Below are 53,852 nucleotides of genomic sequence, written 5' to 3' on the forward strand. Positions count from 1 at the left end.
GCGGCAAACACACTGATTTCAGTGCACTAAAAAAATTCACCGTGGCAGCCGGGGAGAGGATAAGCCTGTTTGCCCAGAAGCTGGGTATCAAAATTTTTGCGAGCAAAGGAAAGGTGGAGATACAGGCGCAGGGCGACGAGATGACGCTGGATGCGCTGAAAGATATCCGCATCAGCAGTAGCGAAGGCAGACTGGTTATCAGCGCGAAGCAGGAAATCATCCTGACGAGCGGGGGTGGCTATATTCGTATCGCAGACGGGACGGTGGAGTGTGCGGCACCGGACAAAATCATCCAGCGGGCGGCGGTGTGGCAGAAGTTTGGCGGGCAGAGTCTGAACATGGCACTGAAGCAATTCCAGAATGGGAGCTATGAGTTACAACCCCAAATGGTATGGGCCGGCTCTGGGGATGCAATCAAAGGGCGCAAAGCCATGCTGAACAGTGGCGGGGGTAATATCGAGGTGGTGACATCGGTTTCAGGGGAAACGGCCAATCAGCCTCATCTTAATATTGAAGAAGTACAAGCCATTCTCAAGAGGGAGGATTAACCATGTCTGAATCATCCAAAATTATCAACGTCTATCCTGACTTTGACGAGTTTGGTAACGTCGGTTACCGATTGCAGAGTTATCCCAAAGGCAGTGGAATGCAATATCAGTGTATTGTTTACCCTGAACGTTTTATCCCGGTGGTATTTTTACCCGGCGTGATGGGCAGCAATTTAAAAACTAAGAGAACATCGGACAAACTTTGGCGTTTAGACAGTGCCGGGTCGGCATTAGGCTGGCTAAACAAAGGACCAGCGAGAAGGCGTACTCTACTCGACCCAACCAAGGTGGAAGTGGACTCTGATGGGCGGGTGGATGACAATCTGGCCGATCCGGGGTTTCCCTCACGACACGCACGAGGCTGGGGAGAGGCGGGGTATCTCAGTTACGGTGAATTTTTACCCTGGCTACAGCACGCTCTGGAGGATTTTGACCACTACGAAACCGGTCTGCGCTCACAACTGGTGGGGATGAGTTTGGGGCAGGAGAAAGGCGACACTCCGCTGGATGAGAAGGAAATGAAGCTGAGCTATAAGTACCGCTTTCCCTTACATGTGGTGGGCTATAACTGGCTGGACAGCATTGAGACTTCAGCGACTACCCTGCTCGCCCGCATCGAAGGTATTATCAAGGATCACCGTAGTCGGGGGATCAAATGTGAAAAGGTGATCTTGGTGACTCACTCAATGGGCGGTCTGGTGGCGCGTTACTGCTCTGAATTAGCCGGAGGTAAAAGCCTGATATTAGGGATTGCCCACGGTGTTTTACCGGCCATTGGTGCGGCATCGGCTTACCGGCGTATGAAAGCCGGGATGGAGTCTTCAGGCGTGGAAGAGTGGATTGCCGCACAAGTGCCTGGCGGCAGTGGCGCAGAGATGACGGCGGTTCTCTCCCAGTCCCCGGGGCCACTGCAGCTGCTGCCTGGCGTGGAGTACGGCATGAACTGGTTGAAAATTCAGGACGGTGAACAGACTTACACTTTACCTAAAGCTGACCCTTATACTGAAATTTATGCCGTCAGGGGTAAATGGTGGAGTCTATGTGAAGATAAGTTGATTAATCCGGCCAACAGCGCTTTTGATAAAACCAAGCTGGATAGCGACTGGAGTGCTTATGCACGGCTAATGGAAAATATAGTTCAGCCTGCCATTGAGCAGTTAAAAGGACGTTATCACAGCCATACTCACGCCTTTTATGGCGGCAGCATCCCGACTTATAGCGATTTAGTGTGGCAAAGTGAAACCCCAATGATTGATGGCTGGATCAATAAAGATCGTAAACGTAGTGCGTTAGATAGCCGCTTAATCGAGACTGGCGGCCAGACCCACACCAGCCGAACCGTTGCTACGCCGTTGCAGGGGGAAGGTTGGGCCAGCGGGATCCACCAAAAATACAGCATCGTGCCGCCTGACTCAGCTGAATTAGGGGATGGCACCGTGCCGCTGCGCTCTTCACAGATACCTGAACATTATATCCGCTCAAGGCTGCGCCTGAATGTCGCCCATGAGCCTGCTTATAAAAATAAGGCGGCGCAGCAATATACGCTGTGGGCCATTGTCAAAATAGCGCAAAATATTCAACAGACCTCGTTGAGGTACGAAAATGCATAAGAAAAAAATAGGTGTTGTGCTGGTCGTTTTAGTAGTGGCCTTTGGCCTATGGCAATGGCTGAAACCTTACCCGCCAAAACTTACCCTTACCGAGCAGGAGCATAAAGTGGTTGATAATTTACTGGTAAACCTGACCCCGCGCTGTATTGGCCGTTACCAAATAGACCTCCCGGAAAACCTTATTTCCCCTATTGGTTTGGTGATCATCAATAAACAGGAGATAGAAACCAAACGTACTTATTTACCAGCCTTTGAGCAACGCATCCGTTTACGTGAGGCCGAGTTGCGTAAAACACAGCCTATCAGCCAGGAAGATGCCCCCTTTTTAAAAAATATTTATCCTTTACCTAATGGTATGAAAGGGATTGTTTTTGAACATACAAGCAGTCAGGTATCGCCTGATGCTTTCCGTATTTTTGAGGGGTATGTGTACAATAACGGCGTGTCATTCAAAACAACAATGGAGGCAACAAACGCTGATTCAAGCCGTTATGATAAGAAAAAACAACAACTGCCGGAGGTATATACTAATGATATGTCTAAAAAACTGGCTGAATTAACCGACTTATTATCCCGCTTACAAGGTCGGCAAGAAAATGAAACGCCGGTAGGGCAAGGAGCCTGTATTCCCGATGGCTTTGTTGCCGGACCAGCGAAAGGGGAAGAAGAGATTTCATTCAATTATCAATCGAAAGTTAACCCACGGCTCTATGTCGGGTTCAGTACCAATAATTACCTGCAGGAAGATACATCCATACTGGAAAGAAGTGGTGAAATAGAATTAGGTTTATCAAAGATGGGTGGAAAAACCCTGGGTAAAGGCCGGCGTGATATCAATAATTTGGCGGCAGAAGAGTGGTTAATGGTGGGCAATGGTGAAGATGCAGCCAGCGGACATCACTTTGAGCTTAATGTTAATGAAAAGCAAGGTAGTCCTAAGACGCCATTCTTAAGTATAGAGTTAAATCACGGCCCATTACCCGATGAAGCCTTAACAGCCAATGAAGTGATGGCGTTCTGGCAAACGCTGACTTCAACCTTGCGTATGCGACCAGGGGCGATTTAATTCCGCTTGCGCAAAATATTCAACCGACCTGGTTGAGGTACGAAAATGCATAAGAAAAAAATAGGTGTTGTGCTGGTCGTTTTAGTAGTTGGCACAGGCTGAAACCTTATAGGTTTAGTTGATAAGCCTGTTCGCAAGTTTATTTCTAAATTAGAAAAGGAGGGGTACCATCCAAACACCTATTCTTTCTATGGTCATAAAATTGCCTCCGATGGCACCCTGGCGTGGAAAAAAACGTCCATCCATTATCTGAAAAATATGCATGAGAGCGAGAGGAAGCTGCCCAACAACTACCGGGAGATCCCCCTGCCTTTTAATCGTTCTCAGATGTATGTGATCACCTCATCAAAAACGCCGGGCGATGGCACGGTGCCGGTGGAATCGCTGGGCACCATTTGCCGCAACAGCGAAATCAAAAGCGTTCTGGCAACCGGTGTTGATCACCAGGGAGCCTACGACGTCAGCAGCCTGAAGGATATAAAAGACAGACCGGCCCTGCAGTTTACGCTCAGGGCCATTGTGAAAATGGTTCAGGAGATCCCGATCCCATGAAGGCTATTCGTCAGCTTGCAGCATTATCTCTTATGGCGGGCAGCATGTTTTTTATTGCCCAGGCTAAGGCATCCACGTCAGTGCAGAAGGACAGTCCAGTGATAAATACTTTATTTGCGCAAACCAAACCGCAGTGCATCGGGCGCTATGTGATTGACGTTCCGGAGTCGTTTAACAATCAGCTTCACGATATGATTTTTATCGATGATTTTAAAATTGAAAGTAAACCTCTCTATCCACCCGCATTTAAACAGCGGGTACAGTTAAGAGAGCAGGCGCTGCGCGATGCCATTAATAAACCGGGTAACAGGCCTGAAAATGCCCCTTTTTTAAAAGAGGTCGTTCTCCTTCCTGATGGCAAAGGTGCTATTTTCGATCATAATGAATCGGGTACTCCGGATATATACAGGCAACTGGAAGCTCATGTTTATTCCGGCATGACAGCCTTTGTGATTACTACAGATATTCGTGATTTTTCAGATAAAAAGCACAGTGAAAAAAAATCAAAATATCTAGCCAGAGGCTTTACTGAGGCCGATGCAAATACCAAACCAGCCAAGCTGGCGGCCTTACAGTCTCTGATATCACGGCTGAGTGGCAGAAAAGATGAGGATATTCCGTCTGGCAAGGGGGTATGTATTCCGAATGGGTTTATCCGGGATGATGGCGGAAAGCATAAAGAAAGTCTCACATTCCGGTATGAAAATGATGATTTTGTTTTTGGTGTTGATATGGATAATACAATCAAGGGTTCAGACGACACGTTGTTTAACCGCAGTGCGCAAATTAATGAGGCACTTAAAACATCAAATCAGTACACCATTAAGAAAGTGGCACTCTCACCAAACGGTATTCCGGCGGAGTCATGGCTGTTTGGTGGCACCCAGACTATCAGAAATACGGAGACGGGAAAGGATGAAAAGAACACATTCTATAATTTTATGCTTTATGCTAATGAGCGTGATGCGACACCGAATAAGCCGAACCTTAACATTGGGTTCGGCAGTGAGTATAAAAAAACACGTTACAGCGAAGCGCAGATGATTGAAATCTGGGACAGGCTGGTGAACTCCCTGCGTTATAAGTAGCTGCTAGTGAAATTAGTAGTGCTTCCCGTATACTTCCACAATATTTGAAAATAGAGGATACATAATGAGTGTCGGTTATTTTTTAAGAGTTGGTGATAGTACCACCTGCGGTGGGAAGATCCTTACCGGAGATTCAACGTTTCAATGGCACGGCGTTCCTGCTGCCAGAGAAGGCGATATGGTTAACTGCGGTAAGCACCCGGGAGCGTACAAAATCTTAGGCGGAGCTGCAGATACATTCGATGGAGGCCAGGTTCTGGCGGGGTCACTTGACAGCTTTAGCTCTTGCCCATGTCACGCGAAATTTATCCCTGGTATTCCGGATAGCTATTCTAAGGCCTAAGGAAGATGTGGGGGTATTTGAAAAAAACTATCTCCACTGAAAAATTCAACCACTGCATCCCTCTGAGATAGAAGATAAAAAGGAATGTTTAATAAAGGATAAATCTCAATGTAGCTTATTGCTTGCCGGCCTGATATCTCTGATTTTCAACACCACTTGCCAAACGAAAGCGGTCACCGTTGAACGTAATAAAAACATTCAAATAGTTAATCCATTCTCGGGTTCAAGCCCTGATGGGCAATGCTATAAAATAACTGCTGAAAATAAATATTGTTATGGTTGTCTGGATAAAGATGGTCATCCATTACAAATTCCTGAAACTGAAAATAAGGATATCAAAATTAGCCTGAGATTATTAAAAGATAGCGATTGCAAAGAAAAAGGAATCTAATATTCACTGACGGCCAAGTAATGAGCAGGACAGAGCTCCGTTCTGAGCGGCAGGCAGTCCGTGGAAGGAAATTGAGGAGTTTACAACGTGGAAGATAAACTAGTTTACTTCGATTTATGTGGCGCACTATCAGATATATTTGTAGATAACAAAGTTGATTTTAAACACATTTCCTCAATAGCGAAAAATTTCCCTGTTACTATAATTGAAGAGGCTTTATTTGAATGGGTTGCCCCTGTTTGTTACGCGAATCTCATGACCCCAGCACCTTCGGTATGGAATGGGTTTGATAAAAAAGCTTTATGGATTGATATTTGCAACTATAGAAATAAAAATGGCTTCGCCGAAATATGTAAGCATAAGTTGCTCGTATCTATTTTCAAAATAACTTACAAGAAAGAATGGCTGACTCTGAAAAATGAAATGCTATAGCGCTAACTCTAAAATAACGTATGGTTAGTATTTTATTTGATGTTTTAATAAATAGCATGACATTCAGTTAATCTGGATCGTTGTGCATGATTCTTTTAATTTCTCTTTAGTCTTTAATGAAATATACAAATATCGAGTTTTACTATGGCATGGCCTATACCTGATATTCCTGATAAAAAATCTCTTCCACCACCAAAGTTCTGGTTCTGGATAATAGTATTAGTACTGATGTTAATAGTGGGTGCTATTTCCAGCTTATGGATCTGGAATAAGGCAACTTATGCTGAAGTTTTCTTCTACGGTGCTCTACCCGCATTGTTGATTTGGTTATGCTTATTCGGGGGGCTGTTTAATCGCTACGAGCAGTCTGTCGCAGCTAGTCGGGCCTGGGATTTCGAAAGAGAGCAAACCAAAGCTGAATGGCGCAACTGGAGTCGACAGCAGCTTGCCGTTGTTGGCAATGTTTTGTTTTCTCCGGAAGAGAAAGGAATGGAGGCACTATTGGACGAGTTGGAAAAGGTTCCTGCATTTCCTAAAAAGGCTCGTCCATTATTCAACTCCCAGCATAGCTTTCAAGATTTCATGAAGGAAACAGACAGAAAGCTGGAGTTGCAACATCCCGGATATCGTTATTCCCTGCACTCTGTTTATGTTTACCAGTCGGCAGATCGGATTGACGAAAAACGCATTGAGTTAATTTCTCAACAATGGGATCTCATTCCCAATTTAATCTATTCCATGAAGACTATAGATTCTTTATATGATGAAAAGAATTTTGATGGGCTGATATTAATACTTTGTCTTCAGGACTGGCCTCATCGGCTCAGCGGGCAGTCAAGTGAGTTTATTTCTGCTCAGCTCCTTACGTCATCTGCTTATGCTCGTCAGCATTCATTGCCTGCTATCGCTGGCATAACTCGTATGATGCCAATGGAAGCCGGGAAACTTGTTGATGAGTTAGATATGTTATTTGAATATATTCAGCCTGATAAGCAGAGTCTGGAATTCGTTTGGCTGTTGGGGACTGCTGAAAAAACTGCCTCAGAAATAATGCAATATGCAACTCTCCATCAGTGGTCGCTGCCGGAGAAAAGGCCTCTGCATTCTATCGATCTCTCCTTTGGACCTCCTGGAGAGATGGCTTTGCCACTTTCCTTAGCCATGATGGTGGAAGCCGCCAGCAAAACGGGTAAGGATCAGCTGTTGGTGAATCAGACGCCGCAACAAACAGGGACACTTTGTTTTATTACCAGGGAGCTTTACGCATGCCCGCACAAAAAATAATGCCAAATGCACGCTATGGCTCATGGGGATATTTCCTTCTGATTGTCGGTCTGGCGGGGATAAGCGCTTTTCTGCTTTTTATCAATCAGGAGAGTTTGAACAACCTCGGGATTTCAACTCAAAAAATCTGGATGATCTGGGGAGCCGTGTTTGCCGTCTTGCTCTTTGGCCTGATTGGTTCACCTGTATGGTGGCGATGGAAGCAGAGAAAAAATCAGGTGGTCTATAAGCCACAGGTGTCAGGCGAGAAGCTTGCACTGCCCTCAGCTGTGGGCCGTGATGCGAGTCAATTATTCTCCAGTCTTAAGAATCATCTTCGAACCCGCTACAGATTTTTCTGGTGCCGCAAAGTCCGTCTGCTGCTGATCACTGGCGATGAGGCGGCAATCGAACTGCTGGTGCCTGGTCTGCAGGAAAACCAGTGGCTTGAAGGTAACCGTACTGTTCTGATTTACGGCGGCAGTCTGACTGCTGAGGCCGATAAGGAAAAATATACCGCCCTGCGTAAACTGCGCCGCGGTCGTCCACTGGACGGTATTGTACGTGTCATGCCGCAGTCGCTTAATCTCACGCCACAAATCAGCGACAACGATTTACGCGGGCTGGAAAAAATCAGTGAGCTGCTCCGTTATTCCGCTCCGGTCTGGCTGTGGCAGCTGTGCGACAGCAAGTGGTCGCAGGTAAAGCGCCCTGAACAGACGGTAGGGGCCACTTTCCCGCTTCGTGCTAAGCCTGACGATATTACCCGCCAGCTTGAACTGATGCTGCCGGCCCTGCGAACGCAGGGCGTGAGCCAGGTTGCTGAGAACAACCGCCACGATTTCCTGCTGCGCCTGGGCCAGCACCTCAAAGAGGGCGGTATCGCCCGCTGGGCACAGCAGTTGTTGCCATGGCTGTCGGTCTCTCAGCAACGTGTTCCGCTGCGTGGTTTGATGTTCAGCCTGCCTGAGAATAGACCCGCCGCTATCGCAGGAGAAACAGTCGGTGCGGCACCTGCCGACGCTGAGAAATATATCCCTGAATCGCAACACCATGCGCTGACCCTGCCGTTAACCTGGCAGGGCATTGTGGATGACTGCACCCATGTTCGTGGCCGCCGTGTTGGTATGGCGTGGGAACAGACGCTGGCCTGGACGCTGATGGCCATTATCGGTGTCTGGGGGGCGGGGACACTGCTGTCGTTTGTGCTGAACTACGGACAAATTTCTTCTGTGGCGGCAAAAGCACGAGACCTGGTGGAACATCCTGCGGTTTCTGATAATCAACTCACTGCAATGTACGAACTGCGAAATGCCGCTGGTCGATTACAGCATAACGTCCGGGATGGTTCACCGTGGTATCAGCGCTTCGGTCTGGACCATAACCAGCAACTGCTCGACGCGATGTTGCCCTGGTACGGCGTGGCAAACAACCGCCTGATACGCGACCCTGCGAATCAGGCGCTGATACAGAAACTCAGCGCGCTGGCAAACTCAGCCCCCGGCAGCGACCAGCGTGCACAACTGGCGAAACCAGGCTATGACCAGCTGAAGGCCTGGCTGATGATGGCCCGCCCGGATAAAGTCGACGGCGTGTTTTACGCCCGGACACTGAAAACCGTGCAGCCGACACGCAGGGGTATCTCCACCGGGCTGTGGCAAAGTCTGTCACCGGATTTGTGGGACTTCTACATCTCTGAACTGCCAGAGCAACCGCAGTGGAAAATTACGCCGGATGCGCAACTGGTCAGCCAGAGCCGCCAGGTGCTGTTACAGCAAATTGGACGGCGTAACGCTGAAAGTACGCTTTACGGGAACATGCTCAAATCCGTGCGTCGTAACTTTGCTGATGTTTCTCTGGAAGACATGACCAGCGGCACCGACGCGCGACGACTGTTCACTACCGATGAAGTCGTACCGGGGATGTTCACCCGTCAGGCCTGGGAAGGTGGTATTCAGCAGGCCATTGAGAAGGCGGCAACGTCGCGCCGCGATGAGATTGACTGGGTGCTGAGCGACAGCCGAAAAGCTGTCTCCTCAGACCTGTCGCCGGAAGCCCTGAAAGCCCGACTCACCCGGCGCTATTTCACCGACTTTGCCGGTAGCTGGCTGAGCTTCCTTAACAGCCTGCGACTTAATCCGGCAAACAACATTGCGGACGTTACCGATCAGCTGACGCTGATGAGCGATGTCCGCCAGTCGCCACTGATTGCCCTGATGAATACCCTCGCCTGGCAGGGGCAGACCGGCCAGCAAAGCGAAGGCCTTTCGGACTCCATCATCAAATCGGCTAAAGACCTCGTAGGCGGAAAAGACAAACCTGCGATTGACCAGTCTGCGTCAGGGCCGCAGGGGCCACTGGATGAAACCTTTGGCCCACTGCTGACGCTTCTGGGTAAAAACAAAGGCAGTAACGTCATGTCGGCTGACAACTCGCTGAGCCTGCAGACGTATCTGACCCGCATCACCCGCGTGCGTCTGCGCCTGCAACAGGTGGCCAGCGCCTCCGACCCGCGGGAGATGATGCAGGCTCTGGCGCAGACCGTATTCCAGGGCAAAAGTGTGGACCTCACTGATACTCAACAGTATGGCAGCCTGATTTCCGCGAGTCTGGGTGAAGAATGGAGTGGTTTTGGCAACACGATGTTTGTGCAGCCGCTGACCCAGGCCTGGGAGACTGTCCTCCAGCCGTCGGCGGCGAGTCTGAATGACAAATGGAGCCGCTCGGTGGTGGCGAACTGGCACACGGCATTTGACGGACGCTTCCCGTTTGCCGCGAGCAGGAGTGACGCCTCTCTGCCGATGCTGGCTGAATTTGTGCGCAAGGACAGCGGGCGTATTGAGCGCTTCCTGACCACGGAACTCAGCGGTGTGCTGCACAAAGAGGGCAGCCAGTGGGTACCGGATAAGGTCAACAGCCAGGGGCTGAGCTTTAACCCGGCCTTTCTGCGGGCGATTAATCAACTGAGCCAGTTGTCAGACATTCTGTTCACCGACGGCAGTCAGGGCATCAGCTTCGAGCTGCAGGCACGCCCGGTACCACAGGTGGTGGAAACTCAGTTGTCCATTGATGGACAAAAGCTGCACTACTTTAACCAGATGGCTGACTGGCACTCCTTCCGCTGGCCGGGAGACACTTACAAACCAGGGACCATGCTGACCTGGACCACGGTCAGCGCCGGAGCACGTCTGTTCGGGGATTACAGCGGAACCTGGGGCTTTATTCGCTGGCTGGATCAGGGCAAGCGTCAGCAGATTGACCGCAGCCAGTGGATGATGAGCTTTACCACGCCTGATGGTCGAACCCTGCAGTGGGTGTTGCGCTCACAACTTGGAAAAGGTCCGCTGGCGCTGCTGGATCTGCGCGGTTTCACGCTGCCGGATCAGATATTCAGTGTCGACAGCGCGGCCACCGCTCAGGCGATGATGGCTAATACGGGAAACAATGACATGGAGGGGAGCGAATAATGAGCACACTGCAGAATCTGGTTGCCGCCTGTCAGGCAGATGAAACACTGCTGCGGCAACAGGCGCAGCCACGCACGGAAAACTGGCAGCCCTGGCTTGCCCAGGTCAGTGAAGCGGGCCCGACCGGGGAAGACCCGGGATATGACGATGATTTCCAGCGTATCCGCGAGGAGGTCAATAAGCTCTCCGGTATCGATACCGGGCTGATTTGCACGCTTGCCGAAAAGCTGCTGACCAATACCGCCAAAGATATCCGGGTTGCGACTTATTACTGCTGGGCGCGCCTGCACCAGGATGGCGAAGCCGGCTTTGCCGAAGGGCTTGAACTGCTGGCGGGATTACTGCAGCGCTACGGCATGCAGCTTCATCCACAGCGGGACCGCAGCCGCAAGGCCGCGCTGGAATGGCTCGCCGGTACCCGTGTCCTGGACTGTCTGTCACTGTACCCGGAGGTCGTACGCGAGGATGCACAGCGTACCACCGGGGCGTTGCTGTTGATCCGCGACAGTCTGGAGACCGAGCCGGAAGCGTCGCGGCCGGAGCTCAATGCGCTTTACAGAGCTTTGGAGTCCCGCCTGATGAAAGGCGGGGGCGTGGATGCGGTGGTGCCGCAGAACGCCAGCAGCCAGACAGGCGCGCAGCCGTCATCTCACGTGACAGAGTCGGATGCACCGATGTTGAACCGCATCACTTCCGGCCAGGATTTGCTGGCCCAAGCCCGTACCCTGACGGGGTACCTGCGTGAGCAGCCCGATGGCTGGCTTGCCGCACACCGGCTGATGAAAAGCCTGCGTCATGACACGTTGCACAGTATTCCTGCCCCGGATGCACAGGGGAAAACCCGAATCGAACCGCCCCGTGCAGACCAGCGGGCGATGCTCAAACGCCTGTATCTGCAGCAGAACTGGTCTGAAATTATGGAGCAGGCAGACAGCGCCTTTTCGCGTGGTGCCAACCACCTGTGGCTGGATTTGCAGTGGTATATCCACCAGGCCCTGATGAAATCGGGGCAGGATATACTGGCCGACATCATCGCCGCCGACCTGAAAGGGTTGCTGCGCCGCCTTACCGGACTTGAAACGCTGGCCTTTAATGACGGTACGCCGTTTGCTGATGAAGTGACGCTGAACTGGATAAACCAGAGCGTGCTGGACGATATGTCCGGCTGGCGGGATGAACCGGTCAGTGCCGCCAGCATGGGTGACAACGATATTCTGGCGCTTGAGCCTGAAGCGCTGGAGAAAGCGGACAGCGAAGGACTGGATGCCACACTTCACTGGCTACAGACACGCCCGGGCACCGACTCCACAAAAGACAGATGGTTGCTGCGTTTGCTGATGGCCCGCGTGGCCGAGCAGAAGGGCAAAAATGAACTGGCCCTGCATCTGTTGGGTGAACTCGACGGGGCTGCTCAGTCCATCACTCTCACGCAGTGGACACCGGCGCTGTTGTTTGAAGTGAAATCGCGCCGCCTCAGGCTGCTGCGCATGAAAGCCGCCCGCAGTGAAACCGATAAATCGCGGTTACAGCCAGAGATGGATTTGCTTCTGTCCGGTCTGATTGCGCTCGATCCGGCCAGCAGTGCTGTGCTTTGTGGTTGAATGGTTGATGCACTCAGGGAGTGAAAAATGGCGAAAGGTTATTATCTGGTAAAGGGTGACATGACCACCTGCGGTGGAAAAATTATTGAAGGTGATCCGACCGATACCGTCATGGGGGTCCCTGTTGCCCGGGAGCAGGAGAATGTGACCTGTGGAAAGCATGCCGGGACTTACAAAATAGTGGGACATATCCCGAACAATAATGCCAACGGGCGAAAATATGCCGGCTCGCTGCACAGTTCCAGCAGTTGTCCCTGCGGCGCAAAATTTATCCCTTCCCGGCATGAACGTACTTACGGTGGATAATCACACTGCCAGCCATCGTGATGTTCCTGCACCGCATGCTGAACATATTACAGGGTACCGCTGAGCCCTGCCCCCCCAGGATAACAAAGCAGAAATATTATGAATGACTTAACCCTGCGTTATTATGACGCTGAAATGCGCTATCTGCTGGAAGCCGGTGAAGAGTTTGCCCGTGCTCACCCCGAGCAGGCGGCAATGCTCAATCTCGATAAAGCGGGGGCGCGTGACCCGTACGTGGAGCGTCTGTTTGAAGGCTTTGCCTTCCTGATGGGGCGTTTACGTGAAAAGCTCGATGATGACCTTCCGGAGCTGACGGAAGGGCTGGTCAGCCTGTTGTGGCCGCATTACCTGCGCACCATTCCGTCGATGTCAGTGGTGGAGTTCACACCCGACTGGCGCGAGATGAAAGAGCCGATGCGGATCGCGAAAGGTTTCGAGGTGCTTTCCAGACCAATTGGTGAAAAGGGCACACGCTGCCGTTACACCACCACGAAAGAGATCGACCTTCAGCCGCTGTCGCTGGAACATGCCCGTCTGTCGACCGATGCGGATGGTCGTTCTGTTGCCACTTTGCGTATTAACTGCAGCGAGCTCGCGGACTGGAGCCGTATCGATCTCAGTCATATTCCTTTCTATCTCAATGCTGATGCGCCGCTGGCCTGCGCCATGCACGAAGCGTTCACCATGAATGTGGCCCGGATATGGCTGCGAATGCCTGGCGATGCGGAAAGAAGACCGCTGGCCGGGCATTTCACTGCACTGGGGTTTGGTGATAACGATACCCTCTGGCCGAAGGGCAACAGCAGTTTTAGCGGCTATCAGTTGCTGCTGGAGTATTTCACCTTCCGCGAGAAGTTCATGTTCACCGGCCTGCGTGGGCTGGAAACCGTGGAATTTCCGGCTGCGCTTCCCTGGTTTGAAATCGACGTGGTACTGGCGGAACGCTGGGAGCATGACTTCAGCTTTACCGAAAAGCATCTGCGCCTGAACTGTGTGCCGGTGATTAACCTGTTCCCGCTGGAGTCTGACCCACTGACGCTCAACTCCCTGCAGACCGAATACATGCTGCGCCCGATGCGCGTGCAGGATGGCCATACCGAGATATACGCGGTCGATTCAGTAATGTCATCGAGCCAGCATACTTACGTGCCGTTCTCAAGCTTTCGCCACAAAGGCGGAATGATGCGCCATGAAGCGCCGGAATATTACTACCACACCCGTGTGCGCCGTGGTCCGTCCGGCCTGCATAACACCTGGCTTATCCTCGGCGGTGAAGCGTTTGATAATCACACGGTGCCGGAAGACGAAAGCCTGTCGCTGACACTGACCGGCACCAACGGCCAGCTACCTCGTCGGGCGTTGCAAAGTACCGTACTCGATACGGTAATGAAAACCACCTCGGCCAGTATCGCTGTGTGTAACCTGTGTGCGCCGACGCTGCCCTGTTATCCCCCGGCGCAGGACCGCTTTCACTGGCGCGTGTTGAGCCACCTCGGCAGTGGATTCCTGTCGATGATGGATAATGCCGACGTGCTGCGTGGCACCCTGGCACTGTATGAATGGACCGACAGTGAGATGAACCGCCGTCGTCTGGAAGCGATTATCGACGTGAAGCACAGTGAAACCGAGCGCTTTGAGCAGGGCTACCTGGTACGCGGCGTGCAGATTGAGGTGACGCTGGACAGCCACGGCTTTGCCGGACGCGGCGATATCTGCCTGTTTGGCGAGATGCTGAGCCGCTTCTTCGCGCTCTACACTGACATCTATCTGTTTAACCACCTGATTATTATTCTGCAACCGACCGGAGAGCGCCTGGAATGGGAAGAGAAACACAACCGCCGCATTCCCGGCTGACCCCGCGACTGGAAGCCGACCTTCACCGCATTAACTTTTACCGTTTCTGCCAGTTGCTGGAGAAACGTAATCCGGATCGGCCGCTGATGGGCTCAACCAGCCATCCCTGTGATGACCCGGTGCGGTTTGCGCCGCATCCGGGGATGGGTTTCCCTGCCAGTGAACTGAAGGCTGTCGAATATGACGAGGATGATGACAGCAAGCCACCGCTCATCCGCGCCACGTTTATGGGGATGTATGGTGTTGATTCACCGCTACCGACTGCCTATCTCGACGACATTACCCAGCGCCGTGAAGGGCATGAGGCGCTGCAGGGCTTTCTGGATATCTTCAGCCACCGCATCCTGACGCAGTTTTATCGCATCTGGCGAAAATACTCTTACCCGGCCACATTCGAGCCCGGCGGTACGGACAGCATCTCGCAGTCGTTGCTGGGCCTGGTGGGGCTGGGCATACCGGGCACCGCCGAACATATCGCCACCCCGGTATCCCGCTTTCTGTCGCTGCTGGGCGTACTCCAGCAGCCAGGTAAAACCCAGGAGGGGATGCAGGCACTGGTGGGCCTGCTGGCGCCCGATACCAGGGTGCAGGTGAGCCCGTATTGCCTGCGGCCTGTCGGGGTCAGTCAGCCGCTGGGCTTTTACGGCGATGATGATTTTCTGCTGGACGGCAACACGCCTCTGGATGATGAAGCGATGGATGCCAACAGCCAGTTGCTGATTGCGCTCACGACGGATAACGAACAGGAAGCACGGGGCTGGAAGCCGGATGGTCTGCTGTATCAGGACTTTCTGGTGCTGCTGCGTGTGTATCTGGGCTGGCGCTTTAAGGCAAAAATCACCTTGACCACCCGGACCTGCCTGCTGGCAGTGCCGCCGCTTGGCGACGGCCCTTTCTGGTTGGGCATGAACGGCGTACTGGGTGTGGAGGGTGATGAACTCCCGGAGGATATCCCGCAGACCTTTACGACCGAACTGGGTTACTACACCGGGCTGGAGCCCGCGACACCACAACAAGGAAACCGACGTGTTACGTACAAGTTTGATTAAATCCGTATGCTGGCTACCTGCACTGCTGGCATTCAGCCTGGCGGGCTGCGGGATGACACAGGGCATTACCGATGGCACCAAATCGGCCTTTAACGCCATGTTCTACAAAAAGATTAAGGTACTGCATCTGGATTTCACGGCGCGTGAAGCGCTGAATACCGACTCCCGCGAGAGTAACTCGCTGTCTGAACCAGTGGTTCTTCGTATTTATCAACTGAAAGACCGTAAAACCTTCGACAAAACGGTCTACCAGCAGTTGCTGAAAGAGGGGGACACCATTCTGAAAGCTGACCTGCTGGCCAGCCGCGATGTGGTGGTAAAACCCGGCGGTGATGTGAACCTCAATATGCCGATGGAGACCGATGCGCAGTTTGTGGCAGTGGCAGGGCTGTTCCGCCATCCGGATATGATCAACAACACCTGGAAACAGGTAATTCAACGCGAAGACCTTGACCCGGATAAGCCGCGCATTCTGGAAGCAGGTAACAATCATCTGACGCTACTACCGCTTAAGGACAACTGATGCCACAGGGACACAATACGCCATCGCTGTATGAAATGCTCTGTGGCAATTTTACCGGTGGCCTCGGCCTCCATCAGGTCAGTGAAGAAAATCAGGTCATCCTGTCGGTGCTGGATAACATGCAGCGTATCCTCAACTGTCGTGCCGGCACGCTGGCGCATCTGCCGGACTACGGTCTGCCGGATATGACCAGAGTTCTCCAGGGCATGCCCGGTACCGCCCATGAGCTGATGGGTACCCTGTCGGCGGTCCTGCTCAAATATGAGCCGCGTCTGAAAAAAATTACTGTCGTCCTGCTGGAGCAGAACGTCCCCGGCGAGTTGCGTTATGCCATTGACGCTGAGCTGAAGAGCACTGGTCTGGTGCGCTATGGCACTGAGTTTATGCCTGAAGGGCGGGTATTACTCCGGCACCTGAAGAACCAGCAGTATCTCAACACAACAACCGGTATGTAAGGCCAGATAACACCATGTCAGTAAAATCACAGTTCCTCAAAAAACTGCAGGCCGGACAACCTGCACCGGCTCCCGCAGGCAGCAGGAGTCAGGCTGATATTGCGGAGTTCCGTCTGCGAATGTCGCAACTTCAGGAGCAGATGGCGGCGTGGCTGGCAGATACCGGACTGAATGCGGAGACGCTGTCTGTATCCGTCACGGACCTGCTGGCGGAGGGCGGGGCTTTTGAGATTTCCGCTGTCGTACTGCGTTATGGCGACCGGGTCGTAAAGTTTGTGCCGGTATTTCTGTACGGCCAGGGCGTGACCGGATGCGTGGAGGCGACCTTTCATAGTGAAGGGCACGTGACTTTCCTTGGTCGTCTGTTCATGCGGTCAGGCAGTCTGAACGACTGGAGCTTTACTCCGCCTGGTGCTTTATCCCGGCCTGCACAGCGTTTTGATGACAGCACTTTTTTTGGTCTGATTTTCGCGCTTCTGCCATAGCGGCCAGAGGCCGGGTTTTTGCAGAGCCTTTGTAAGCAGAAAGCGACGCCGCATACACAATCCTCTTCCACCGCTTCAGATACACCACATGGACAACTGGTCATGGACATCACCCAACGAAAAATCAAAACCGGCGGCGACCCGCGTACACTGGCGGATTATGCCGCCCTGCGCGATGAACTGAGCAAGCTGGCACATCCGGCGCGTCCTGATGTGAACTGGCACTATGTCGAAAAACTGTGCCTCTCACTGTTTGAACAAAATGGTGTGGAGCTACAGACCGTGGCCTGGTATACGCTGGCCCGCACACATCTGGCCGGATTATTCGGTCTCAATGAAGGTCTGGCGATACTGGAAGCACTGATAAGCCATCAGTGGGGGGCGCTGTGGCCTCAGCCAGTACATGCCCGCATGGAAATCCTCAGCAGTCTGAGCCAGCGCCTGCAGCAACTGATGCGTATGCTTCCGCTGAATTACAGTGACCTCAGCCAGCTTTATCGCGCCGAACAACTGCTTACCGGTCTGGGGGGCGTGTTACAGCGTCTGGAGCTTAAACACCTGAGCCAGTTTGATACCCTGCGTACCCTGATGCACAACAGTGCTGTCCGGCTGGAAAACAGTGATGACACAACCAGCACCGGACCGGATACTCAGTCTGGTATCGTGTTATCTGCCACCGTGATGAATGCTGCGGGAATATCAACAGGCCCCCGTGCCGGTAGCCCGTCTGAAGATATCCGGGCACCGGACAGCACAGTAAAGTGGGTGTACGTTGCACAGCCAGAACGCCAGGTGAATGTGGAGGTGCTGCCGGCAATGCCCGCTCCGGCAAAACCATGGAAATCCTTCGCCGCCGGGATGTGTACCATGCTGGTGGTCAGCGCCGTCACAGTGTGGAGCTGGCAGTATCTTCACCGGCCAGACCCGCTACAGACTCAGCTTGCAGCATCCCTGGCACCATTACCCGCAATACTTACGCCGGAACAACTGGAGATGTTGCACCAGCAATCCCTGTTACCACAAACGGTGATTGCACAAACACAGCAGCAGCTTGCCCGGCTGGATAAATTGCCACCTGACTGGAACATCGCTTACAGCAAAAAACTCACCGAACAGGTTCAGTCGTTGTGGCCGGAGCAGGCTAAGCCCTTGGTACAACAGTGGCAGCAACAGATTAATGTCTCAGTACTTCCTGTCGATACAATGAACGGCTGGCATGAAGGTATGACGCAGCTTCAGGCTCTTGCCGATAAACTGAATGCACTTGATGGTCAGAAGGGAAAATATATCACCGTCAGTGAGCTTAAATCGCAGATTTTTGGCATGCTGACAAGCTTCCGGCAGACCGTCCCGGTGGAAGAACAGCTTCGGCAGTTGAAGCTGCTCCCTGAAGGTTCACCGCTTCGTCAGCAGCAGATTCAGCAGGCTGAGCAGCACCTCCGGGCTCAAATCTCTACGCTGGCGCAGGAGAAACAGAGTGACTAATACCAGGGAGGTTTGACATGGTAGATAAAACGCAGCGTCACCTTAATCACCGGACACGGTGGACGATAGCCGAAATTACGTTTGTGGAACAACACTATGGTCAGCTGTCTGCCCGTGAAATCGGGGAGCGGCTTGGCCGGTCTGCCAATGGAGTGGCCCGAATTGTTCAGCTTTCAGGTCTGTCCCGGGGCGTGTCCTCATGTGGCTTATGAAGACATTACTAACATCGCGGTGTGTTAATCAACGGGGAGCAGGCCAACACGAAAAGCCCCCAGATGCAACTTGATTAAGGTAGAGTTGAGGTCAGTGGAATTCGGAATGTTCGAAAATGGCTTATGGCAGTGATTATACTTGAGTTTTGTGGATTTTGGGAGATGCACATAGAAGTGAAAGTGGTGCCCGGACTCGGAATCGAACCAAGGACACGGGGATTTTCAATCCCCTGCTCTACCGACTGAGCTATCCGGGCAACGGGGCGCATTAAACCTGATTCCCCACGCTCCGTCAACGAAATTTCTTTAATTCGTAGCGGACTGCACAATCTATCACCACTTTGTTGATATTGCACGCTGACTCAGGCAAAAAATGCCGCCCATAGCGCGGATATGGGCATCGCAATCACCAGCGCAGGCAGCATATTCGCCACCGCAAACATCTTGATGCCGCAAATACGTAGCCCGGTTGCCAGTAGTAAAACACCGCCCACGGCGGTGAAATCGCCCATCATCGCAGGAGTGGTCAGCGGTAAGATCAGCGTCGAGCAGGTGGCGAGCGTCAGTTGAATAATCAGCATCGGCACGGAAATCACCGCGACGGCAAAACCCAGTGAGGTGGTGAAGATTATCGCCGTAAAGAAATCGAGAAACGCTTTGGCGATTAAAATGCTCGGATCGCCAGTCATCCCTTCACGCATGGCGCCAAAAATCCCGGTGCCGCTGGCGCAAAACAGAATAATGATCGCCACCAGGCTCTGAATAAAAGGCTCATGTGCGCTGTCGGCTTCACCCTTTTTGCGTTTTTGCACCAGATCCCGCAGCGCATTTACGCTGCTGCTAATACCACGCTCCACATAGCAAAGTTCGCCAATAAGCGTACCCACCAGTGTCGCCAGCACCATCACCGGCAAGTTCACGCACTTGATGACCAGCAGGATGCCGATACCTAACGAGGCCAGGCCAAAAATAGACGGCATTGAATTACGCACCCGCTCCGGCAGCCGGTGGCTGAGTAAGGCGCCAATTGTTCCGCCGATCAATACGGCGGCGGCATTGATAAAAGGACCTGTTAACACACCATCATTCCTGTGTTTCATATAACTGAATAATATGCCGCCCAGAATAGCATTTTCATGCGCGGTTGAGCCTGCGTTTGTTGCGCCAGTGGGGGAAAGGTGCCATGATTGCGCGAATTTTCTTCTACCTCAACGGGGCCGCCTGATGACGCACTATTCAGCCGTTAGCCAGAGAGATTGCGCGCCTGCGCAAACGGGCGCCCGTCTCATTTTATCTCCAACTTCACTCACCATGCGGTGAGGGTAACGCACGCTCACTGTAGGACAACAGTAAGATCAGAGACGTTCTGCTTTTACTGATGTCTGGCGGTTGGAGCTGGTTCCAGTCAGACACGTTCGTTGGGCGAAGCAGCAGCTTTGTCCGGGGTCTTTTACTCCCCTGAAACGGGTATTCGTGCTTATGAAATCGATGAAAATTGCCGTCAGCTGCGAGCTGGTATCTCTGCTTTCCACCCACCGCGAAGTGGTGACGCTGGAGAGCACCGACTTTACGGATGTGGCGGCAGTCGTCATAACAGTAGCGGAGAGTCGTAGCGGCATTCTGGCGCTGCTCAAACGGACAGGTTTTAACGTGCCGGTATTCTTATTCTCCGGTGAGCCGGTCGATATGCCGGAAGGCATTACGGCGGTTATCGCAGGCAAAGATCAGGAGTGGCTGGAACTAGAAGCAGCCGCTGTCGATTATGAAGACAATTTACTGCCGCCGTTTTTCGATACACTGCGCCAGTATGTCGAGATGGACAACAGCACCTTTGCCTGTCCGGGTCATCAGCACGGTGAATTTTTCAAAAAGCATCCGGCAGGACGTCAGTTCTATGAATTTTTCGGTGAGAACGTTTTTCGCGCTGACATGTGTAACGCTGACGTCAGACTGGGCGATCTGTTGATCCACGAAGGATCGGCGAAGCATGCGCAGAAATTCGCAGCAAAAGTATTTAATGCTGACAAAACCTATTTCGTCCTCAACGGCACATCTGCTGCCAATAAGGTCGTGACCAATGCGCTATTAACCCGCGGCGATCTGGTGCTGTTCGATCGCAATAACCATAAATCCAATCACCACGGCGCGCTGATCCAGGCGGGAGCAACGCCTGTTTATCTGGAAGCAGCACGCAACCCGTTTGGTTTTATCGGCGGCATCGACAATCACTGTTTCGATGAGAAATACCTGCGTGATCTAATCCGCGATGTCGCGCCACATAAGGCCGAACAGCCACGCCCGTTTCGTCTGGCGGTGATCCAGCTTGGGACTTACGATGGCACTATCTATAACGCCCGTCAGGTGATCGACAAGATTGGCAGCCTGTGCGATTACATTCTGTTTGACTCTGCGTGGGTCGGTTACGAGCAATTTATCCCGATGATGGCGGACTGCTCGCCGCTGCTGCTGGATCTGAACGAAAACGATCCTGGTATTTTTGTCACCCAGTCGGTGCACAAACAGCAGGCCGGTTTCTCGCAAACGTCGCAGATCCACAAGAAGGATAACCATCTGCGCGGCCAGGCGCGATTCTGCCCGCATAAGCGGCTGAACAACGCTTTTATGCTGCATGCCTCGACCAGCCCGTTCTATCCGTTGTTTGCCGCACTGGATGTTAACGCCAAAATCCATCAGGGCGAGAGCGGGCGCAGCCTGTGGGCCGAGTGTGTGACGCTGGGGATAGACGCGCGCAAGGCTATCATTGCTAACTGCAAAATGATCAAACCCTTCGTGCCGCCAGAGATCGCCGGTCGCCCATGGCAGGATCATCCCACAGAGATGATTGCTCGCGAACGCCGCTTCTTCAGCTTTGAACCGGGTGACAAATGGCACGGCTTTGAGGGCTATGCGCGCGAACAGTATTTTGTTGATCCCTGCAAGCTGCTGCTGACCACACCAGGCATCGATGCGGAAACCGGGGAATACGCCGATTTTGGTATTCCGGCGACTATTCTGGCGCACTTCCTGCGCGAGAACGGCATCGTACCGGAGAAGTGCGATCTTAACTCGATCCTGTTCCTGCTGACGCCAGCCGAGAGCGCAGAGAAAATGGCGCAATTGGTGGCGATGCTCGGTCAGTTTGAACAGCATATTGAAGATGATACGCCGCTCGCCGATGTGCTTCCGACCATCTTTAACAAATACCCGGTACGCTACCGCGATTACACTCTGCGTGAGCTGTGCCAGGAGATGCACGATCTCTATGTCAGCTTTGATGTGAAGGATCTACAAAAAGCGATGTTCCGCAAAGAGAGCCTGCCAACGGTGGTGATGAATCCTCAGGACGCCCACAGCGAGTTTATTCGCGGCAACGTTGAATTGGTGCGTATCAGCGAGGCTGAAGGGCGTATCGCCGCTGAAGGCGCGCTGCCTTATCCGCCGGGTGTGCTGTGCGTGGTACCGGGTGAAGCGTGGGGTGGGGCCGTCCAGCGCTACTTTTTGGCGCTGGAAGAGGGCGTCAACCTGCTACCGGGCTTTTCACCAGAGTTGCAGGGCGTCTATTCCGAAACCGATGCCGATGGGATCAAACGCTTGTACGGCTATGTGCTGAAGTAACCCGGACAGCATTACGCGGCCACCCGGCGATACATACGGCGCGGGTGGCCGATTTTTCCGTACAGCATCTCAACCACCAAAAAACCAGCCTCCACGCAGTGTTCGAGGTAGCGACGAGTGGTGGTTTTACTTAATCCCGTTTCACTGACCACTTCATCAACGGAAAAGCAGCGTTCGGCATCGTCGGTAAACAGCTTTTGTACCAGCGCCAGCGTATTCTCTTCAATGCCTTTGCTGCCATTCTCCTGGCGGTAGTTTTTGGCCTGCAATTGATAGAGTGAATCGACGCTTTGCTGATCGACAATTTTCCACACCCGTTGCTGATCGGCAAACTGTACAAAGCGCTCCAGCGACTGGCTCAACCGCTTCCACGACACTGGTTTGAGGATATAGTCGAACGCGCCATTGCGGATCGCCTGGCTACAGGTATCCATATCGCTGGCAGCGGTAATAAAAATTACTGAGCAGTTGGCGCGGATAATTTGCGTATCGCTGATAAGCGTAATGCCTTTGCCATCTGGCAGATAGTTATCCAGCAGAACAAGCTGAGGTTGCATGCTGTCCAGCATGACTTTTGCTTCTGCCAGCGACGAGGCAATCCCTACCAGCCGCAAGCGCGGATGCTTGCCAATAAGCTCCGCATGAAGCTGCGCAAGGGTGTGTTCATCTTCCACTATCAGCACGTCTATCAGTTCATGATGCATAATTCTGATCTTCCAGGGTCGGTACGGGACGCAGTACGTTGCCCGTTTCAGGAATAAATAAAGAGAAAATGGTGCCGCGCGGTTCGTTGGCCGAAACTTCAATCGAACCACCGACATGGGCGACATAGTTGGCGATCAGGTACAGCCCGATGCCATGATCGCCACGGCGTTTGGTGGTTATCCCGCGCTCAAAAATATGCTCACGGATTTCCGGCGCGATCCCCACACCGCGATCTGCCACTTCAATAATCAACTCGTGTTCATGCTGCAGGATCAGCACCTCGACCGGCTCATGTGGTAACTCTGCGCGCTGTGTCGCTTCAATGGCATTATCCAGCAGATTGCCGATGATCGAAATCAGCTCCGCCTCGCCCAGTGCGCAACCAGGGCGATCCATCCGGCACGACGGATCAAACGCCAGTTCGACGCCTTTTTCGCGGGCGCGCGCCGCTTTACCTAACAACAGGCCGCACAATGTCGGCGAACTAAAATGCGATGAAATAAAGTCCAGCAGCTCCTGCGCATGCTCCGACTGCGCCTGAATGTAGCGAATGGCGTCGTCGTAACGCTCCATGTGCAGCAGCCCCGATAGCGTGGCCATGCGGTTGAGTTGCTCATGACGCATAATGCGCAGATTGTCGACATAGCGTTTTACCTGGCTCAGTTGCGTACTGAGGCTGTCGATCTCATTGCGATCGCGGAAGGTGATCACCCAGCCTTGTAACTTATTCTCCAGCATAATGCGCACCCGGCTGGCAATGACCGTCAACTGGTTGAACCGGCAAATCTCATCATGCGTGTCATTCTCCAGCATCACCTCGCGGGCAAAAAAGGGCACAGGCGCAATGACTTCGGCGATGGTTTGCCCACGCAGTGCACGCGTCGGCTGGCTTAAACCCAGCAGTTTACGCGCCGCCTGGTTAATCACCTCGATACGCAATTCGCTGTCAATGGCGATCACTCCTTCGTAGATCGACTCCATCATCGCTTTCTGCTGGCGCACCAGCAGACCAATTTCGCGTGGCTCCAGTGAGAAGATCTGTTTTTTGATACTGCGGGTAAAAAACCAGGAAAAAACAAACAGTGCTACCAATAACAACACTGCGGCGATAAAAATGTTGATCACTTTCCCCAATGTGATCGTATCGAGATAGCTGGTCAGGTAGCCGACAGAAACAATCCCCACCACATGCCCGGCATTATCAAATATTGGCGCTTTGCTGCGTAGTGAAATCCCCAGCCCGCCTTTGCGAATGGTTGTTGTGCTTTTTCCCTGGAGTACGTCGGCGTTATCGCCGCCAATTAACGTTTTTCCCACGACATCAGAATGCACTGAATGAAATAGATGCAGCCCTTTGTCATCGCCGATAACAATAAAGCTTGCATCGCTGTGTGCCACTACTTTATGCATAAATTGCGCAATGGCTCGAATATCTTTATCGGCAACTGACTGGCGTAAATTCGGAATGATCGCTATTTCTTCCGCCTGTATTTTGGCTCTGGCGCTCATCTCCTGATATAGCTGGCGACCAACGTCCTTGTAATAATAAACACCTAATAAAACGAAGAGGCCGGAGAAGAAAAGCACCAGCGAAATAAAAAGTTTGATTTGAAAAGAGACTTTCATGACGTCACGCACAGCAGCCAATAATGCGCCAATGTAGCATCTTTTTTAACATGCGTGTGGAATTTACTGGAAACTTGTGATCCTTTGCACAGCGTGGCCTGGTGCTTAAAATGCCCTGTTAAATATTCTTTTTTGGAAATGTTATTAAGTTGTGTGTCTATATAAAAAAACCATAAAAACCACAGCAATAAATAAGCGATGAATCACACAAAATAAAAGAAACCATAAAAACCATAGGCGCCATTAAAACAACGATTTTATTATGCATTTCCTCACATAAAGTACGTTTTTAGCCCTTTACTCTGTATGCACAAAATAACCAAGGGGCTTAATTATGAGCACAACTGACGATTCATTTTCTGTTACCTCTGAATCGCTTGAGATTCAAAAGAAACCACTGAAAGAAAAATGGTGGCACATTATGGATACCTGGAAAGTTGGGGTTATTCCGCTGCCATTATTCCTGTTAGCCGGGGCATTAATTGCCATTGACTGCCTGGGCGGTAAGTTGCCGAGCGATATCGTGGTGATGGTAGCCACGTTGGCATTCTTCGGCTTTGCCTGCGGTGAATTCGGCAAACGTCTGCCGATCGTCGGCAAACTGGGCGCAGCGGCCATTTGCGCCACCTTTATTCCCTCGGCGATGGTTTACTACGGCCTGCTGCCGGATGTGGTCGTGGAATCCACCACCAAGTTCTATAAATCCACCAACATTCTTTATCTCTATATCTGCTGCATCATTGTCGGCAGCATCATGAGTATGAACCGTACCACGCTGATCCAGGGCTTCCTGCGTATCTTCTTCCCGATGCTGTGTGGCGAAATCGTCGGTATGCTGGTGGGAATGGGTGTGGGCCTGGCGCTCGGTATGGAGCCGTTCCAGATTTTCTTCTTTATCATTCTGCCGATCATGGCGGGTGGTGTGGGTGAAGGCGCGATCCCACTTTCCATCGGTTACGCGACGCTGCTGCATATGGATCAGGGTGTTGCGCTTGGTCGCGTATTGCCGATGGTCATGCTTGGCGGCCTGACTGCCATCATTATCTCTGGTTGCCTGAATCAGTTGGGTAAACGCTTCCCGCACCTGACCGGCGAAGGGCAGTTAATGCCGAATCGCAGCAATGGCGATGAACAGGCTCCGGCTACACCGGCTTTATCCGGTAAAACCGATGTCACCACTATCGCGGCTGGCGCGCTGTTGGCTGTGCTGCTGTATATGATTGGCATGCTCGGTCATAAGCTGATTGGCTTGCCTGCGCCGGTCGGTATGCTGTTCGTTGCCGTTCTGATCAAGCTGGCGAACGGAGTATCTCCGCGTCTGCTGGAAGGCTCTCAGGTGGTATACAAATTCTTCCAGACCTCCGTTACCTATCCCATCCTCTTTGCCGTCGGTGTGGCTATCACGCCATGGGAAGAGTTGGTTCATGCGTTCACCATCAACAACCTGCTGGTGATCGTGAGTACCGTTTCCGCACTGGTTGCCACCGGCTTTTTTGTGGGCAAAAAGATCGGCATGCATCCCATTGATGTGGCCATCGTTTCCTGCTGCCAGAGCGGCCAGGGCGGTACAGGGGATGTTGCCATCCTGACTGCGGGTAACCGCATGAGCCTGATGCCGTTCGCGCAGATTGCAACCCGTATCGGCGGCGCGATCAACGTCTCGGTATCGCTGTTGGTGCTCGGCAATTTCCTCGTTTGATTCAAGTGTTACAGGAACTGATATGAAACTCGCAAGCTTTGTCCATCAGGGGATCCGGAGTTACGGTATCGTCAAGGCTGATGGCGTAATCAATCTGGGGCAGCGTCTGGGTGACCAGTACGGTGATTTGAAATCACTGCTCGCTGCCAATGCGCTGCATGAAGCGCAACAACTGGACGGTGAAACGGCGGATATCCGCTTCGACGACCTGCAATTTCTGCCGGTCATTGATAACCCGGCCAAAATTCTCTGCGTTGGCATGAACTACGCCGAAAAGCGCAAAGAATTCGATCAGCATAACCCGGCGCCAACGCTCTTTGTTCGCTTTGCAGATTCGCAGACCGGCCATAATGCGCCGGTACTGAAGCCGCGTCACTCCAGTGAGTTCGACTACGAAGGCGAGCTGGCCGTGATCATCGGGAAAGGGGGAGAGAATATCTCCCGTGAGGCGGCATTAAGCCACGTTGCAGGCTACAGCTGCTACATGGATGGTTCGGCGCGCGACTGGCAGCACACCTGGTTTACCGCCGGGAAAAACTGGCGGCAAACCGGCGCTTTCGGCCCGTGGATGACGACGGCGGATGAGATCCCTGATCCGCATCAACTGGCGATCCGCACCTGGCTGAATGGCCGCATGGTACAGGATGATAACACCGCCAGCATGATCCATAAGGTGGCAGAGCTTATCGAGTACATCAGTACTTTCACCAGCCTGACGCCGGGCGATGTCATCATCACCGGATCACCGGGCGGCGTTGGCAAAAAACGCAACCCACCATTGTTTATGAAGGCGGGCGATCGCATCGAAGTGGAGATCGAGAATATCGGTCACCTCAGTAATGTGATTATTGATGCGCCAGCGCCAGCCCATTCGCTGACGGCCGCACACTAAGGACGAAAGGCAATACCATGCAGGCACGACCTTCCATCGACTTCCGCGTGGCGGAAGTCAACGGCAATACTCAACGGCTGGCCTCGATCCGCACGTTGCTCGCAGACAGCGGATTAGGCATGGACAGTGACATCACCACCTTCGTTGAAGCCTGGTCGGGATACCGGCTGGTGGGTTGTGCGGGCCTGGCCGCCAACGTCATCAAATGTGTTGCAGTGGATGAAGAGCTGCGTGGCGAAAATCTCAGTGCGCGCTTGCTGGCAGAGGTTTCCCATCTGGCGCTGGCGCGGGGGCATTTTCATCTGTTCCTCTGCACGCGCCCCTGTAACCTGGAGCGTTTTCGTCGCAGTGGCTTCTGGCCGGTGGCGCAAAGCGGTAACAACGCGGTGTTGATGGAGAATACTCCGTCGGGGATCCAGCGTTACTGCCGCACGTTGCAGGTCGATCGCATGCCGGGCAAACGCATCGGCGCGATAGTGATGAATGCCAACCCCTTTACGCTGGGGCACCGCTACCTGGTGGAGCAGGCCGCACATGCCTGCGACTGGCTGCATCTGTTCGTGGTGCGCGAAGACGCGTCGTTCTTCCCCTTTGCCGCGCGGCTGAAAATGGTGAAGTCGGGTGTGGCACATCTGCCGAATGTCATCGTTCATGAAGGCTCTCAGTACATCATTTCCCGCGCCACTTTCCCGGCTTATTTCCTGAAAGAGACCGGCAAAGTGCAGCAGGCGTGGAGCGAAATTGACCTGCTGATTTTCCGCAATTACATCGCGCCAGCGTTGGGGATCACCCACCGCTTTATCGGTAGCGAACCCTTTTGCGACATCACCCGCCAGTACAACCAGACCATGCATCAACTACTGACAGGGGCTGTGGAGGTAGTGGAAATTCCGCGCATTAAAGCGACCGGCAATGCCATCTCCGCGTCTGAAGTGCGCCGTTTATTACAAACACACCAGTTTTCCCGTATTCGGGAAATTGTACCGGATACCACTTTCGCGCATCTCGAATCCCACTACAGCGCGGAAGCTGTTTAAAAATCAGGAATCTAAATATGAAAATTGTGAGGGAGGCGCTGGCCGGAACCATGGAGTCCAGCGACCTGATGGTGAAAATAGCCCCCGCCGAAGGCGAGCTGGAAGTCGTTGTTCACAGCGAGGTTATCAAGCAATTTGGCGATCAGATCCGCAAGGTGGTGAACGACACGCTGCGGGCAATGGCGGTTCACCAGGGCTTGATCATCATTGAAGACAAAGGCGCGCTGGATTGTGTTATCCGCGCACGTTTACAGAGCGCGGTACTGCGCGCATCGGAAGGAACAGAGATAGACTGGGGGAAACTGCTGTGAAAAAACTCCGTCGTAGTATGCTGTTTCTGCCAGGCTCTAACGCCGCCATGCTCTCCACCGCGTTTATCTATCGTCCGGATTCGATCATGTTTGATCTGGAAGATGCTGTCTCCCTGCGTGAAAAAGACACTGCACGTCTGCTGGTGTTTCATGCCCTGCAACATCCGATGTACCAGGATATCGAAACCGTGGTGCGTATCAACCCGCTGAACACGCCGTTTGGCCTGCCGGATCTGGAAGCGGTCGTTCGTGCTGGCGTGGATGTGGTGCGCTTACCGAAAACGGATACCCCGGAAGATATCTACGAACTGGAACGTCATCTCGAACGTATCGAGCTGGCCTGCGGACGTGAAGTGGGATCGACCCGCGTGATGGCGGCCATCGAATCCGCGATCGGCGTTATTAATGCCGTAGCGATCGCCCGCAGCTCTCAGCGTCTGATCGGTATTGCGCTGGCCGCTTTCGACTATGTGATGGATATGCAGACCGAACGCGGCGATGGCACCGAGCTGTTTTACGCCCGCTGCGCTGTGCTGCACGCCGCACGCGCCGCCGGTATCGACGCTTTCGACGTGGTGTGGTCAGACGTTAACGACGAAACCGGATTCCTGCGCGAAGTCGGGTTGATCCGCAAAATGGGCTTCAACGGTAAGTCGCTGATCAACCCGCGGCAAATCGATCTACTGCATAACGCTTATGCGCCGACCCAGGAGGAAGTTGACCACGCGCAACGGGTTATTGAGGCGGCGGAAGAGGGTGAACGCAACGGGCTTGGCGTCGTTTCGCTGAACGGCAAAATGATCGACGCCCCGATTATTAATCACGCGCAGATGGTGCTGGAACGTGCGGCCGCGTCCGGTGTACGTCGGTAAGGACAGAACAATGAATCAGACAGAACTTCTTCACGTTAATTTTCCCCATCTGCGTGAGTTAAAACCTTTCGACAGCGCTCATGCGGCCACACCGTGGCTGGCGGACGTTAACAGCAAACACACACGCAAACTCTGCGCCACGCTGGAAGACGCCATCGCCCGTAGCGGCCTGAAAGACGGGATGACCATCTCGTTCCACCACGCCTTCCGTGAAGGCGACCGGGTGATTAACCATGTTGTCGCCACGCTGGCGCGTCTGGGGTTCAAAAATCTGACGCTGGCTTCCAGTTCGCTGATGACCTGCAACGATGCGCTGATCGAACATATTGAGAGCGGCGTGATTACCCGCATTTACACCTCAGGCATGCGCGGTAAGCTGGCGGATGCAATCTCTCATGGTCTGATGGCGGAACCGGTACAGATTCATTCCCACGGCGGGCGCGTCAAACTGTTGCAGGATGGCGAACTAAAGATTGACGTCGCCTTTCTTGGCGTACCCTGTAGCGATGAGTTTGGCAACGCCAACGGCACACAGGGTAAATCCTGCTGCGGTTCGCTGGGCTACGCGATGGTGGATGCGAAGTTCGCCCGCAAAGTGGTGCTGCTGACGGAAGCGCTGGTGCCGTTCCCGAATATGCCCGCCAGCCTCGGTCAGGAGCAGGTGGATCTGATTGTGCAGGTAGAGAGTGTGGGCGATCCGGCAAAAATCAGCGTCGGCGCAGCGCGTGTTACCAGCAACCCGCGTGAATTGATGATCGCGCGCTATGCGGCGGATGTGATCGAGCACTCCGGCTATTTCAAGGATGGTTTTTCCATGCAGACCGGCTCTGGTGCCGCGGCGACGGCTGCCACCCGCTTTATGGAAGAGAAAATGGAGCGCCACGGGGTGAAGGCCAGTTTCGCGCTCGGCGGTATCACTGGCGGGCTGGTGAGTCTGCATGAAAAAGGGTTGATCGGCAAACTGCTGGATACACAGTGTTTTGACGGTGAAGCAGCGGCATCGCTGCACCGTAACCCGAACCACGTTGAGATCTCGACTGACGTCTATGCCAACCCCGGCGGCAAAGCTGCCAGTTGCGACCAGCTCGATGTGGTGATCCTCAGCGCGCTGGAGATCGACACGGAGTTTAACGTCAATGTTATTACCGGCTCAGACGGTGTGATGCGCGGCGCATCAGGTGGTCACTGCGATGTGGCGGCTGCGGCAAACCTGACTATTGTTGTGGCGCCGTTACTGCGCAGCCGTATTCCGACGGTGGTGAAACGTGTTACCACGCTGTTGACACCCGGGGAAAGCATCGACGTGCTGGTGACTGACCACGGGATTGCGGTGAATCCGGCGCGTCCGGAGATCCGCGAACGCCTGCTGGCAGCGGGGCTGAAAATTGTTGATATCGAAACACTCTATCAACGGGCCATCTCGCTGACTGGTGAACCGAAACTGATCGCCTTTACCGACCGTATTGTCGGGGTGATCCGCTACCGTGATGGCACCGTCATTGACGTTGTCCGTCAGGTTAAAGAGGAAAATGCATGACGACACTGACGCCCATAAGATCGGGCGTCAGCCTTGAAGCGCTGTTGGCGGCGAAAGACAGCCGTGCAGCGCGTCAGGCTGACTGGCTCGCTCACTACCAACAACCGGTCATTTCACTGACGCTGGTGACCCCCGGCGCGGTAAAAGACAGCATTCGCTATCGCAATACCATGGGAGTGGCGTTACAGACCTGCGACCAACTGCTGTGGCAGAACCGCTGGCAGGTGCTGGACCGACAGGTGTTGTGGTTGCCGACCGGCGCAGAAGCCCTGTGGTGTGTTGCGCACCCGGCGGTGGAAATCAAGGCGCAGTGCGTTGAGATGGAACAGACGCATCCATTAGGGCGTCTGTGGGACTTTGACGTGTTGTGCCCGCAGGCGGGGCAGGTCGGACGGCATTCACTGGATCTGAATACCCGTCGTTGCCTGGTGTGCGATGAGCCAGCACACGGCTGCGCGCGTTCGCGTCGCCACCCGGTTGATGAAGTGGTTGCCCGCGTGGAGAAACTGATTGATGGCTGGTTTGCTCGCGACTGAATCTGCTGTTATCAGCATACCGGCGATGGCTGCCCGGGCACTGCGGTTGGAACTGGATCTTACGCCGAAACCGGGGCTAGTAGACCGGGCGAACAACGGCTCGCACCAGGATATGGATCATGCGTTGTTTTTACGCAGTATTGCGGCCATCACGCCATGGTTTTCTGTCTTTGAACTGGCCGGGCGCGAACATGCCCACAAGGAGGCAAGTGTCCAGTTGCGCCTGCTGCGTCCGGCTGGCATTGCCTGCGAACAGGCGATGTTTGCAGCTACCGGCGGGGTGAATACGCACAAAGGCGGGGTTTTTTCGCTGGGGCTGCTCTGTTTTGCCGCCGGGCGATTGCAGGGGCAATGCCAGCCGCTGCATGCTGAAACGTTGTGTCGACAGGTCAGTGAAATCTGTCGCGGGCTGGTGGCGCGTGAACTGGCCGCCCGGCCGCAGGCTGTGACGGCAGGTGAGAAACAGTTTCTGGAGTATGGTCTTACTGGCGCTCGCGGCGAGGCCGAACAAGGTTTTGCCACCGTGCGCCGCGCGGTGCTGCCGTACTGGCATCAGGAGCAGGGCGAACGGCGGCTGCAACATGCGTTATTGCGCCTGATGGCAGCAAACCCGGACAGCAATCTGGTGTCGCGCGGCGGTATTGCCGGGCTGCGCTACGTGCAGGATTATGCGGCAACTTTACTGGCGGGCGGCTGGGATAACGATGCATTGTCTGAAATGGACAGGGCGCTGATGGCACGGCGCTTAAGCCCCGGCGGCAGCGCCGATTTGCTGGCAGTCGCATACGTGTTGGCGCAACTTCCATAATGCAACATCGGGTGGCGTTATGTATCCTGGCCTTTCCTGAGCGGATAAGTCGGTTGCGATAGCGTCCACAATTATTGCCGGATAGCACTGGATTATCCGGTCTATGGATTTACCCGGCCGGAACAGCCTGAAGGCGTGGAAAATTCATGGAAAAGGCATAAATAACCCGGCGCTCAGGCCGGGTCGTTGTCTTACGCTTTCTGCGTGACTGCCGCAGGTTCGCGCACATGTTTGTATTTAAACAGTGTCACAAAGGCAAAAGCCAGCACCAGTGAATAACTGGCAAAAATCAGCCATACGGTTTTCCAGTCGGTAACGCCAGCAGTGGTGTAGATCTCTACCACTTTGCCGCTGGCCATACCGCCGAGGATACAACCGAAGCCGTTGGTCATCATCAGCAGCATACCCTGAGCACTGGCGCGGATCGCCGGGTTAACCTCTTTCTCAACGAACACCGAACCGGAGATGTTGAAGAAGTCGAACGCACAGCCGTAGACAATCATTGACAGTACCAGCAGTACGGTACCGAACGGTGTCGGGTCGCCATAGGCGAACAGACCAAAACGCAGCACCCAGGCGAAGATACTGATCATCATTACGTTCTTGATGCCGTAGCGGCTCATAAAGAACGGAATCGCGAGGATAAAGGCAGTTTCGGAAATCTGTGAAATAGACATCATCACTGACGCATGGGTCACGATGAAGCTATTAGCAAACAGCGGGTTGGCATCGAAGCTGTGCAGGAAGGTGTTACCGAACATGTTAGTGATCTGCAACTCTGCGCCCAGCATCATCGAGAAGATGAAGAAAATCGCCATGCGCTTGTTTTTAAACAGCGCAAAAGCATTCAGACCCAGCATTTCCACCCAAGTCTGTTTCTCGGTGCTTTTCGCAACCGGCATATATGGCAGCGTCAGAGAGTACAGGCTCAGTACCAGCGACAGCGCGGCACCGATATAAAGCTGCATATGGCTCAGTTCGAAGCCGGAGAAGCTCACTCCCCACATCGCCAGGATAAAGCCAATGGTGCCCCAGATGCGAATTGGCGGAAAATCGGTAACGATATCGTGCCCGGCGGATTTCAGGCGGAAGTAAGAGATAGTATTTACCAGACTCAGCGTTGGCATATAGGCCAGCGAGTTAAGCAGAATAATGGCAAACATCGCGCCCGGTGTGGTAACGCCTGCGGCAATAAACAGGGTGATCGCACCGACCAGATGGCACAGAGCGTAAACCCATTTCGCGCTCAGCCATTTATCGGCAATGATACCCAGCAGCGGCGGCATCAGCAGCGAGGCAATGCCCAGCGAACTATACACTGCACCAATAGATGCACCATCAAATTTCAGCGTGACGAACATATACGAGCCAAGCGTCGTCAGCCAGCTTCCCCACAGGCAGAACTGCAGAAAGATAATGACTTTCAGCTGCAGCTTAAGATTCATGTTAATTTCCTCACAAAGGAGACGGACAGGTGTTGGAATGGGCACAATTAATATTGTTATGTGTCAGGATTCTATCATCGCCTGGGCGACGAATTTGTTATGCCCGACATAAAAATGCAAACTTCCTCTGATTGCATTTGTATATGGTGATGGATATCACATTTTAACGCAACCGTTTGCATCACATAGAAGAAGACCTTATGCCTCTTGCGTACAAATGTACGAAAGAGGCACGAGATCAGTTGCGACGCCAGGTCTTCTGCGCCGAATTGACTTTATAGAGGTAACGACGGGATTCCGCCGACGGATGGCGGGTAGCCAGGGTCTGGTAAACATCCCCTGGAGTCATAGTATTGATGATATTGGCGGCCTGCATCTTATCGCTGGAAAAGACGCGAAGTACGCTACCCGCGCCGCCGTTATAGGCGGTGATCACCGCATAACGCCGGGATGTCGGGTTGCTGATACCGGAGAGATAAACATTATTCAGCATCGCCAGATACGCAGTGCCGATATCAATATTGCTCTGCGGATCGAACAGATAGCTGCGATCCGGCGTACCGGATCTGCCCTGCGCGCGGAAGACATCTTTCCCGGCGCTGTGCTGTACCACCTGCATCAGACCCAGCGCATCGGAGCGGCTAACCGCGTACGGGTTAAACGACGACTCAGTCTGCATAATCGCCAGAATCAGCGACTCATCGACGCCATATTTCCGCGAGGCCTGGCGCACCATACCGATATATTTATGCGCACGTTTGTCCAGATGGTTCGACACCAGATTGAGCGTCACGCTATAGATAACGCGTAAGCCGTTGCTGCGGTTTTTCAAGCGGGTTTGCAGCAGGTAATCCGCAAAGCGCGCTGCGCGCCACTCCCAGCGGATCGCTTCACCGTTGTTATCCAGAACCTGGCCATAAAGGAAAGGTTCTTTGGAGATCGGGATATCATCGGTATCAGAATAGAGGTCGATAGATCCCGGATCGTCACCCATCATAAGGGTTTTGATTATCGCCTGGCGCAGATGCGCAGCCGGATCGGTACCGGAAATCGTTTCGATGGTGATGGTACCCTTATCAAAGTTGATGTGGCTACGAGTCTGGTATTGGTCAGTGTATTTGACGTAATCCTTCGGCCCGGCGATCAGGACTTCGTTAAATCCCCAAAGATTCTCAATGTTGTGGGCGAACTGCCCCATCAAAATATCAAAACCGTTAGTGTCTTTAATCCAGGCTTCGTTATAGGCTTCGCCCGATTTGTTAGAGCTGGAACAAGAAATCAGTAACGGCGCGATCATCACTAGCGCTAAAAATTTTTTCATCATTCCGGATGCAGTTGTGTTTGGGGAAAACGCGCCTGTGACGCCCAGGCGCTGGCAATATCTTCCCGTTTCGCGACATTGCCAGCCGTGCAGATATTCAGGCGCTTATTTTTTCTCTTGCGGCGTATAGCCTTCGATATGCACATCTTTACCTTCAAACAGGAAATTCACCATCTCCTGTTCCAGCAGCTTGCGGTGCTCGGTATTCATCATGTTGAGTTTTTTCTCGTTAATCAGCATGGTTTGCTTCTGCTGCCACTGCTTCCAGGCCTCTTTCGAGATCTCGTTATAAATGCGTTTACCCAGATCGCCCGGATAGAGCTGGAAGTCTTGCCCCTCAGCTTCGCATTGCAGGAAGGTACAAAAAATGGTTCTGCTCATAAAAAATCCTCTCTACTTGCGCACCGCGCTACTTCGCTTCGGCGCGTAATTGCTGTATCAGGCGTTCCACTGGGGCCGCCAGACCGACGGATGGCGGTTGCGCCAAGTTATACCAGAGACCCGCGCCATCATCCATGCAGGATGAGAACGAGGACACGCCAAGCCACATAGGCACAATATCCAGGTGGAAATGGCTGAAGGTATGGCGGAATGCCACAAGCTGGCTGAGATTATCGGCGCTAATGTTCCTCTGCGCCAGCCAGTCGCGCAGCCCCGCTTCATCATTGAACTGTGGGAAACAGAACAAACCGCCCCACAGCCCACTAGGCGGGCGCTGCTCGAGATAAACCTCGCCTTCATGCTGCATCAACAGGAAATAGCCGGTACGTTCAGGCAGTGTCTGTTTGGGTTTTTTACCGGGATAATATGCCCACGACTGCGCCGCTTTTGCTTCGCAGCCGGTTTGCAATGGGCACAATTCGCACTTCGGTCTGGAACGGGTGCAGACGATAGCACCAAGATCCATCATCGCCTGGTTAAAGCGTTCCACCCCTTTCGCTGGTGTGACTTCACTGCTGATATCCCACAGCCGTTTTTCCACCTCTTTTTTACCCGGCCAACCCGCAACCGCGTAGCAGCGTGCCAGCACGCGTTTAACGTTACCATCAAGGATAGGAAAATGTTTACCCAGCGACAGAGATAGGATCGCGCCTGCGGTGGAGCGGCCAACGCCAGGAAGCGCAGCCACTTCTTCAAAGGTTTCCGGGAAATGGCCGCCGTGCAGGTTCGCCACCTGTTGCGCAGCTTTATGCAGATTGCGGGCGCGAGCGTAATAGCCCAGCCCGGTCCACAGATGTAGCACTTCATCCAGCGGAGCGTTTGCCAGATCGGTCACAGTCGGGAAATGGGCCATAAAACGCTGGAAATAAGGAATAACGGTTGTAACCTGCGTCTGTTGCAACATCACTTCCGACAGCCATACTTTGTAAGGCGTTTTTTCAATTTGCCAGGGCAGAGTTTTTCGCCCGTATTTATCGTACCAGTCCAGAACCTGGGCTGAAAATTGAGACGCTTGCATGGTCACCAGAATCACGTTGTCAGGGGCAAAGATTGCAGCACAGAGGCGTTGGCCTGTAAACCGGAACTTTCCGGTGCTTGCATCATGCGATTAACTTTGGATAATGCCCGTTTCCTGAACACTCTCACGAGCAGATCACTTTATGAATAACGACGTCATTTCACCGGAATTTGATGAAAATGGCCGTCCATTGCGCCGGATCCGTAGCTTTGTCCGTCGCCAGGGCCGCCTGACTAAAGGACAGCAGCACGCGCTGGAAAATTACTGGCCGGTGATGGGCGTTGAGTTCAGCGAACAGCCACTGGATCTCGTCGCGCTGTTTGGCCGCTCGGCGCCGGTTACGCTGGAAATTGGCTTCGGTATGGGTGCTTCGCTGGTGGAGATGGCGAAAATGCGTCCGGAGCAGAACTTCCTCGGTATCGAAGTTCACTCGCCGGGCGTCGGCGCTTGCCTCTCTTCTGCACATGAAGAGGGCGTTGAGAACCTGCGCGTGATGTGCCACGACGCAGTCGAAGTGCTGCATAAAATGATCCCTGACAATTCTTTAAATATGGTGCAACTGTTTTTCCCTGACCCGTGGCATAAAGCACGTCATAATAAACGCCGCATCGTTCAGGTACCGTTTGCTGAACTGGTGAAAAGCAAGCTCAAGCTGGGCGGCGTGTTCCATATGGCGACTGACTGGGAAGCCTATGCGCAACATATGCTTGAAGTGATGTCCTCTATTGACGGTTATAAAAACCTGTCGGCGACGAATGACTTTGTGCCGCGTCCGGATTCGCGTCCAGTGACTAAATTTGAACAGCGTGGCCACCGTCTTGGCCACGGCGTATGGGACTTAATGTTCGAGAGGGTGAGATAATGGCAACAAACCGCAGCCGTCGCTTGCGTAAAAAAATGCATATCGACGAATTCCAGGAACTGGGTTTTTCCGTTGCATGGCGTTTTCCGGAAGGCACTAGTGAAGAACAGATCGATAAAACCGTTGATGACTTTATTCAGGAAGTGATCGAGCCGAACAAGCTGGCGTTTGACGGCAGTGGTTATCTGGCCTGGGATGGTCTGATCTGTTTGCAGGAAATCGGTAAATGTACCGAAGAACATCAGACCATTGTGCGTAAGTGGCTGGGAGACCGTAAACTGAGCGAGGTACGCGTCAGCGAACTTTTTGACGTTTGGTGGGACTAATAAAGCATAAGGGGCCAGCATTAGCTGGCCCGTTTTGTCTCTACAGGAGTTTTTTATGATGCGCAAAACGCTGTTAGCGGCGGCTCTTACGGTTACCGCTTTTGCGGCTCAGGCTGATTATCAATGTGGCGTGACGCCGCGTGACGATGTAATCATCAGCCCGCAAACCGTGCAGGTGAAAGGTGAGAACGGTAACCTGGTGATCACCCCGGACGGTAATGTCATGTTTAACGGCAAGCAACCTTCACTAACTGCTTCGCAGCGCGAGCAGGCGAAGGATTACCAGGCCGAATTGCGCAGCGCTCTGCCATGGATTGACGATGGCGCGCGCCGTCGCGTGGAGAAAAGCCGCGTGGCGCTGGATTCGATCATTGTCAAACAGGTGGGGGAGGACAGCAGCATGCGCAACCGTCTGACCAAACTGGATGCACAGCTGAAAGAGCAGATGAACCGCATTATTGAACATCGCAACGATGGTCTGACATTCCACTACAAAGCGATTGATGAAGTGCGCGCTAATGGTCAGCAACTGGTGAACCAGACAATGGGCGGCATTTTGCAGGACAGCATCAACGAAATGGGTACTAAAGCCGTGCTGAAGAGCGGAGGTAATCCGTTACAGAGTGTTCTGGGGAGCCTCGGCGGTTTACAGACGGCTATTCAGGATGAGTGGAAAAACCAGGAAGCGGATTTCCAACAGTTTGGCAAAGACGTTTGCAAGCGTGTCGTCTCGTTGGAAGATAACCGCAAAGCGTTAACCGCCGAATTGAAGTGATTTCCTGTCACAGGCTTTTTTATTTTCGCATGGTCAAATAAAGCCCGGCTATATATTAGCCGGGCTTTATTATTTCATTCGTATACATTACACATCTGAAATATTTTCAAACCGATTTGATATGTTAATTAAGGTAGGTTGACATGGTTATGCCTTAATGTTATCTGGAATTCGGTAAGCTTAATTCACTTTAAGAAATATCTCATTGATGATAATATCGCATTTCAAATCATGGGATCGATGCTTGCCTATATGACATCACAACATATTCAATCGAAAAATGACGCCTCCATCTATGATGGGGTTCCTGAACGCTACAAAAATACTGAGATTGATCTGCTCGGTTTAATTAGCACTTTGTGGGAAAGTAAACGAATCATCATTTCGGCTATTCTGCTATTTTCTGTGGTCGGATTCTTTATTAGTGCGTTATTAACGCCAAAATGGACCAGCCAGGCAGAAATCACGCCAGCAGAAAAACCGCAATGGAGCCAATTGCAAAAGACGCTTTCTACTTTGCAGGTTCTCGACGTTAAACCTTCCCTTGATAAGGTAGAAGTATTTAACCTGTTCCTGAAAAAGTTTAATTCTGAGTCGCTGCGCGAAGAGTTCCTGACATCCTCACCGCTGGTGGCTGGTAAGCTGATGGCCTCTAATCCTGATGCCGAAGAGCTGCGTCGTGGCATTGTACTGCTGTCCGAGAAGATCAAGGCGGTCAATAACACAACGGTGAAAAGTGCCGATACCGTGCCTTACCAGTCCTGGTCGTTAAGCTTCACCGCCCCGGTAGCTGGCGAGGCTAAAGAAATTCTTAGCGGCTACATCAATTATATTTCTGCGTTGGTTGTTAAAGAAACGTTAGATTATCTGCGCGAAGAAGTGGATTTAAAAAAGAATACGGAGAGGGAGTCTCTGGCGATGGAGCGTGAGCGGATGAATACGCTGCATGACACCAAATTGAAGCGACTAAATTACTCGCTGGAAGTGGCTAACGCTGCCGGTATTAAACGTCCTGTTTACAGTAATGGGCAAACCGTGCAGGATGACCCGGATTATTCTATTGCTTTGGGTGCTGATGGCATTGCTGAAAAGCTTAAAATCGAACAATCGATTGCCGATGTTACCAGGCTTAATGCGGATTTCCGTTATCGTGAACATCGCCTGGCGGAACTGGACAAACTGGATATTAAAGATATCACCTTCATCCCATTTAAATATCAGCTTTCTCCGTCTTTACCTACCAAAAAAGAGGGGCCGGGACGGGTTTTATTTATTATTCTGGCGGCGCTGTGTGGTGGGGTTATTGCCAGTGTTGTGGTACTAGTGCGACACGCTTTGCAGCAACAGCATCATTAATATTTCTGTGGTACTTTCGGCTCTCTGCATTCCGTGCAGAGGGCCAACGTCTTTATTCAGCCAGAAACAATTCAAGCAGCGAATTGAGAAACAGCTTACCGTGTTCGGTTATTTGCCAGTACGAGTCGCATTCACTCAAATAATTTAATGCCAGCGCCTGCTCGATCTGCGTGCGTATCGTGCTTTCATCCAGCCCAGTGTAGCGGGTGAATTCAGCGCGCGGCGCAGGCTCCAGCAGGCGAAAGCGATTCATAAAGAATTCGAACGGTTTATCCTGCGCTTCAACATCGTGCTGCTTATCAAGGTATTTTCCCTGCATATACCCACGCGGATGGCGCGTTTTCGCCGTACGCAGAATGCGCCCATCCGCAAAAGTGACTTTACCGTGCGCGCCGCAGCCAATACCCAGGTAATCACCAAAGCGCCAGTAATTGAGGTTGTGCTGACACTGATAACCCGGTTTTGCATAGGCTGAAGTTTCATACTGTTGATAACCAGCCGCAGTAAGGATCTGGTGTCCCTGCTCGAAAATATCCCACAGCGCATCATCGTCCGGCAGCACCGGCGGGCGCGAGCCAAACAGCGTATTGGGTTCGATAGTTAGTTGATACCACGACAGATGTGGGGGGTTAAGCTCGATGGCCTGGTGCAGATCGTCCAGCGCTTCTTCCAGCGACTGATCCGGCAGACCATGCATCAAATCAAGGTTAAAGCTGCGCAGCCCCAACCCGCTTGCCAGCTTCGCCGCACGTTTCGCTTCCTCCGGGCCGTGAATTCGCCCGAGCCGCTGAAGCTTGGTTTCACTGAAGCTTTGCACACCGATGGAAATACGGTTCACGCCCGCACGCTGGTAATCGACAAAACGAGCTGCTTCCACGGTGCCTGGGTTGGCCTCCATGGTTATTTCCGCATCGGCCGCAAGCGGTAGCCGGACGCGCACGCCATCCAGCAGCGTTTGCATCGCCGGGCCGGACAGCAGGCTCGGTGTGCCGCCACCAATAAAGATGGTCTTTATTTCACGTCCCTGCGCCCATGGCGCGTCAGCATCAAGATCGTTCAGCAGATGCTGAACGTAATTGTCGTGCGGCACTTCGCCCTTCAGCGCGTGCGAGTTGAAGTCGCAGTACGGGCATTTCTGCACGCACCAGGGGATATGGATATACAGGCTCAGAGGTGGCAAATCAGCCATTACGCAATGCTTCCAGTAATAGTTTCAACGCCTGGCCGCGATGGGAAATAGCGCTTTTCTCTTCGCGGGTAAGTTCCGCAGCAGTCTTACCCCTGGAAGGAACAAAGAAAATTGGATCGTAGCCAAAACCGCCGCTACCAGCCGACTGTCGCGCGATTACGCCGGGCCAGCTACCGTGACACACCAGCGGAGTCGGATCGTCCGCATGGCGCATATAGACCAGCACACAGTGGAACTGTGCGGTACGCTGTCCATCCGGGACAGATTTCAGCGCATCAAGCAGCTTTTCCAGGTTCTGCTGATCAGTCGCATCCATGCCGGAATAGCGCGCCGAATAGATCCCCGGTGCGCCCTGTAATGCATCAACCGCCAGGCCGGAATCGTCAGCAATGGCGGGCAAACCGGTAACCTGCGCCGCGTGGCGCGCTTTGAGGATTGCGTTCTCAATAAACGTCAACCCGGTCTCTTCTGCGGACTCAACGCCCAGCTCAGTTTGTGCGACCACGTCGAGGCCAAAATCATTCAATAGCGAGGCGAGCTCGCGCACTTTACCGGCATTACCGGTCGCGAGGACAACTTTTTGCATAGTGGATCCTAATCGATTAGCGCCGCGACTTCCGTCGGGATCTGTTGCGGATGAGTAATTTTAATCTGCTTATGGCGGCCAAGTTCGCCTTTTTCAATCACAACCTGGTTTTTTGCCACACGAAACTGCTTTGCGAGGTATTTGACCAGGTGTGCATTTGCCTGGCCGTCGACAGGTGGAGCGGTGATGGCGACTTTCAGTTCGTCGCCATGCAAGCCGATAATGCTGTCGCGGCTGGCTTTCGGCTGAATGTACAGCCGCAAAACCAACCCCTCTTCACAGGTAGAAACAGCACTCATAGTGCCATCCACAGCCCCGGCAGAAGAATATCGCCGGTGGATTGCAGCAGCTCTGCAACGCCCATATTGATGACGTACAGCAACAGCACCAGAATCATCGGCGAGAAGTCGATGCCGCCCATCGCTGGCAGCAGATTACGTATTGGACGCAGTAGCGGCTCCGTCAACTGTATTAAAACGTATTCGACCGGGCTACGGCCCTGGCTAACCCAACTCATGATCGCCATGACCAGCAGCACCCAAAAAATCATCAGGCCGATGGTTTTCAGTAAAATCAGCAGCGCGGAAATCCAGATGATTGGCTGGAAGGTGATCACCATAAATAGCACGATCGCTTTGATTAGACTGAGCACAAAAGCGACCAGCAGCGAGGCGCTATCCAGCGGCCCCAGCGGCGGAATGACACGGCGCAATGGCCCGACAATCGGCTGTGTAGATTTCACTACAAATTGCGAAAACGGGTTGTAAAAATCGCAGCGTGCCCACTGCATCCAGACGCGCAACAGCAGAACCATCGTATAGAGTTCAAGCACTGTCGAGAGCAGGAAAGTCAACGTCTTCATGGCGTTCCTCAATATTCCTTAATTTTTCGTGTAATCGCGCGCACCAAAAATAGCTGTGCCGATGCGCACCATCGTGCTGCCAGCCGCAATGGCGGCGATCATGTCGTCCGTCATGCCCAGCGACAGGGTATCCACGGTTGAATAACGTGTTTTGAGCGCTTCAAATGCTACAGCCATTTGCCGTGCTACGGCAAACTGCCGCGCGTAATCCGTTTCAGGCGCGGGGATCGCCATCAAACCTCGCAGGCAAATACCTGGTAATTCAACGATCTGTGCCGCCAGCGCATCCAACTCACTGAGGGCAACGCCTGATTTACTCTGCTCATCGCTGATGTTGACCTGAATCAGCACATTCAGCGGCGGCAGGCCAGCAGGGCGCTGTTCGCTTAAGCGGCTGGCGATGCGCAAACGATCGATAGTGTGGCACCAGTCGAAATGTTCGGCTACCAGACGGCTTTTATTGGACTGCAACGGCCCGATAAAGTGCCATTGCAGATCTTTCACGCCTGCTTCGCGGAAGTGAAGGATCTTATCAACCCCTTCCTGAACATAGTTTTCCCCAAACGCGCGCTGTTCGGCGTCAATGGCTTCTGCGACAGCGCTCGCAGGCTTAGTTTTGCTCACTGCAAGTAAAGTAACTTCTGCTGGAGCACGGCCGCATTGCGTTGCGGCAGCGGAGATTTTGTCCCGGACCTGTGCCAGGTTATGCGCGATATCGTTCATGTTTCCAGGATAGCGTTATGGATATAGATGAAATAGTGGAGCTTAGTGTAAAGCATAATGTCTCGGATCTACACCTGTGCAGTCATTGTCCACCGCGCTGGCGACAACAGGGACGTCTGGTGCCGGCACCTTTTCCCATGTCTGACGTCAGTGGGTTTATCAATGCGCATCTTAGTAGCGCGTTGCAGCAGCAATGGCGAGAACAGGGACAGGTTGATTTCGCTCTTACCACTGCGGGCGGACAACGCTTGCGTGCTGGTGCATTCAGCCATCATCAGGGAGTCTCGCTGGCGTTGCGACTGCTGGCGCAAAGCAGCCCATTGCTCGCAGAGCTGGATGCGCCCGCTGCGCTGAACACTCTGCTGGAGCGGGATAACGGGCTTATTCTGGTTACTGGCGCTACCGGTAGCGGCAAATCCACGACTCTTGCGGCGATGGTTGATTATCTCAATCAACATCATGACGGGCATATTTTGACGCTGGAAGATCCGATCGAATTTGTCCATACCAGCAAGCGTTGCTTGATCCAGCAGCGGGAGATCGGCCAGCACTGTAACTCATTCGCTGCGGGTTTGCGTGCAGCGCTGCGTGAAGATCCGGATGTGATCCTGCTGGGCGAGTTGCGCGACAGCGAAACCATCCGTCTGGCTTTGACTGCCGCAGAGACCGGTCATCTGGTTCTGGCCACGCTGCATACGCGGGGAGCAGCGCAGGCGGTTGAACGTCTGGTGGATACGTTTCCGGCACAGGAGAAAGATCCGGTACGCAGCCAACTGGCCGGAAGTCTGCAAGCGGTGCTGGCGCAGAGGCTGGAAGCAGACACGCGGGGAGGGCGGATCGCGCTGTTTGAACTGCTGATTAATTCTCCGGCGGTCGCTAATCTGATCCGCGAAGGCAAAACACACCAGTTACCCGGCGTGATGCAGACCGGGCAGCAGGCGGGCATGCAGACCTTTGCGCAGAGCCATCAGCAGCGCGTCCAGCAGGGCTGGCTTTAACGCACGTTTAGCGAATATACCGCAGGCAGAGCACCCGCAGTTGCCAGGATCTCCAGCCGAACGCTCAATGCTGTCAGTGGTTCGGCGAACCGGTGCTGGCAGACGGAATGGTGATTATCCCGTACTTCAGCCAGGAGTTTATCGCCCGCCCACAGGCGGTAGTGCGTAATACAGTGTGGCGTCACAGCGTAGTAATGGCCCATTTGTACCGACTCCATGGCGTTATCAAAGTCGTTGTCCTGCACCAGCGTCAGATGATGGATCTGGCGTGGTGTGGCCCAACGCCAGACGATCTCCGGGGTCGGATCGTTAGCATCCGGCGTCCAGCCGTTGATCTGCTGCTCCGGGCGCAGACGTCCGTTAAGCACATTCTGTACGCTCCACGCAGTTAATGGCTGGCTGAGACGCAGGGCAGGCATAATTTGTTGCGGATGACGGCGCGGCAGCCAGAAGTCGAACTCATCGACGCCATAATCGCCATCGACAACCTGACGAGTGTGTTTCGCCACGCGTGCATTCAGGCTGTTAAATACCGTCATCATGCCGGGCAGATGAGTATCCGTCAGAGCGATCTCTATACCATCCTGCGCGTTGAAGGCGATAAACAGATACTGGTCGCGCTCGCTCTGCCAGCGGAATGACAAGGTGTGCCAGGTTTCGCCGGAAACCTGTAATACACACTCGTCGTATTGATAATCAGGGGTGAAATTTCCGGCACGCGCGCTGCCGAGCAGGGATACTGCCAGAGTTTGCGGCGTTTTGGCCCGCAGAAACAATGAGATATCCGGCAATGGTGCGCCTGCCTGTGCTGGCAGCAGCAGTGCCATCCGGCCTGTTAATGCGTGCCAGCGACCACTGGCAGGAAGTTCAGTTAATTGGTATTCGCTACTGGCGCTGACCTCTGCCCCGCACGCTGGATCGTTCAGCCAGTGCCGCGGAATATAGCAGCCGTTAACCTGTAGCTGCCGTTGCAGTAAGCCGATGTGTGTAGGCTCCGCCAGTTCGCGTGGGGTAAGGTGCTCTGTTTTACAAAGTGCGGCGGCGCGTCCCACCACTTCACCCAGCAGGCCGCAGGTGCACATCACGCGGGCGCTGCCAAATGCGACATGGGAGGCGGAAATCAGCCTGCCGGTGAGGAACAGATTGTCCAGCGAGCGGCTATAAAGGCTGCGAAATGGAATGGTGTAGGTGCCTTTGCTGTGAAACTGGCGGCAGCCGTCGTGAGTGCTGTAAACGCCATCAGCCGGATGCAGGTCGATCGACCAGCCACCGTATGCCACGGCATCGTAGTGATCGCGTTGTTCGATAATATCCTGCTGGCACAGTAAATGATCGCCAAGGAATCGGCGGCTCTCGCGCTTGCCAGGAATTGCGCCTACCCATTCGATGGTCATATTGGCGGCTTCCGGGAAGTTGCCGGAGTTTTTAATGTAAGCCCAGACGCCCCAGACGATTTTCCACAGTTCCCATTTAATCTCTTCGCTTTCATGTACGGTATCAAGGCGGCCTCCCCACTCCAGCCACCACAAATCACAACCGTTGAGTGTTGATGTCAGCCGCTTGTAGCGCGGGATCTCGGTTATATCTTGCAGCGCAAAAGAGGGCGACACAAAGTTGACCGGTCCATCGGTTTGTTTGGTATAGAAATAGATCGAATGGCCCAGCTTATGCCCGAAATGATCCCCCGGCGCCATCTTCTCACCCAGCTCTTGTGCGTCTTCTGCGCCCTCGCGATATTCAGCGCCCGCCAGAAAACCCAACACACCATCGCCAGTGGCGTCGCAAAACTGTGCCGCATTTACGCTGTAAAAGGTTTCGTTGATCGGATTGAAGGCTTTAATGCGGGTAATGTGCCGCTGCTCTTTTTCCACTTCATAAACGGCAGTATTCAGCAAAAGCGTTAACCCCGGCTGGCTTTTTGCCAAATCCAGCAGGACCAGATCGAACATCACCGGGTTGCCTTCTTTGTTGCGCCAGAGGTTCTCTTCCATGATTTGGCCCATGATACCGCCTTCGCGCGCCCAGCGGTTATTGTTCCCCATATGCGATGTGGCACCATTCGCCCACAGCCTTACTTCGCTGGACGCATTCCCACCAGGCACTGGCCTGTCCTGAATCATTACCACTTGTAAGCCGTCGCGGGCAGCCGCAAGAGCGGCGCAAAGACCGGCAAGGCCACCGCCTGCGACTAACAGATCGCAGTACAGATGCAGCGTCGGAAAGGTTCTCGCCTCGCTATGGGGAAAGATCTTCATAATCTTGTATCCTTCTTTACTGGCGGTAAAATCGAATTCTGAGCAATCCAGGAAGCGAATCCTTAATGTCCTCACAACCTAACCAAAGTCTGATTGACGGTATCCGCTGCCTCCAGTATCTGGTTTCCAGTGGTCGCGCCATTGGTTGCCGCGAGCTGGCTCGCCTGATGGGCATTAACACCACGCGCGTTAACCGGTTGCTGATGACCATGGCGTCGATCGGCCTGACCATGCAGGATGCTCAGCGACGTTATTTGCCAGGGCCTGGTATCCATGCGCTGGCGGCGCAGGCGATTCGCGGGTCGGCACTTTTCTCCCAGGCACTCCCTCTGCTTGAACGCTATGCGCCGAAAGACATCGTGGTGGCGATGGGCGTGCTGTGGGAGGATCAGGTCATTTATATCTATCACTCCAAACCTGGTAGCCAGGTCAGCCAGGCGCTGGCCGGTTTTCACATGCTGCCCGCCTGGCAATCCGTCATCGGCATGTCGCTGCTGGCGGCGGAAAGCGATGATGAACTGCAAAAACGCTTTACTGACGAGCAGTGGCAGCAACTTGGCCCACATGTGGCTCTGCAGCGTCAGCATGGTCATGTGGTCTGGCATCATGACGATGGCGAAGTGTCGATGGCCAAACCCCTCGGCGCACACTCTGCGGCGCTGGCCTTTGCCGGGATGTGGAACATTGAAGACGCTGAAGTCGAAATCCGCTTGCAGGCGCTTCATACACTGGCCAGTCATCTGACGGAAAAGGCCTGACAGATTTATTGCCCTTGTGTTTCTTTTATAGAAACAATAAGCGAAATGCAAAAAGGGTGGTCAGAAACTGTGAAAAGGATCGGCAAAAAGCCGCGGGCTGAGCGCGGCGTTATTCAGGTGAGGTTGCTACAAAACCTAACTGAAGAGGGGATCAGGCGTGCTGCTCGAAATAGCTTTCGAGGATGATCACGGCGGAGGCGGAATCAACGCTGCCTTTGTCGAGCGCGCGAAAACCTCCGCGTTCGAACAAACCGGCACGCGCTTCTACGGTACTTAACCGCTCATCATGCAGCGTAACTTTCACGCCAAAACGACCGTGCACTTTGTTGGCAAAATTGCGTGCGCGCGCCGTCAGCAGTTGTTCGGTATCATCCATATTGAGTGGTAAGCCGACGATAACTGTTTCCGGCTGCCACTCTTTCAGTAATTTTTCGATAAGTTTCCAGTCTGGCGTGCCATCCTGCGCTTTCAGCGCGGTGAGTGGACGCGCCGTTCCGGTAATGCGTTGCCCAATGGCGACGCCAATGCTTTTGGTGCCAAAGTCAAAGGCCAGCAAGGTTCCGCTCATCAGGCGTGCCCCGCTACGCCAGGCATAGTGGAGATATCGATACCGATAAGTTTTGCCGCTTCGCGCCAGCGGTCGGCGATTGGCGTTTTGAACAGAATGTTGAGATCGGCCGGGGCGGTGAGCCAGGCGTTATCCATGATCTCTTGCTCCAGTTGCCCTTTTTCCCACGAGGCGTATCCCAGTGCGACCAGCACCTCGCTCGGCTGTTCTGCCGTTCCAAGGGTTTCCAGTACATCGCGTGAGGTGGTGACCACGGTATTATCCGAAACGCGAATGCTGGAAGCGAATGTGGCGGGCGGCGTATGCAGGATAAAACCACGATCTTCCGCCAATGGGCCGCCCAGCAGCACCGGCTTGTCCAGGCGGATGGCCGGATCACGCTGTTCTGGCTGGATTTTGAGTTTTTCCAGGACACCGTCAACTTTCAGGTTTTCCAGAGGCTTATTAATAATCAGCCCCATTGCACCTTCGTCGTTGTACTCGCAGATATACACTACCGAGCGCCGAAAGAGAGGATCCCGAAGAGCAGGCATGGCAATAAGAAAGTGATGCTGTAAATTCATTGTCAGAGGTTCTGTTTCCTGGTTCAAAAAAGCGACAGCCTAGTATGGGGGGAAAGCGCAGATCTGTCACCTGGCAATGCTGTCATGGCGGGATCCTTCCCGCCCTGTTGCGCTGAGATTATTTACCCAGACGTTTTTCGATGGCATCCATCAGCATACCCGTGATGGAGATCGGGAATTCAGCCTCAATTTCACGCACGCAGGTCGGGCTGGTAACGTTAATTTCGGTTAGACGGTCGCCGATAATATCCAGGCCAACAAAAATCAGCCCTTTGGCTTTCAACACCGGCGCGACTTTGCGCGCAATCGCCCAGTCGCTTTCGCTTAACGGACGCGGTTCACCGCGGCCGCCCGCTGCCAGGTTGCCGCGGGTTTCGCCACCCTGCGGAATACGCGCCAGGCAGTAAGGAACCGGTTCACCGTCAACCACCAGCACGCGCTTGTCGCCGTCTTTGATCGCTGGCAGATAGTTTTGTGCCATGCAGTAACGGCTACCCAGTTCGGTCAGCGTTTCAGTAATCACTGACAGGTTCGGATCGCCCTCTTTGACGCGGAAAATTGACGTGCCGCCCATGCCGTCCAGCGGTTTAAGGATGATGTCGGTATGCTTTTGCCAGAATGCTTTCAGCTGTGCTTTATTGCGCGTAACCAGCGTTTCCGGCGTCAGATCCGGGAACCAGGCGGTGAACAGTTTTTCATTACAGTCGCGCAGGCTCTGCGGCTTATTAACGATCAGCGTACCTTTCTCTTCTGCACGCTCAAGAATGTAGGTCGCATAGATATACTCGGTGTCAAACGGCGGATCTTTACGCATCAGGATGGTGTCCAGATTGGCCAGCGCTATATCCTGTTCACTACCGAATTCGTACCATTTGTCGTAGTTCTGTTCGACGGAAAGCGTGCGGGTGCGGGCGCGGGCTTCACCATTGATCAGGTAAAGATCCGCCATCTCCATATAGTGCAGCTCATAGCCACGGCGCTGTGCTTCCAGCAGCATGGCAAAGCTGGTGTCTTTTTTGATGTTAATGTCCGCGATGGGATCCATCACGATGCCAAGCTTGATCATTCTGCTTCTCCTTTCAACCCAGGTCGCCAAAGCGGACCTGAAGCGCGGTGATGGCGGTAAGTGCCGTAGTTTCTGTACGCAATACGCGTGGCCCCAACAAAATATCCGTAAACTGATAGCGAGCGGTCATCGCGATCTCATCGGCAGAGAGGCCACCTTCCGGGCCTATCAGCAATCTGATGCGCTCAACTGGCAGCGGAAGCGTGTTAATGCTCTGGCTGGCGCGCGGATGCAGGTTCAGTTTCAGACCGACATCTTCTTCGGCACACCACTCTTCCAGATCCATCACCGGGCGAATTTCCGGCACACGGTTACGACCACACTGTTCACAAGCGGCAATGGCGATTTTCTGCCACTGCTGGAGCTTTTTGTTCAGGCGCTCGGCGTCAAGTTTAACCCCGCAGCGCTCAGAAAAAAGTGGCGTAATGAGGCTTACGCCCAGCTCGATTGACTTCTGAATAGTGAATTCCATCTTTTCGCCGCGCGACATCACCTGGCCCAGATGGATATGCAGCGGGGATTCACGATCATCCACTTCGCTACGCAAAATTTTGACTATCACGCTTTTCTTATCCGCGCGAACAATCTCGGCGTCGAATACCTGATTGGAGCCATCGAACAGTTGAATAGCCTGGCCCGACCCCATACGTAGCACGCGGCCAACGTGGTTTGCGGCATCTTCGCTCAGCGCGATTTCATGGCCCGGCTGAAGAGGTTCAGGGTGATGGATGCGGGGAATACGCATGTTTTGAAGTTCCGTCTGTCAGTCGATGCAGCGGCCCATGGGTGGAAAGTGCGCCGCTGCACCTATCAATAATCAGTTGTCGCCAGGCTGTGTCCCGTAATTGTACCCAGCGTCGCCACCACGACCAATTACGGGACACAGCCTAGTGTAGGTTAGCTCTTTCGCGCCATGCAAGCGCGCTGCACATAAGGGTTGTGGTTACCCTGCACCTCGGCAATGCGCGCATCGCGCGTACACTCCCAGTCGGTTACTGGATACTGCTTATCCCACGCCGTAAACAGTTGCGTTTGCTGGCGTGAAAGGCTGAGCTGATATTGATCGCGCATATAGAAGTAGGTCCGGGCAATCGCCCCACGGGCGCGGGCTGGCGGCTCAGCGAGCTTTGCTTTGAAATCAATCTTCATGTCGCACTGGCCATACTGCCCGTCGCCGCCATTCCACTGGCTATACATAAAGTTGCCGCGATCGCCATTCACTTCACCGACGGCAGGTTGCAGGTTGTGCATATCGCTTTCAATCTTGCGATAGACCGGATCTTTGGTGCAGTTTTTCCGTCCGCCATCCTGCCAGCACTGGCGCAGATGGCCGAACTGCCATGCAGGCATCACATGTTCCCATTCAATGCGGCTGGCGCGGTTTTCGTTTTTTCGCACCTTATAACCGCAGGATGCGAGGTCAACCACTCCTTTTTTACCCTGCCAGTTAATTTTGCAACCGCAGTAGAAGTCGCCCGGAGCGTCGGCGTTAACTTTTACTCCAGCCGCTTTTGCCTGGGCAAAGCTGTTTATGCCATCCGCCGCGAAAGCGGGAATGGCGACCAGTGTGATGAAAAGTGAGAAAAGACGAAACATAGCGAACTCCCTGGGAAACGAGTTCGCAACGTAGCGGAAGGTGTTGTCTGATGCAATCAGTAAGCGCAGAAAATTTCTTAATGGATTCAGTTAGTCGTGTCGGCAATAAGCGGTTCGCCACAGCGTACACAGCGATAAACGGCCTCGCCACGCAGCACACGGTTGTGTCGGCGCACCGTAAGCTGGTGCTGCTGGCATTGACAATGGTATGGGAAAGTATTGAATCGTACCGATTCCAGTTCGAACTGGTGCGTGCGGCGAGCAGGGACGCCAAGTACGCTTTCCATCATCCATTTCCACTCCTTGCCATGCGGGGCAACGCGGCCGAAACGTTTCCACACCAGCAGATGCGCCAGCTCATGCGGAACCACTTCTTCAACAAACGCCTGCTGGTTTTCCAGCAGCAGCACGGGGTTGAGACGGATTTCGTAATCTGCAAGCCAGGCGGTACCTGCCGCTGTGCCACGCTGTTGATACACCACTTTAGGTTCGGGATAGCTGCGCCCCAGTTTCTGGTTCGCAAGGGCAAGTTTATCCCGCAGGCTCTGCATAACGGCTTGCTGGATGGCGATGGGGAGACGGGGTGTTTTCATAGTTGCAGAGAATAGGACTGACGAAGCGCGAGTGCAACAGGCAAAACAGAGGCTTCCTCCGCAGAGGAAGCCTGAAGGGTTAATTGTGGGAACCGATCTCGCGCAGCGGACGACCACGCATCAGGTTACGCTCGATGTGCTCCAGCGAAACGTGTTTGGTTTCCGGTACCAGCCACAGAGTCAGCACTATGAACAGCAGGTTCAGCGCGCCATAAACCCAGAAGGTATTGGCATTGCCCAGCGAGTTCAGCATCGTCAGGAAGGTTGCGCCGACGATCATATTGGCAATCCAGTTAGTGGCAGTTGAGCAGGTAATACCGAAGTCGCGGCCTTTCAGCGGCTGGATTTCGGAGCACAGCACCCAGATCAGCGGACCGGCGCTCATGGCAAAACCCACAATGAACATCAGCAACATGGCGACTGCAAAGTACTGCGTTGAAGGTGAGTGGATGCCGAGGTGCAGCATCGTACCGAGGATCCCCATCCCGGCGGCCATGACCAGGAAGCCCAGCACCAGCGTCGGTTTACGTCCCCAGCGGTCTACCAGACCGATAGCGATAAAGGTTGCCAACACGTTGGTCAGACCAACGATAACGGTGCCCCACATCTGTTCGTTGGTGTTGCTGTAACCCGCCAGTTCAAAGATTTTCGGCGCGTAGTACATGATGACGTTCATGCCGGTGAACTGCTGCATGATTTGCAACAGCACGCCGAGGAATACTGCGCGGCGGAAATGGGTGTTCTCTTTAAACAGCGCCCAGCCGGTCTGTTTCACTTTCAGACTTTCACGGATCTCTTCCAGCTCGTTTTTCGCTTCTGCGCTGGTGTCACGCAGGCGCAACAGCACGCGCTCAGCATCGTGGAAGCGGCGTTTAGCGGCAAACCAGCGCGGGCTGTCTGGCAGGAAGAAGACGCCAATCAGTAGCAAAATAGCCGGAATGATGATCACGCCCAGCATCCAGCGCCATTCGCCGCTGTAGCTGAAAGCCGTATCCGAGAGATACGCGCCGAGAATACCGATGGTGATCATCAACTGATACATGGAGATCATGCTGCCGCGAATTTTTTCCGGTGCGATCTCGGAAAGGTAGAGCGGCGCAGTATAAGAGGCGACCCCAACGGCCAGGCCAAGCAGCACGCGGGAAATAATCAACACTTCCACATTTGGCGCGGCGGCAGAACACAGCGACCCTGCGACAAACAGTACGGCACCAATCATCAAACTTTTTTTACGTCCCAGGCGCCAGGAGAGCCAGCCGCTGCCGACAGCACCGACAGCGGCGCCAAACATCATTGAACTGACCACCCACTCCTGTGTATGTGAGCTAATTTGAAAGTCTTTGGTGATAAAGGGCAGAGCACCAGCAATAACCCCAATATCCAGACCAAAAAGTAATCCTGCCAGTGCAGCGAGGAAACAAACAAAAAAGGTCATCGCCTTGTTTGAATGCCTCTGTTTTTTATTGTCAGGCATGATGCCCTCCATTGTTGTATTGGTTGTTCCGGTGACAAAAATAGGTCAGTCACCGGCAAAATTAAGTGACTTACATCACATGAGTGTAATCGATTACATTCCGACAAGACCGGCAATGTAAATAAAAGTGTTAAATATTATAGGATTGTTTACGTTAAAAGGTGAATGTAATGGGGAAGTTTCAGACTAAACCGAAACGTAATGTAACACACCTGCTTTGCTCCTTTTTCAAAAAGAAAAATCTGAAAAAAATCAGCGAGGCGGCGGGGTGTAATCGCTTTCAGAAAAATACCAGGAGGGTATTAACAAGTATAGACAGCGAAAATAACTGTGCTGCAAGGACGAGAAATGTAAAAGGCCAGCACGAGGCTGTAATGCCGATCAGTTAAGGATCAGTTGACCGATCCAGTGGCTGTGTAAGAATCCGGAAACGCTCACTCGTTTCCGGATTTTTTTATGTACATTGGACAGGCCCTTGATTTGGTATCCCGTTACGATTCTCTGCGTAACCCACTGACTTCTCTGGGGGATTACCTCGACCCCGAACTCATCTCTCGTTGCCTTGCCGAATCAGGTACAGTAACGCTACGCAAGCGCCGTCTTCCCCTCGAAATGATGGTCTGGTGTATTGTTGGCATGGCGCTTGAGCGTAAAGAACCTCTTCACCAGATTGTGAATCGCCTGGACATCATGCTGCCGGGCAATCGCC

The 53,852-nt window shown here is 53.3% G+C and carries 53 protein-coding genes, 1 tRNA gene and 1 pseudogene; 34 read left to right on the forward strand and 21 right to left on the reverse strand.

All coding sequences use genetic code 11. The annotated features are described in order from the left end of the window. The 18 genes and pseudogenes from GA0061070_RS16590 to GA0061070_RS16675 form a co-directional block, all read left to right on the forward strand. A partial coding sequence (locus GA0061070_RS16590; protein ID WP_139109780.1) for a DUF2345 domain-containing protein occupies positions 1-548 on the forward strand: 548 nt, incomplete at its 5' end. A gap of 2 nt (positions 549-550) precedes the next feature. Next, positions 551-2,158: an esterase/lipase family protein gene (locus GA0061070_RS16595; RefSeq protein WP_090137146.1), complete on the forward strand. Its 1,608-nt coding sequence runs from the start codon at positions 551-553 to the stop codon at positions 2,156-2,158. Continuing rightward, positions 2,151-3,224, forward strand: a complete 1,074-nt coding sequence (locus GA0061070_RS16600; protein ID WP_090137147.1) for a T6SS immunity protein Tli4 family protein — start codon at positions 2,151-2,153, stop codon at positions 3,222-3,224. The genes GA0061070_RS16595 and GA0061070_RS16600 overlap by 8 nt, the downstream gene beginning before the upstream one ends. Before the next feature lie 258 nt (positions 3,225-3,482). After that, complete coding sequence (locus tag GA0061070_RS16605) at positions 3,483-3,776, forward strand: hypothetical protein (protein ID WP_244153157.1); 294 nt, start codon at positions 3,483-3,485, stop codon at positions 3,774-3,776. Beyond that, the gene (locus tag GA0061070_RS16610) at positions 3,773-4,864 is read left to right on the forward strand and encodes a T6SS immunity protein Tli4 family protein (RefSeq protein WP_090137148.1); all 1,092 of its coding nucleotides are present in this window, start codon (positions 3,773-3,775) and stop codon (positions 4,862-4,864) included. Before GA0061070_RS16605 ends, GA0061070_RS16610 begins: the two co-directional genes overlap by 4 nt. A 64-nt stretch (positions 4,865-4,928) precedes the next feature. Continuing rightward, complete coding sequence (locus GA0061070_RS16615; RefSeq protein ID WP_090137149.1) at positions 4,929-5,207, forward strand: PAAR domain-containing protein; 279 nt, start codon at positions 4,929-4,931, stop codon at positions 5,205-5,207. Between the two features lie 118 nt (positions 5,208-5,325). Then, positions 5,326-5,598 (forward strand): hypothetical protein, encoded by a 273-nt coding sequence (locus tag GA0061070_RS16620; protein WP_244153158.1) that lies wholly within the window; start codon positions 5,326-5,328, stop codon positions 5,596-5,598. An 87-nt stretch (positions 5,599-5,685) separates the two neighbouring features. After that, complete coding sequence (locus GA0061070_RS16625; protein WP_090137151.1) at positions 5,686-6,030, forward strand: DUF7079 family protein; 345 nt, start codon at positions 5,686-5,688, stop codon at positions 6,028-6,030. A 144-nt stretch (positions 6,031-6,174) separates the two neighbouring features. After that, entirely contained in the window at positions 6,175-7,314 is a 1,140-nt protein-coding gene (locus GA0061070_RS16630) for a hypothetical protein (protein WP_090137152.1), read from the forward strand. Then, entirely contained in the window at positions 7,296-10,760 is a 3,465-nt protein-coding gene (locus GA0061070_RS16635; protein WP_090137153.1) for an ImcF-related family protein, read from the forward strand. Before GA0061070_RS16630 ends, GA0061070_RS16635 begins: the two co-directional genes overlap by 19 nt. Continuing rightward, positions 10,760-12,361, forward strand: a complete 1,602-nt coding sequence (gene tssA / locus GA0061070_RS16640; RefSeq protein WP_090137154.1) for a type VI secretion system protein TssA — start codon at positions 10,760-10,762, stop codon at positions 12,359-12,361. Before GA0061070_RS16635 ends, tssA begins: the two co-directional genes overlap by 1 nt. Before the next feature lie 27 nt (positions 12,362-12,388). Further along, positions 12,389-12,658, forward strand: a pseudogene (locus GA0061070_RS16645) (PAAR domain-containing protein); the annotation flags it as partial. A 108-nt stretch (positions 12,659-12,766) separates the two neighbouring features. Further along, entirely contained in the window at positions 12,767-14,521 is a 1,755-nt protein-coding gene (tssF, locus tag GA0061070_RS16650) for a type VI secretion system baseplate subunit TssF (protein WP_090137156.1), read from the forward strand. Continuing rightward, positions 14,485-15,570 (forward strand): type VI secretion system baseplate subunit TssG, encoded by a 1,086-nt coding sequence (gene tssG, locus GA0061070_RS16655; RefSeq protein WP_090137157.1) that lies wholly within the window; start codon positions 14,485-14,487, stop codon positions 15,568-15,570. Before tssF ends, tssG begins: the two co-directional genes overlap by 37 nt. Further along, the gene (gene tssJ, locus GA0061070_RS16660; protein WP_090137158.1) at positions 15,548-16,093 is read left to right on the forward strand and encodes a type VI secretion system lipoprotein TssJ; all 546 of its coding nucleotides are present in this window, start codon (positions 15,548-15,550) and stop codon (positions 16,091-16,093) included. Before tssG ends, tssJ begins: the two co-directional genes overlap by 23 nt. Further along, on the forward strand, positions 16,093-16,548 hold the full coding sequence (tssE, locus tag GA0061070_RS16665) for a type VI secretion system baseplate subunit TssE (RefSeq protein ID WP_090137159.1): 456 nt from the start codon (positions 16,093-16,095) through the stop codon (positions 16,546-16,548). The genes tssJ and tssE overlap by 1 nt, the downstream gene beginning before the upstream one ends. 14 nt (positions 16,549-16,562) lie before the next feature. Beyond that, complete coding sequence (locus GA0061070_RS16670) at positions 16,563-17,033, forward strand: hypothetical protein (RefSeq protein WP_090137160.1); 471 nt, start codon at positions 16,563-16,565, stop codon at positions 17,031-17,033. Positions 17,034-17,135: 102 nt separating this feature from the next. Continuing rightward, a complete protein-coding gene (locus GA0061070_RS16675) occupies positions 17,136-18,518 on the forward strand; it encodes a VasL domain-containing protein (RefSeq protein WP_090137161.1) in 1,383 nt (460 codons plus the stop codon). A 393-nt stretch (positions 18,519-18,911) separates the two neighbouring features. On the opposite strand, the gene GA0061070_RS16685 is transcribed toward GA0061070_RS16675, so the two are convergent. After that, positions 18,912-18,987 (reverse strand) — tRNA-Phe (locus tag GA0061070_RS16685). A 105-nt stretch (positions 18,988-19,092) separates the two neighbouring features. Further along, a complete protein-coding gene (locus GA0061070_RS16690) occupies positions 19,093-19,809 on the reverse strand; it encodes a DUF554 domain-containing protein (RefSeq protein WP_090137163.1) in 717 nt (238 codons plus the stop codon). Positions 19,810-20,209: 400 nt separating this feature from the next. On the opposite strand from GA0061070_RS16690, the gene GA0061070_RS16695 reads away from it, so the two are divergent. After that, positions 20,210-22,345, forward strand: coding sequence for an ornithine decarboxylase (locus GA0061070_RS16695; RefSeq protein WP_090137164.1), 2,136 nt, complete (start codon positions 20,210-20,212; stop codon positions 22,343-22,345). An 11-nt stretch (positions 22,346-22,356) separates the two neighbouring features. On the opposite strand, the gene GA0061070_RS16700 is transcribed toward GA0061070_RS16695, so the two are convergent. After that, positions 22,357-23,049, reverse strand: a complete 693-nt coding sequence (locus GA0061070_RS16700; protein WP_090137165.1) for a response regulator — start codon at positions 23,047-23,049, stop codon at positions 22,357-22,359. Beyond that, entirely contained in the window at positions 23,039-24,676 is a 1,638-nt protein-coding gene (locus GA0061070_RS16705; RefSeq protein WP_090137166.1) for an ATP-binding protein, read from the reverse strand. The genes GA0061070_RS16700 and GA0061070_RS16705 overlap by 11 nt, the downstream gene beginning before the upstream one ends. Before the next feature lie 334 nt (positions 24,677-25,010). On the opposite strand from GA0061070_RS16705, the gene GA0061070_RS16710 reads away from it, so the two are divergent. The 8 genes from GA0061070_RS16710 to citG are packed head-to-tail and all read left to right on the forward strand — an operon-like array spanning position 25,011 to position 32,368. Then, positions 25,011-26,375, forward strand: a complete 1,365-nt coding sequence (locus tag GA0061070_RS16710; RefSeq protein WP_090137167.1) for a 2-hydroxycarboxylate transporter family protein — start codon at positions 25,011-25,013, stop codon at positions 26,373-26,375. Positions 26,376-26,397: 22 nt separating this feature from the next. Beyond that, positions 26,398-27,267, forward strand: coding sequence for a fumarylacetoacetate hydrolase family protein (locus tag GA0061070_RS16715; protein WP_090137168.1), 870 nt, complete (start codon positions 26,398-26,400; stop codon positions 27,265-27,267). A gap of 17 nt (positions 27,268-27,284) precedes the next feature. Further along, a complete protein-coding gene (gene citC / locus GA0061070_RS16720) occupies positions 27,285-28,304 on the forward strand; it encodes a [citrate (pro-3S)-lyase] ligase (RefSeq protein ID WP_090137169.1) in 1,020 nt (339 codons plus the stop codon). A gap of 17 nt (positions 28,305-28,321) precedes the next feature. Then, positions 28,322-28,615 (forward strand): citrate lyase acyl carrier protein, encoded by a 294-nt coding sequence (gene citD / locus GA0061070_RS16725; RefSeq protein WP_064563738.1) that lies wholly within the window; start codon positions 28,322-28,324, stop codon positions 28,613-28,615. After that, positions 28,612-29,487, forward strand: coding sequence for a citrate (pro-3S)-lyase subunit beta (gene citE, locus GA0061070_RS16730; RefSeq protein WP_090137170.1), 876 nt, complete (start codon positions 28,612-28,614; stop codon positions 29,485-29,487). Before citD ends, citE begins: the two co-directional genes overlap by 4 nt. Before the next feature lie 10 nt (positions 29,488-29,497). Beyond that, positions 29,498-31,024: a citrate lyase subunit alpha gene (gene citF, locus GA0061070_RS16735; protein WP_090137171.1), complete on the forward strand. Its 1,527-nt coding sequence runs from the start codon at positions 29,498-29,500 to the stop codon at positions 31,022-31,024. After that, positions 31,021-31,560, forward strand: a complete 540-nt coding sequence (gene citX / locus GA0061070_RS16740) for a citrate lyase holo-[acyl-carrier protein] synthase (protein ID WP_090137172.1) — start codon at positions 31,021-31,023, stop codon at positions 31,558-31,560. Before citF ends, citX begins: the two co-directional genes overlap by 4 nt. Beyond that, entirely contained in the window at positions 31,538-32,368 is an 831-nt protein-coding gene (citG, locus tag GA0061070_RS16745; RefSeq protein ID WP_090137173.1) for a triphosphoribosyl-dephospho-CoA synthase CitG, read from the forward strand. Before citX ends, citG begins: the two co-directional genes overlap by 23 nt. A 191-nt stretch (positions 32,369-32,559) precedes the next feature. Here citG and GA0061070_RS16750 read toward each other — a convergent pair whose 3' ends face one another. From GA0061070_RS16750 to mutY, 4 genes are all read right to left on the reverse strand, one after another. After that, positions 32,560-33,813: a nucleoside permease gene (locus tag GA0061070_RS16750; RefSeq protein ID WP_090137174.1), complete on the reverse strand. Its 1,254-nt coding sequence runs from the start codon at positions 33,811-33,813 to the stop codon at positions 32,560-32,562. Between the two features lie 238 nt (positions 33,814-34,051). After that, the gene (gene mltC / locus GA0061070_RS16755) at positions 34,052-35,134 is read right to left on the reverse strand and encodes a membrane-bound lytic murein transglycosylase MltC (RefSeq protein ID WP_090137196.1); all 1,083 of its coding nucleotides are present in this window, start codon (positions 35,132-35,134) and stop codon (positions 34,052-34,054) included. 105 nt (positions 35,135-35,239) lie between these two features. Beyond that, a complete protein-coding gene (locus GA0061070_RS16760) occupies positions 35,240-35,515 on the reverse strand; it encodes an oxidative damage protection protein (RefSeq protein ID WP_090137175.1) in 276 nt (91 codons plus the stop codon). A 28-nt stretch (positions 35,516-35,543) separates the two neighbouring features. Next, positions 35,544-36,593 (reverse strand): A/G-specific adenine glycosylase, encoded by a 1,050-nt coding sequence (gene mutY, locus GA0061070_RS16765; RefSeq protein WP_090137176.1) that lies wholly within the window; start codon positions 36,591-36,593, stop codon positions 35,544-35,546. A 142-nt stretch (positions 36,594-36,735) separates the two neighbouring features. On the opposite strand from mutY, the gene trmB reads away from it, so the two are divergent. The 4 genes from trmB (at position 36,736) to wzz(fepE) (ending at position 39,912) form a co-directional block, all read left to right on the forward strand. Next, positions 36,736-37,455, forward strand: coding sequence for a tRNA (guanosine(46)-N7)-methyltransferase TrmB (gene trmB / locus GA0061070_RS16770; protein ID WP_090137177.1), 720 nt, complete (start codon positions 36,736-36,738; stop codon positions 37,453-37,455). Continuing rightward, positions 37,455-37,781 carry a YggL family protein gene (locus GA0061070_RS16775; RefSeq protein WP_090137178.1) on the forward strand — a complete coding sequence of 109 codons (327 nt, stop codon included), beginning with the start codon at positions 37,455-37,457 and terminating at the stop codon, positions 37,779-37,781. The genes trmB and GA0061070_RS16775 overlap by 1 nt, the downstream gene beginning before the upstream one ends. A 55-nt stretch (positions 37,782-37,836) precedes the next feature. After that, positions 37,837-38,556 (forward strand): YggN family protein, encoded by a 720-nt coding sequence (locus GA0061070_RS16780; RefSeq protein ID WP_090137179.1) that lies wholly within the window; start codon positions 37,837-37,839, stop codon positions 38,554-38,556. A 252-nt stretch (positions 38,557-38,808) separates the two neighbouring features. Next, complete coding sequence (gene wzz(fepE), locus GA0061070_RS16785; RefSeq protein ID WP_090137197.1) at positions 38,809-39,912, forward strand: LPS O-antigen length regulator Wzz(fepE); 1,104 nt, start codon at positions 38,809-38,811, stop codon at positions 39,910-39,912. A 52-nt stretch (positions 39,913-39,964) separates the two neighbouring features. On the opposite strand, the gene hemW is transcribed toward wzz(fepE), so the two are convergent. From hemW to GA0061070_RS16810, 5 genes are read right to left on the reverse strand one after another with little or no spacing between them, the layout of a single operon-like run. Continuing rightward, positions 39,965-41,101 carry a radical SAM family heme chaperone HemW gene (hemW, locus tag GA0061070_RS16790; protein ID WP_090137180.1) on the reverse strand — a complete coding sequence of 379 codons (1,137 nt, stop codon included), beginning with the start codon at positions 41,099-41,101 and terminating at the stop codon, positions 39,965-39,967. Then, on the reverse strand, positions 41,094-41,687 hold the full coding sequence (locus tag GA0061070_RS16795) for an XTP/dITP diphosphatase (protein ID WP_090137181.1): 594 nt from the start codon (positions 41,685-41,687) through the stop codon (positions 41,094-41,096). The genes hemW and GA0061070_RS16795 overlap by 8 nt, the downstream gene beginning before the upstream one ends. Before the next feature lie 8 nt (positions 41,688-41,695). Then, the gene (yggU, locus tag GA0061070_RS16800; protein ID WP_043956611.1) at positions 41,696-41,986 is read right to left on the reverse strand and encodes a DUF167 family protein YggU; all 291 of its coding nucleotides are present in this window, start codon (positions 41,984-41,986) and stop codon (positions 41,696-41,698) included. Beyond that, complete coding sequence (locus tag GA0061070_RS16805; protein ID WP_090137182.1) at positions 41,983-42,549, reverse strand: YggT family protein; 567 nt, start codon at positions 42,547-42,549, stop codon at positions 41,983-41,985. The genes yggU and GA0061070_RS16805 overlap by 4 nt, the downstream gene beginning before the upstream one ends. Positions 42,550-42,567: 18 nt before the next feature. Continuing rightward, positions 42,568-43,272, reverse strand: coding sequence for a YggS family pyridoxal phosphate-dependent enzyme (locus GA0061070_RS16810; protein ID WP_090137183.1), 705 nt, complete (start codon positions 43,270-43,272; stop codon positions 42,568-42,570). 17 nt (positions 43,273-43,289) lie between these two features. On the opposite strand from GA0061070_RS16810, the gene GA0061070_RS16815 reads away from it, so the two are divergent. After that, positions 43,290-44,270 (forward strand): type IV pilus twitching motility protein PilT, encoded by a 981-nt coding sequence (locus tag GA0061070_RS16815; RefSeq protein WP_090137184.1) that lies wholly within the window; start codon positions 43,290-43,292, stop codon positions 44,268-44,270. Here the strand turns inward: GA0061070_RS16815 and GA0061070_RS16820 are convergent. Next, complete coding sequence (locus tag GA0061070_RS16820) at positions 44,267-46,525, reverse strand: FAD-dependent oxidoreductase (protein ID WP_090137185.1); 2,259 nt, start codon at positions 46,523-46,525, stop codon at positions 44,267-44,269. The genes GA0061070_RS16815 and GA0061070_RS16820 overlap by 4 nt on opposite strands. A gap of 65 nt (positions 46,526-46,590) precedes the next feature. On the opposite strand from GA0061070_RS16820, the gene GA0061070_RS16825 reads away from it, so the two are divergent. Next, entirely contained in the window at positions 46,591-47,283 is a 693-nt protein-coding gene (locus tag GA0061070_RS16825) for an IclR family transcriptional regulator domain-containing protein (protein WP_090137186.1), read from the forward strand. 151 nt (positions 47,284-47,434) lie between these two features. On the opposite strand, the gene ruvX is transcribed toward GA0061070_RS16825, so the two are convergent. The 7 genes from ruvX to GA0061070_RS16860 form a co-directional block, all read right to left on the reverse strand. After that, positions 47,435-47,851 carry a Holliday junction resolvase RuvX gene (ruvX, locus tag GA0061070_RS16830; RefSeq protein ID WP_090137187.1) on the reverse strand — a complete coding sequence of 139 codons (417 nt, stop codon included), beginning with the start codon at positions 47,849-47,851 and terminating at the stop codon, positions 47,435-47,437. Beyond that, on the reverse strand, positions 47,851-48,414 hold the full coding sequence (locus tag GA0061070_RS16835) for a YqgE/AlgH family protein (protein ID WP_090137188.1): 564 nt from the start codon (positions 48,412-48,414) through the stop codon (positions 47,851-47,853). The genes ruvX and GA0061070_RS16835 overlap by 1 nt, the downstream gene beginning before the upstream one ends. A gap of 118 nt (positions 48,415-48,532) precedes the next feature. Continuing rightward, a complete protein-coding gene (gene gshB, locus GA0061070_RS16840; RefSeq protein WP_090137189.1) occupies positions 48,533-49,480 on the reverse strand; it encodes a glutathione synthase in 948 nt (315 codons plus the stop codon). 13 nt (positions 49,481-49,493) lie between these two features. Next, positions 49,494-50,225 carry a 16S rRNA (uracil(1498)-N(3))-methyltransferase gene (gene rsmE / locus GA0061070_RS16845; RefSeq protein WP_090137190.1) on the reverse strand — a complete coding sequence of 244 codons (732 nt, stop codon included), beginning with the start codon at positions 50,223-50,225 and terminating at the stop codon, positions 49,494-49,496. Between the two features lie 152 nt (positions 50,226-50,377). Continuing rightward, the gene (gene endA / locus GA0061070_RS16850) at positions 50,378-51,076 is read right to left on the reverse strand and encodes a deoxyribonuclease I (protein ID WP_090137191.1); all 699 of its coding nucleotides are present in this window, start codon (positions 51,074-51,076) and stop codon (positions 50,378-50,380) included. 86 nt (positions 51,077-51,162) lie between these two features. Next, positions 51,163-51,669: a SprT family zinc-dependent metalloprotease gene (locus GA0061070_RS16855; protein WP_090137192.1), complete on the reverse strand. Its 507-nt coding sequence runs from the start codon at positions 51,667-51,669 to the stop codon at positions 51,163-51,165. Between the two features lie 79 nt (positions 51,670-51,748). Then, positions 51,749-53,143 (reverse strand): sugar porter family MFS transporter, encoded by a 1,395-nt coding sequence (locus tag GA0061070_RS16860; protein WP_090137193.1) that lies wholly within the window; start codon positions 53,141-53,143, stop codon positions 51,749-51,751. Between the two features lie 456 nt (positions 53,144-53,599). On the opposite strand from GA0061070_RS16860, the gene GA0061070_RS16870 reads away from it, so the two are divergent. Then, positions 53,600-53,852 (forward strand): transposase domain-containing protein (locus GA0061070_RS16870; protein WP_208598183.1); only part of this gene is annotated, 253 nt, incomplete at its 3' end.

This window comes from Kosakonia oryziphila, from assembly GCF_900094795.1.
In the GTDB taxonomy this organism is placed as follows: domain Bacteria; phylum Pseudomonadota; class Gammaproteobacteria; order Enterobacterales; family Enterobacteriaceae; genus Kosakonia; species Kosakonia oryziphila.

Coding starts and splice junctions, on each gene's coding strand:
- GA0061070_RS16595 (WP_090137146.1), top strand. CDS start 551: ATGTCTGAATCATCCAAAATTATCAACGTCTATCCTGACTTTGACGAG.
- GA0061070_RS16600 (WP_090137147.1), top strand. CDS start 2,151: ATGCATAAGAAAAAAATAGGTGTTGTGCTGGTCGTTTTAGTAGTGGCC.
- GA0061070_RS16605 (WP_244153157.1), top strand. CDS start 3,483: ATGCATGAGAGCGAGAGGAAGCTGCCCAACAACTACCGGGAGATCCCC.
- GA0061070_RS16610 (WP_090137148.1), top strand. CDS start 3,773: ATGAAGGCTATTCGTCAGCTTGCAGCATTATCTCTTATGGCGGGCAGC.
- GA0061070_RS16615 (WP_090137149.1), top strand. CDS start 4,929: ATGAGTGTCGGTTATTTTTTAAGAGTTGGTGATAGTACCACCTGCGGT.
- GA0061070_RS16630 (WP_090137152.1), top strand. CDS start 6,175: ATGGCATGGCCTATACCTGATATTCCTGATAAAAAATCTCTTCCACCA.
- GA0061070_RS16635 (WP_090137153.1), top strand. CDS start 7,296: ATGCCCGCACAAAAAATAATGCCAAATGCACGCTATGGCTCATGGGGA.
- tssA (WP_090137154.1), top strand. CDS start 10,760: ATGAGCACACTGCAGAATCTGGTTGCCGCCTGTCAGGCAGATGAAACA.
- tssF (WP_090137156.1), top strand. CDS start 12,767: ATGAATGACTTAACCCTGCGTTATTATGACGCTGAAATGCGCTATCTG.
- tssG (WP_090137157.1), top strand. CDS start 14,485: ATGGGAAGAGAAACACAACCGCCGCATTCCCGGCTGACCCCGCGACTG.
- tssE (WP_090137159.1), top strand. CDS start 16,093: ATGCCACAGGGACACAATACGCCATCGCTGTATGAAATGCTCTGTGGC.
- GA0061070_RS16670 (WP_090137160.1), top strand. CDS start 16,563: ATGTCAGTAAAATCACAGTTCCTCAAAAAACTGCAGGCCGGACAACCT.
- GA0061070_RS16675 (WP_090137161.1), top strand. CDS start 17,136: ATGGACATCACCCAACGAAAAATCAAAACCGGCGGCGACCCGCGTACA.
- GA0061070_RS16695 (WP_090137164.1), top strand. CDS start 20,210: ATGAAATCGATGAAAATTGCCGTCAGCTGCGAGCTGGTATCTCTGCTT.
- GA0061070_RS16700 (WP_090137165.1), bottom strand. CDS start 23,049: ATGCATCATGAACTGATAGACGTGCTGATAGTGGAAGATGAACACACC.
- GA0061070_RS16705 (WP_090137166.1), bottom strand. CDS start 24,676: ATGAAAGTCTCTTTTCAAATCAAACTTTTTATTTCGCTGGTGCTTTTC.
- GA0061070_RS16710 (WP_090137167.1), top strand. CDS start 25,011: ATGAGCACAACTGACGATTCATTTTCTGTTACCTCTGAATCGCTTGAG.
- GA0061070_RS16715 (WP_090137168.1), top strand. CDS start 26,398: ATGAAACTCGCAAGCTTTGTCCATCAGGGGATCCGGAGTTACGGTATC.
- citC (WP_090137169.1), top strand. CDS start 27,285: ATGCAGGCACGACCTTCCATCGACTTCCGCGTGGCGGAAGTCAACGGC.
- citD (WP_064563738.1), top strand. CDS start 28,322: ATGAAAATTGTGAGGGAGGCGCTGGCCGGAACCATGGAGTCCAGCGAC.
- citF (WP_090137171.1), top strand. CDS start 29,498: ATGAATCAGACAGAACTTCTTCACGTTAATTTTCCCCATCTGCGTGAG.
- citX (WP_090137172.1), top strand. CDS start 31,021: ATGACGACACTGACGCCCATAAGATCGGGCGTCAGCCTTGAAGCGCTG.
- citG (WP_090137173.1), top strand. CDS start 31,538: ATGGCTGGTTTGCTCGCGACTGAATCTGCTGTTATCAGCATACCGGCG.
- GA0061070_RS16750 (WP_090137174.1), bottom strand. CDS start 33,813: ATGAATCTTAAGCTGCAGCTGAAAGTCATTATCTTTCTGCAGTTCTGC.
- mltC (WP_090137196.1), bottom strand. CDS start 35,134: ATGAAAAAATTTTTAGCGCTAGTGATGATCGCGCCGTTACTGATTTCT.
- GA0061070_RS16760 (WP_090137175.1), bottom strand. CDS start 35,515: ATGAGCAGAACCATTTTTTGTACCTTCCTGCAATGCGAAGCTGAGGGG.
- mutY (WP_090137176.1), bottom strand. CDS start 36,593: ATGCAAGCGTCTCAATTTTCAGCCCAGGTTCTGGACTGGTACGATAAA.
- trmB (WP_090137177.1), top strand. CDS start 36,736: ATGAATAACGACGTCATTTCACCGGAATTTGATGAAAATGGCCGTCCA.
- GA0061070_RS16775 (WP_090137178.1), top strand. CDS start 37,455: ATGGCAACAAACCGCAGCCGTCGCTTGCGTAAAAAAATGCATATCGAC.
- GA0061070_RS16780 (WP_090137179.1), top strand. CDS start 37,837: ATGATGCGCAAAACGCTGTTAGCGGCGGCTCTTACGGTTACCGCTTTT.
- hemW (WP_090137180.1), bottom strand. CDS start 41,101: ATGGCTGATTTGCCACCTCTGAGCCTGTATATCCATATCCCCTGGTGC.
- GA0061070_RS16795 (WP_090137181.1), bottom strand. CDS start 41,687: ATGCAAAAAGTTGTCCTCGCGACCGGTAATGCCGGTAAAGTGCGCGAG.
- yggU (WP_043956611.1), bottom strand. CDS start 41,986: ATGAGTGCTGTTTCTACCTGTGAAGAGGGGTTGGTTTTGCGGCTGTAC.
- GA0061070_RS16805 (WP_090137182.1), bottom strand. CDS start 42,549: ATGAAGACGTTGACTTTCCTGCTCTCGACAGTGCTTGAACTCTATACG.
- GA0061070_RS16810 (WP_090137183.1), bottom strand. CDS start 43,272: ATGAACGATATCGCGCATAACCTGGCACAGGTCCGGGACAAAATCTCC.
- GA0061070_RS16815 (WP_090137184.1), top strand. CDS start 43,290: ATGGATATAGATGAAATAGTGGAGCTTAGTGTAAAGCATAATGTCTCG.
- GA0061070_RS16820 (WP_090137185.1), bottom strand. CDS start 46,525: ATGAAGATCTTTCCCCATAGCGAGGCGAGAACCTTTCCGACGCTGCAT.
- GA0061070_RS16825 (WP_090137186.1), top strand. CDS start 46,591: ATGTCCTCACAACCTAACCAAAGTCTGATTGACGGTATCCGCTGCCTC.
- ruvX (WP_090137187.1), bottom strand. CDS start 47,851: ATGAGCGGAACCTTGCTGGCCTTTGACTTTGGCACCAAAAGCATTGGC.
- GA0061070_RS16835 (WP_090137188.1), bottom strand. CDS start 48,414: ATGAATTTACAGCATCACTTTCTTATTGCCATGCCTGCTCTTCGGGAT.
- gshB (WP_090137189.1), bottom strand. CDS start 49,480: ATGATCAAGCTTGGCATCGTGATGGATCCCATCGCGGACATTAACATC.
- rsmE (WP_090137190.1), bottom strand. CDS start 50,225: ATGCGTATTCCCCGCATCCATCACCCTGAACCTCTTCAGCCGGGCCAT.
- endA (WP_090137191.1), bottom strand. CDS start 51,076: ATGTTTCGTCTTTTCTCACTTTTCATCACACTGGTCGCCATTCCCGCT.
- GA0061070_RS16855 (WP_090137192.1), bottom strand. CDS start 51,669: ATGAAAACACCCCGTCTCCCCATCGCCATCCAGCAAGCCGTTATGCAG.
- GA0061070_RS16860 (WP_090137193.1), bottom strand. CDS start 53,143: ATGCCTGACAATAAAAAACAGAGGCATTCAAACAAGGCGATGACCTTT.